At 72.4% G+C, this 56201-nt stretch carries 51 protein-coding genes and 3 tRNA genes (1 of these 54 running past the window's edge); 25 read left to right on the top strand and 29 right to left on the bottom strand.

All coding sequences use genetic code 11. From position 1 onward, the window contains the following. Nucleotides 1-733 precede the first annotated feature (733 nt). From EJK16_RS01580 to EJK16_RS01595, 4 genes are all read right to left on the bottom strand, one after another. The gene (locus EJK16_RS01580; RefSeq protein WP_240645710.1) at nucleotides 734-1483 is read right to left on the bottom strand and encodes a DUF4386 domain-containing protein; all 750 of its coding nucleotides are present in this window, start codon (nucleotides 1481-1483) and stop codon (nucleotides 734-736) included. After that, entirely contained in the window at nucleotides 1480-1773 is a 294-nt protein-coding gene (locus EJK16_RS01585) for a hypothetical protein (RefSeq protein ID WP_127125683.1), read from the bottom strand. The genes EJK16_RS01580 and EJK16_RS01585 overlap by 4 nt, the downstream gene beginning before the upstream one ends. 207 nt (nucleotides 1774-1980) lie before the next feature. Continuing rightward, on the bottom strand, nucleotides 1981-4605 hold the full coding sequence (locus EJK16_RS01590) for a LuxR C-terminal-related transcriptional regulator (protein WP_240645722.1): 2625 nt from the start codon (nucleotides 4603-4605) through the stop codon (nucleotides 1981-1983). 224 nt (nucleotides 4606-4829) lie between these two features. Beyond that, on the bottom strand, nucleotides 4830-5816 hold the full coding sequence (locus EJK16_RS01595; protein WP_164737172.1) for a LysR family transcriptional regulator: 987 nt from the start codon (nucleotides 5814-5816) through the stop codon (nucleotides 4830-4832). 125 nt (nucleotides 5817-5941) lie between these two features. Between EJK16_RS01595 and EJK16_RS01600 the strand changes: the two genes are divergently transcribed. From EJK16_RS01600 to EJK16_RS01620, 5 genes are all read left to right on the top strand, one after another. Continuing rightward, nucleotides 5942-7054, top strand: a complete 1113-nt coding sequence (locus tag EJK16_RS01600; protein WP_127125689.1) for a maleylacetate reductase — start codon at nucleotides 5942-5944, stop codon at nucleotides 7052-7054. A gap of 41 nt (nucleotides 7055-7095) precedes the next feature. Next, nucleotides 7096-8028 (top strand): dioxygenase, encoded by a 933-nt coding sequence (locus tag EJK16_RS01605; protein WP_127125691.1) that lies wholly within the window; start codon nucleotides 7096-7098, stop codon nucleotides 8026-8028. 1 nt (nucleotide 8029) lies between these two features. Further along, entirely contained in the window at nucleotides 8030-9901 is a 1872-nt protein-coding gene (locus tag EJK16_RS01610; protein WP_370275875.1) for an FAD-dependent oxidoreductase, read from the top strand. Nucleotides 9902-9997: 96 nt separating this feature from the next. Then, nucleotides 9998-10270, top strand: a complete 273-nt coding sequence (locus tag EJK16_RS20565; protein WP_370275876.1) for a hypothetical protein — start codon at nucleotides 9998-10000, stop codon at nucleotides 10268-10270. A gap of 5 nt (nucleotides 10271-10275) precedes the next feature. Continuing rightward, on the top strand, nucleotides 10276-10470 hold the full coding sequence (locus EJK16_RS01620) for a hypothetical protein (protein WP_127125693.1): 195 nt from the start codon (nucleotides 10276-10278) through the stop codon (nucleotides 10468-10470). 328 nt (nucleotides 10471-10798) lie between these two features. Here the strand turns inward: EJK16_RS01620 and EJK16_RS01625 are convergent. Together EJK16_RS01625 and EJK16_RS01630 are read right to left on the bottom strand one after the other, a co-directional pair. Beyond that, nucleotides 10799-10871 (bottom strand) — tRNA-Arg (locus EJK16_RS01625). A 173-nt stretch (nucleotides 10872-11044) separates the two neighbouring features. Then, nucleotides 11045-11136 (bottom strand) — tRNA-Ser (locus tag EJK16_RS01630). A gap of 218 nt (nucleotides 11137-11354) precedes the next feature. On the opposite strand from EJK16_RS01630, the gene EJK16_RS01635 reads away from it, so the two are divergent. Beyond that, on the top strand, nucleotides 11355-12470 hold the full coding sequence (locus EJK16_RS01635; protein WP_127125695.1) for a maleylacetate reductase: 1116 nt from the start codon (nucleotides 11355-11357) through the stop codon (nucleotides 12468-12470). Between the two features lie 41 nt (nucleotides 12471-12511). On the opposite strand, the gene EJK16_RS01640 is transcribed toward EJK16_RS01635, so the two are convergent. Together EJK16_RS01640 and EJK16_RS01645 are read right to left on the bottom strand one after the other, a co-directional pair. Then, nucleotides 12512-13714 (bottom strand): N-acetylmuramoyl-L-alanine amidase, encoded by a 1203-nt coding sequence (locus EJK16_RS01640; protein WP_127125697.1) that lies wholly within the window; start codon nucleotides 13712-13714, stop codon nucleotides 12512-12514. A 108-nt stretch (nucleotides 13715-13822) separates the two neighbouring features. After that, nucleotides 13823-13907 (bottom strand) — tRNA-Ser (locus EJK16_RS01645). A 111-nt stretch (nucleotides 13908-14018) separates the two neighbouring features. Here EJK16_RS01645 and EJK16_RS01650 point away from each other — a divergent pair. Continuing rightward, entirely contained in the window at nucleotides 14019-14987 is a 969-nt protein-coding gene (locus EJK16_RS01650; protein ID WP_127125699.1) for an NAD(P)H-quinone oxidoreductase, read from the top strand. 14 nt (nucleotides 14988-15001) lie between these two features. Here EJK16_RS01650 and EJK16_RS01655 read toward each other — a convergent pair whose 3' ends face one another. From EJK16_RS01655 to serS, 6 genes are all read right to left on the bottom strand, one after another. Then, nucleotides 15002-16321, bottom strand: coding sequence for an AGE family epimerase/isomerase (locus tag EJK16_RS01655; RefSeq protein WP_127125701.1), 1320 nt, complete (start codon nucleotides 16319-16321; stop codon nucleotides 15002-15004). A 137-nt stretch (nucleotides 16322-16458) separates the two neighbouring features. Beyond that, nucleotides 16459-17424, bottom strand: coding sequence for a carbohydrate ABC transporter permease (locus EJK16_RS01660; protein ID WP_370275884.1), 966 nt, complete (start codon nucleotides 17422-17424; stop codon nucleotides 16459-16461). Between the two features lie 5 nt (nucleotides 17425-17429). Then, the gene (locus EJK16_RS01665; protein WP_127125703.1) at nucleotides 17430-18416 is read right to left on the bottom strand and encodes a carbohydrate ABC transporter permease; all 987 of its coding nucleotides are present in this window, start codon (nucleotides 18414-18416) and stop codon (nucleotides 17430-17432) included. 82 nt (nucleotides 18417-18498) lie between these two features. Beyond that, on the bottom strand, nucleotides 18499-19863 hold the full coding sequence (locus EJK16_RS01670) for an ABC transporter substrate-binding protein (RefSeq protein ID WP_127125705.1): 1365 nt from the start codon (nucleotides 19861-19863) through the stop codon (nucleotides 18499-18501). Nucleotides 19864-20278: 415 nt separating this feature from the next. Then, nucleotides 20279-21178, bottom strand: a complete 900-nt coding sequence (locus tag EJK16_RS01675; RefSeq protein WP_240645711.1) for an HAD family hydrolase — start codon at nucleotides 21176-21178, stop codon at nucleotides 20279-20281. 8 nt (nucleotides 21179-21186) lie between these two features. Next, on the bottom strand, nucleotides 21187-22458 hold the full coding sequence (gene serS, locus EJK16_RS01680; protein ID WP_127125709.1) for a serine--tRNA ligase: 1272 nt from the start codon (nucleotides 22456-22458) through the stop codon (nucleotides 21187-21189). Nucleotides 22459-22544: 86 nt separating this feature from the next. Here serS and EJK16_RS01685 point away from each other — a divergent pair, with 86 nt between their 5' ends. Beyond that, nucleotides 22545-23807, top strand: coding sequence for a diacylglycerol kinase family protein (locus EJK16_RS01685; protein ID WP_127125711.1), 1263 nt, complete (start codon nucleotides 22545-22547; stop codon nucleotides 23805-23807). 3 nt (nucleotides 23808-23810) lie between these two features. Here the strand turns inward: EJK16_RS01685 and pheA are convergent, their stop codons facing one another. Continuing rightward, nucleotides 23811-24983, bottom strand: a complete 1173-nt coding sequence (gene pheA / locus EJK16_RS01690) for a prephenate dehydratase (RefSeq protein WP_370275879.1) — start codon at nucleotides 24981-24983, stop codon at nucleotides 23811-23813. Between the two features lie 91 nt (nucleotides 24984-25074). On the opposite strand from pheA, the gene EJK16_RS01695 reads away from it, so the two are divergent. After that, complete coding sequence (locus EJK16_RS01695) at nucleotides 25075-27702, top strand: hypothetical protein (protein WP_127125713.1); 2628 nt, start codon at nucleotides 25075-25077, stop codon at nucleotides 27700-27702. Here the strand turns inward: EJK16_RS01695 and EJK16_RS01700 are convergent. The 3 genes from EJK16_RS01700 to EJK16_RS01710 all read right to left on the bottom strand — a co-directional run bounded on the left by EJK16_RS01700 (nucleotide 27669) and on the right by EJK16_RS01710 (nucleotide 29895). Beyond that, nucleotides 27669-28472 carry a glycosyltransferase gene (locus EJK16_RS01700; RefSeq protein WP_127125715.1) on the bottom strand — a complete coding sequence of 268 codons (804 nt, stop codon included), beginning with the start codon at nucleotides 28470-28472 and terminating at the stop codon, nucleotides 27669-27671. The genes EJK16_RS01695 and EJK16_RS01700 overlap by 34 nt on opposite strands. Before the next feature lie 134 nt (nucleotides 28473-28606). Then, a complete protein-coding gene (locus EJK16_RS01705) occupies nucleotides 28607-29497 on the bottom strand; it encodes a DUF5926 family protein (RefSeq protein WP_127125717.1) in 891 nt (296 codons plus the stop codon). Nucleotides 29498-29541: 44 nt separating this feature from the next. Further along, nucleotides 29542-29895 carry a rhodanese-like domain-containing protein gene (locus EJK16_RS01710; RefSeq protein WP_127125719.1) on the bottom strand — a complete coding sequence of 118 codons (354 nt, stop codon included), beginning with the start codon at nucleotides 29893-29895 and terminating at the stop codon, nucleotides 29542-29544. Between the two features lie 74 nt (nucleotides 29896-29969). Here EJK16_RS01710 and pgm point away from each other — a divergent pair, with 74 nt between their 5' ends. Continuing rightward, a complete protein-coding gene (gene pgm / locus EJK16_RS01715) occupies nucleotides 29970-31652 on the top strand; it encodes a phosphoglucomutase (alpha-D-glucose-1,6-bisphosphate-dependent) (RefSeq protein WP_127125721.1) in 1683 nt (560 codons plus the stop codon). Nucleotides 31653-31710: 58 nt separating this feature from the next. Here pgm and EJK16_RS01720 read toward each other — a convergent pair whose 3' ends face one another. Continuing rightward, the gene (locus EJK16_RS01720) at nucleotides 31711-32223 is read right to left on the bottom strand and encodes a nucleoside deaminase (protein ID WP_127125723.1); all 513 of its coding nucleotides are present in this window, start codon (nucleotides 32221-32223) and stop codon (nucleotides 31711-31713) included. Between the two features lie 93 nt (nucleotides 32224-32316). Between EJK16_RS01720 and EJK16_RS01725 the strand changes: the two genes are divergently transcribed. The 7 genes from EJK16_RS01725 (at nucleotide 32317) to EJK16_RS01755 (ending at nucleotide 38977) form a co-directional block, all read left to right on the top strand. Next, on the top strand, nucleotides 32317-33531 hold the full coding sequence (locus EJK16_RS01725) for an MFS transporter (protein ID WP_127125725.1): 1215 nt from the start codon (nucleotides 32317-32319) through the stop codon (nucleotides 33529-33531). 79 nt (nucleotides 33532-33610) lie between these two features. Beyond that, complete coding sequence (locus EJK16_RS01730) at nucleotides 33611-33979, top strand: VOC family protein (RefSeq protein ID WP_127125727.1); 369 nt, start codon at nucleotides 33611-33613, stop codon at nucleotides 33977-33979. A 79-nt stretch (nucleotides 33980-34058) separates the two neighbouring features. Next, nucleotides 34059-35801, top strand: coding sequence for a pyruvate dehydrogenase (locus EJK16_RS01735; protein WP_205739550.1), 1743 nt, complete (start codon nucleotides 34059-34061; stop codon nucleotides 35799-35801). A 137-nt stretch (nucleotides 35802-35938) separates the two neighbouring features. Beyond that, nucleotides 35939-36760, top strand: a complete 822-nt coding sequence (locus EJK16_RS01740) for a transporter substrate-binding domain-containing protein (protein WP_127125731.1) — start codon at nucleotides 35939-35941, stop codon at nucleotides 36758-36760. A 13-nt stretch (nucleotides 36761-36773) separates the two neighbouring features. Continuing rightward, complete coding sequence (locus EJK16_RS01745) at nucleotides 36774-37559, top strand: amino acid ABC transporter permease (protein ID WP_205739551.1); 786 nt, start codon at nucleotides 36774-36776, stop codon at nucleotides 37557-37559. Further along, the gene (locus EJK16_RS01750) at nucleotides 37556-38365 is read left to right on the top strand and encodes an amino acid ABC transporter ATP-binding protein (RefSeq protein ID WP_127125735.1); all 810 of its coding nucleotides are present in this window, start codon (nucleotides 37556-37558) and stop codon (nucleotides 38363-38365) included. The genes EJK16_RS01745 and EJK16_RS01750 overlap by 4 nt, the downstream gene beginning before the upstream one ends. A 96-nt stretch (nucleotides 38366-38461) precedes the next feature. After that, nucleotides 38462-38977: a gluconokinase gene (locus tag EJK16_RS01755; RefSeq protein WP_127125737.1), complete on the top strand. Its 516-nt coding sequence runs from the start codon at nucleotides 38462-38464 to the stop codon at nucleotides 38975-38977. Nucleotides 38978-39084: 107 nt separating this feature from the next. Here the strand turns inward: EJK16_RS01755 and EJK16_RS01760 are convergent, their stop codons facing one another. The 3 genes from EJK16_RS01760 to EJK16_RS01770 are packed head-to-tail and all read right to left on the bottom strand — an operon-like array spanning nucleotide 39085 to nucleotide 41320. Beyond that, nucleotides 39085-40143, bottom strand: coding sequence for a D-2-hydroxyacid dehydrogenase (locus EJK16_RS01760; protein WP_127125739.1), 1059 nt, complete (start codon nucleotides 40141-40143; stop codon nucleotides 39085-39087). 30 nt (nucleotides 40144-40173) lie between these two features. After that, on the bottom strand, nucleotides 40174-40575 hold the full coding sequence (locus tag EJK16_RS01765) for a nuclear transport factor 2 family protein (protein WP_127125741.1): 402 nt from the start codon (nucleotides 40573-40575) through the stop codon (nucleotides 40174-40176). 10 nt (nucleotides 40576-40585) lie between these two features. Further along, nucleotides 40586-41320, bottom strand: coding sequence for a fumarylacetoacetate hydrolase family protein (locus EJK16_RS01770; protein WP_127125743.1), 735 nt, complete (start codon nucleotides 41318-41320; stop codon nucleotides 40586-40588). 325 nt (nucleotides 41321-41645) lie between these two features. Between EJK16_RS01770 and EJK16_RS01775 the strand changes: the two genes are divergently transcribed. Continuing rightward, nucleotides 41646-42533 (top strand): NAD(P)-dependent oxidoreductase, encoded by an 888-nt coding sequence (locus tag EJK16_RS01775; protein WP_127125745.1) that lies wholly within the window; start codon nucleotides 41646-41648, stop codon nucleotides 42531-42533. 95 nt (nucleotides 42534-42628) lie between these two features. Here EJK16_RS01775 and EJK16_RS01780 read toward each other — a convergent pair whose 3' ends face one another. Then, a complete protein-coding gene (locus tag EJK16_RS01780; RefSeq protein ID WP_127125747.1) occupies nucleotides 42629-43531 on the bottom strand; it encodes an NAD(P)-dependent oxidoreductase in 903 nt (300 codons plus the stop codon). 151 nt (nucleotides 43532-43682) lie between these two features. Between EJK16_RS01780 and EJK16_RS01785 the strand changes: the two genes are divergently transcribed. Further along, entirely contained in the window at nucleotides 43683-44459 is a 777-nt protein-coding gene (locus EJK16_RS01785) for an IclR family transcriptional regulator (RefSeq protein WP_240645712.1), read from the top strand. Nucleotides 44460-44513: 54 nt separating this feature from the next. Here EJK16_RS01785 and EJK16_RS01790 read toward each other — a convergent pair whose 3' ends face one another. After that, on the bottom strand, nucleotides 44514-45245 hold the full coding sequence (locus EJK16_RS01790) for a FadR/GntR family transcriptional regulator (protein WP_127125749.1): 732 nt from the start codon (nucleotides 45243-45245) through the stop codon (nucleotides 44514-44516). Between the two features lie 220 nt (nucleotides 45246-45465). Between EJK16_RS01790 and EJK16_RS01795 the strand changes: the two genes are divergently transcribed. The 5 genes from EJK16_RS01795 (at nucleotide 45466) to EJK16_RS01815 (ending at nucleotide 50686) form a co-directional block, all read left to right on the top strand. After that, a complete protein-coding gene (locus EJK16_RS01795) occupies nucleotides 45466-46842 on the top strand; it encodes a GntP family permease (protein ID WP_127125751.1) in 1377 nt (458 codons plus the stop codon). Between the two features lie 5 nt (nucleotides 46843-46847). Continuing rightward, nucleotides 46848-47618 carry an SDR family oxidoreductase gene (locus EJK16_RS01800; RefSeq protein ID WP_127125753.1) on the top strand — a complete coding sequence of 257 codons (771 nt, stop codon included), beginning with the start codon at nucleotides 46848-46850 and terminating at the stop codon, nucleotides 47616-47618. 221 nt (nucleotides 47619-47839) lie between these two features. Then, nucleotides 47840-48883, top strand: a complete 1044-nt coding sequence (locus EJK16_RS01805; RefSeq protein WP_127125755.1) for an L-idonate 5-dehydrogenase — start codon at nucleotides 47840-47842, stop codon at nucleotides 48881-48883. 106 nt (nucleotides 48884-48989) lie between these two features. After that, nucleotides 48990-49712: a bifunctional 4-hydroxy-2-oxoglutarate aldolase/2-dehydro-3-deoxy-phosphogluconate aldolase gene (gene eda / locus EJK16_RS01810; RefSeq protein WP_127125757.1), complete on the top strand. Its 723-nt coding sequence runs from the start codon at nucleotides 48990-48992 to the stop codon at nucleotides 49710-49712. Then, entirely contained in the window at nucleotides 49709-50686 is a 978-nt protein-coding gene (locus EJK16_RS01815; protein ID WP_127125760.1) for a sugar kinase, read from the top strand. Before eda ends, EJK16_RS01815 begins: the two co-directional genes overlap by 4 nt. A 101-nt stretch (nucleotides 50687-50787) precedes the next feature. Here the strand turns inward: EJK16_RS01815 and EJK16_RS01820 are convergent, their stop codons facing one another. From EJK16_RS01820 to EJK16_RS01840, 5 genes are all read right to left on the bottom strand, one after another. Then, nucleotides 50788-51519, bottom strand: a complete 732-nt coding sequence (locus EJK16_RS01820; protein ID WP_127125762.1) for a FadR/GntR family transcriptional regulator — start codon at nucleotides 51517-51519, stop codon at nucleotides 50788-50790. Between the two features lie 66 nt (nucleotides 51520-51585). After that, nucleotides 51586-52479 (bottom strand): aldo/keto reductase, encoded by an 894-nt coding sequence (locus EJK16_RS01825; protein WP_127125764.1) that lies wholly within the window; start codon nucleotides 52477-52479, stop codon nucleotides 51586-51588. Nucleotides 52480-52575: 96 nt separating this feature from the next. Continuing rightward, nucleotides 52576-53886 carry a TRAP transporter large permease gene (locus EJK16_RS01830; RefSeq protein WP_127125766.1) on the bottom strand — a complete coding sequence of 437 codons (1311 nt, stop codon included), beginning with the start codon at nucleotides 53884-53886 and terminating at the stop codon, nucleotides 52576-52578. 2 nt (nucleotides 53887-53888) lie between these two features. Then, nucleotides 53889-54422, bottom strand: coding sequence for a TRAP transporter small permease (locus tag EJK16_RS01835; RefSeq protein WP_127125768.1), 534 nt, complete (start codon nucleotides 54420-54422; stop codon nucleotides 53889-53891). Between the two features lie 132 nt (nucleotides 54423-54554). Beyond that, a complete protein-coding gene (locus tag EJK16_RS01840) occupies nucleotides 54555-55625 on the bottom strand; it encodes a TRAP transporter substrate-binding protein (RefSeq protein WP_127125770.1) in 1071 nt (356 codons plus the stop codon). 307 nt (nucleotides 55626-55932) lie between these two features. On the opposite strand from EJK16_RS01840, the gene EJK16_RS01845 reads away from it, so the two are divergent. Then, nucleotides 55933-56201, top strand: partial view of an SDR family NAD(P)-dependent oxidoreductase gene (locus EJK16_RS01845; protein ID WP_127125772.1) — the 5' portion only. It continues 517 nt past the right edge of the window; the window shows 269 of its 786 coding nt (coding positions 1-269); the start codon lies at nucleotides 55933-55935; the stop codon falls past the right edge of the window.

Genomic DNA, 56201 nt, shown 5'->3' on the forward strand with positions numbered 1-56201 from the left:
ACGCAGGCAGACAAACCATACGAAGACAACCCCCCAGCACCCAAAAGCACCAAAAGGGGCAATCCAGGCATCACACCAACCACCCCGACGAGACAGGGCACCCGGCATGTACCAAAACAAAACAAAAACCCCCAGCCCCCACCCCGCCAGCCCACAAGAAGCAGACCAGACACGGGCGAACAGCCAAGAGCCATATGGCATCAAAAACTTGGCACACTGTTGAGTTCTCAAAGAACAGACACACACCGCACGAAACCCAGGCAACATTCGCCCGAACCCGTCCCGGGGCAACCTCTCAAGCCTAAACCCGGCAATCCCGGCCTGTCAAACCCGCCATTCCCAGCGAATCCGACCAACCCCGGAAACAACCCGGCCCCCCAAAGGCACCACAAAACACCGGCAACCACAGCCACCGGACGACACCCCAGGGATTTAGCCCCGCGGGACCGGCCACCATCTCGGTGTCCGGTCCCGCGGGACCCCAGAACATTAACCTCCCCGAAACCCCACGGTCAAACCCCCCAGCCATGACCCCCATCACACCGATATCGCCGCTCATGCCGGTCGGGAGGTTCGTCAGGCCGTGCTCATTGACCAGCGGCACCCTACGGATTGGCCCGACGTCGGCGAGCGGGGTCGGGAGAGCCGAAGCCCTCCCGACCCCGCTGGTCGGCTGCGGCTCGCGTATCGGCGCGCGAGCCGCAGCGGGCCGTTCCGCCCGCGCCTAGGCCGGTCAGGCGACGTCGCCTCGGGAGACCGCGGAGCGCGGGGTCGCCAGGCCGGCGGTGATGGGCGAGGGCTTGAAGCCCTTGACGATCAGGTAGACGCCCAGGGAGAACTCCCACAGCGCGATCGGCACGGCCGCGAGCGCCGTTAGCGCGGACACCTGGCCCCAGAGGCCGAGCACCGTGCCCACGTTGGAGACGATCAGCAGGGGCGCCCCGACGAAGCCGAGCAGCGGCAGGATGCGCGGCACCAGGCCGGACCGGTACAGCAGGGAGCCGAGGAGCAGGGCGTTGGCGGCGGGGATGGTGCCCTGCCCGAGGCGGAACAGCCAGTCGTACTGGGCGACCAGCGCCTGGGCGGTGACGGCCGCCTCGGCGCCGGCCCCGGCCTGCCGCAGGGTCACGATCGTCATCAGGCTCGCGACGCCGGCGAAGATGGTTGCGGCCTCCAGGACCCGTGTGCCCACGAGGGCGAGCGCAACCCCCTCGTTCTGCCTCTTGACCACGGGGAACAGCACGACGGCGGTGCCGATGCCGGCCAGGGCCACGACCATCTCCAGGGCACCGCCGAGGAGTGCGGCGGTGTCCGGCCCGGGGCCGGTGATGTAGCTCGGCCCCTTGACGGCACCGTAGAGAGCGAGGGTCGGGATCGAGACGAACGTGAGCACGTAGAGCGCGCCGGCGAGGAGCGCGGTCTTCCTCAAGGAGCTCATCGGGGCTCGTTGCCGTGTGGGCGTGCTGAGGGCGGTGGCGGTCATGTCGGTCTCCTTGGAGGTGTGTGGTCGGGGGTGGTGGTGGGCGTGTCGGCCTCGTCCAGCTCGGCCGGGGCGACGGAGATGAGCGGCAGGCCGACGTCCCGCACTCGCTGCAGGACGCCGTGCAGGGCCGCCTGGTCGACGACCTGGCCGTGAATGGTGGTGGTGCCGTCGCTCTGGGTGGTGACGCTCAGCCCGTCGAACCAGGTGGCCCACCGGGAGCCGAGGTGGCCCTTGACGCGGATCTCGTACCCCCGGGGGCCGTCGTGGTCCGCGGCTGATGCCTGGCTCATGGTCTCCTCCTGTTCTCCCGGGTCGCGGCCGACGGTGAGACGTCCGGCTGACGGGAAAACTAGGAGCGGATGTGGTGAGCGGTGATCACCACATGTGGTGATTGAGGTGGTGGTCCCGCCAGTCACGACGGCGTGCTGGCAGGCCGGGCACGTTCATGCTGGCGGGCCGGGCAGGTTCACGACCGCGTACCCGGCGGGGCCGGGCGGCTACCGGTCGGGATGAGCGGCGCGCCCGCGGACGGTGCTGCGCGGCAGCAGGCCGAGCTCCTCGGCCCGGCGGACCGCTGCCCGGCGGCTGTTCACGCCGAGCTTGGCGTAGATGTTCTTGGTGTGGGTCCGCACCGTGTTCAGGGACACGATGAGCTCACGGGCGATGTCCGGACCGCTCAGCTCGGTGCCGAGCAGCCGGAGGACGCCCAGCTCACGCTCGCTCAGCGCCTCGATCAGGCCCTGGTGCGCGGGCGCGTCGCCCTCGGTCGCGCTCACGGCGGCCAGGAGCCGACGGACATGGGTGCGGGCGGTCCCGGCCTTGTCGACCGCCCGCAGCAGGGCGGCCAGTGAGGGGCCCTCGTCCGCGAAGACACGCACGTGCCCCTCCGGCTCGGCCAGGGTCACCGCGCGTCGCAAGGAGGTCACCGCGGCGGGCAGGTCGCCCTGGGCCTGGCGGGCACGCGCCTGCAGCACCAGGGTCTCGATGACGCTGCCGGTCCGGCCGCCGTCCTCCGCCGCTCGCAGGAGGCGCTTCAGGAGCGCGGTCGCCTCCGAGAGGGAGTGGTCGTCCCCGGCCGCCGTGTGCCGGGCCAGGAGCACCTTGGCCAGGGTGAGGTGTTCGAACTCGCGCAGGTACGACAGGTCGTCGTCGGCGGACAGACCGCGCTCACGCGCCCAGCCGAGCGCCGCGCCCAGCTCGCCCCGCGCGAGCCGCAGCCGCGCCTTGAGCGCCGGGATCGGCCGCACATCGGGGAACATGTCGGGGGTGTACACGCGCTCGGCGTCGTCGAGCAGGTCGAGCGCGCCGTCGAGGTCGCCCTCGGCCTCCCGCAGCCGCGCCATCGCCACCCGCCAGCGGTGCCGGTTCTGCGGCAGGCCCGCCTGCTCGCCCAGCTCCTTGCTGGTCAGCAGGTGCTGGAGGGCGGCACCCGGCTCGCCGCGTTCGGCCAGCACGCCGCCCATGCCCACGTGCATGTCCGCCGCGCCCCTGAGCACGGCCGGCCCGTGCGCCATGGCCACCCGCAGCCCCTGCTCGTAGCTGGTCATCGCCTCGTGGAGCCGGCCCTGCGCGATCCGGATGTCGGCCAGGGCGATCGTGCACCCGAGCATGTCGGCGTAGTGCCCCGCCTTCTCCAGGTTCGTCACGGCGTCGGCCCACCACCGGTGCGCCGGCTCGAGGTCGCCCGTCATCCAGGACGCAAGACCCAGCAGCCCGGCCGCCGCCCCGCGCTCGAGCGGGGCGTCGTCGCCGACGACGTCGAGCACGCGCCGGGCGTGGGCCGTGGCGCCGGCCGCGTCCCCGCGCATCCTGGCCTGGGCGGCGCGGTAGAGCGCGGCCTCGCCGCGGACCCTGCGGATCAGCGTGTCGTCGACGTCGGCAGCCGAGGAGCGCGCGGCCGCCGTGGCCGCCACCCACTGCTCGGCGTCGCGCAGCCGCGTCTCCACGCCGTCGACCTCGCCGTACATGAGCAGGGTGCCCGCGTGAGCCAGGCTCAGCAGGGGCCTGGCCCGGAGCAGCTCCTCGGGCAGCGCCTCGAGCCACCGGCGCAGCGTGGCCTCACGCCGGCCCTGGCGCAGCGCCGGGAGGGCGAGCTCGACGAGGTCCGCCGCCCGTTCGAGGTCCCCGCCGGCCATCGCGTGCTGGACCGCCTCGGACCGCTCGCCGTTGTGCTCGTACCAGTCGCTCGCCCGCCGGTGGAGGTCGGCGACGCCGTCGGGCTGCTCGTCCAGCAGGCGCGCGTGCAGCACGTCCGCGAAGAGGTGGTGGTAGCGGTACCACCGGCGGTGGTCGTCCAGCGGGACCAGGAACAGGTTCCCTCGCTCCAGCGCGGCCAGCATCGCCGCGCCGCCGTCCTGACCGGTCACGGCGTCGCAGAGGGAGCCGGTCACCCGGCTCAGGATGGAGGTGCGCAACAGGAAGCCGCGGACGTCGTCGGGCTGACGCTGCAGGACCTCCTCGACCAGGTAGTCGACGACGTAGCGGTCGTCCCCGCCGAAGCCGGCGATGAAGCCGGCGGCGTCGTCGCGGCCCTGCATGGACAGCGCCGCCAGCTGCAGCGCGGCGATCCACCCCTCGGTGCGTCCCTCCAGCGCGGCGACGTCCCGCGCCGTCAGCGTGAGCCCCATCGTCCCGTTGAGGTACTCCGCCGCCTCGTCGGGCGTGAAGCGCAGATCGCTCGCGCGGATCTCGACCAGCTCGCCACGTCCTCGCAGCCGCGCCAGCGGCAGCGCCGGGTCGGCGCGGGTGGCGATCACCAGGCGCAGCTGCGGCGGGAGGTGCTCGACCAGGAACGCCATCTGCTCGTGGATCTCCCGCGAGTCGATGACGTGGTAGTCGTCGAGGACGAGCACGACGTCCGTCGAGAGGGCGTCCAGCTCGTTGATCAGGGTCGCGAGGACCGTCTCCATCGGAGACTGCGTCGACTGCAGCAGCGAGAGCGCACCCGCGCCGGTCCCGGGCTCCGCCATCTGGAGCGCGGCCACGAGGTACGTCCAGAACGACGCCGGGTCGTTGTCGCGCGCGTCGAGGGAGAGCCAGGCCAGGGCACGCCCGCCGGCCGGAGCGGCCGCCAGCCACTCCGTCAGCAGGGTCGTCTTGCCGAATCCGGCCGGGGCCGACACGAGCGTCAACGCCGACTCCCCCGCCCGGCCCAGGCGCCCAGTCAGCCTCGGACGCGCCACCAGGCCGGGCCTTCCCCGGGGGACGTGGAGCTTGGTCCCGAGCAGCGGGCCGGCCATGACCACTCCCCTCAGCGGAAACTGCACGTGAGCGGCAAGCACGTGCCCGCCACACGAACCGTAGTGGTCGGCGGTTCGGTGGTGCGGCAAGCACCGCTGGGAGCCGCCTAGCGCCACGGCGCCGACAGGACGTCGACGTCCGTCCCGGCGTCGAGCCGGCGGCGCGCCAGCCCCTGGCCCAGCTGGTCTGGCTCGGGTGTGGAGAGCGCCGCGGCGAGGAAGGCCGCGAGCACGGGCGAGGGCGTCTCGCCGCGCCACACCACGGCGGCCTCCAGCGGCGTGACCGGCTGGTGCAGGGGCGCGACCCGTACCTCCGGACCGGCGACGGCGTTGACCGAGCTCGGCAGCACCGTCACCCCCTGGCCGGCCACGACCAGCGCGAGCGCGGTGGCCAGGGTCGCCGTCGATTGTTGCCGCCGCGGGGAGACACCCGCCTGTTGCCACGCCTGGCGGAGCAGGTCCTGCAGCCCGGGGAACGTGGCGTTGGTCGCGGGCACGATCCACGGCTCGTCGACGACGTCGCGCAGGTCGATCACGCTCGCGGAGCCGGCGGGGTGGTCCCGGGGCACCACGGCAACGAGCGGCTCGCGGCGGGCGACGGCGGTCTGCAGCCCGGCCGCGGCAGACCGGGCGAGCGTCTGGGTGTCGGCGCAGTAGACCAGCCCCACGCCGGCGCGCGCATCACGCACACGTTCGAGGACGTCGTCCGGCGCGGTGTCGACGACGTCGAGCTCGACGTCGGGTGCGCGCTGGTGAAAGGTCCGCAGGATCGACGGCAGCAGGCTCCACGCGCCGGGGGTCACGGTGGCGATCGCCAGTCGCCCCACGGAGCCGGTGCCCAGGGCGCGGGTCCTCGTGCCGACGTCGTCCAGGTGACGCAGGAGCCGCCTGGCCTCGTCGGCGAGGTACGCCCCCGCCTCGGTCGGCTCGACGCCTCGCGCGTGCCGGCGAAGCAACGAGACGCCGACCTCCTTCTCGAGCAGCCGGATCGACGTCGACAGCGGCGGCTGAGTCATGCTCAGGCGCACGGCCGCCCGGGAGACCGAGCGTTCCTCGACGACCGTGACGAAGTACTGGAGCTGCCGTAGTTCCATATCCCAAGCGTATGGGAACCGAAGGTAAGTGGAACTGGACGTATAGGGGCGTGGCCGCCAGGCTGGGGCCACGACCATGCGCCACGGCGACATGGCTTGACGTGTCAGCAAGGGAGCAGACGCAGATGATCGACGCGGACGTGAACGCCGCCGTCTACGAGACCCGGCCCCAGCGGGTGATCACCGGGGCCGGTGCGGCGCGGCGGGTGCTGCCGGCCGAGATCGAGCGGCTCGGCGGCAGCCGGGTGATGCTCATCGCCACCGAGCACGAGCTGCCGGTGGCCCGGGGGCTCGTGGCCGGGCTGGGCGTCGTCGCCGAGTTCACCGGGGTGCGCCCGCACGTGCCCGTCGAGGTCGCCGAGGCGGCCCGGGCCCTGGCCCGGACCTCCCGAGCCGACGTGCTGCTGTCCGTCGGCGGCGGCTCCACCACCGGGACGGCGAAGGCGGTGGCGCTGACCGCTCGGCTGCCGATCGTGGCCGTGCCCACCACCTACGCCGGGTCGGAGGCCACCGACGTCTGGGGCCTGACGGAGGACAGCCGGAAGACCAATGGCGTCGACCCGGCCGTGCTGCCGGCCACCGTGGTCTACGACCCGGAGCTGACCGTCACGCTGCCCCCGGCGCTGTCGACCAGCTCGGGCCTGAACGCGCTGGCCCACTGCGTCGACTCGCTGTGGGGCCCCACCGCCAGCCCACCGGCCACGGCGTTCGCGGTCGAGGGCATCCGTCAGCTCGCCACCGGCCTGCCCGCCGTGCTGGCCGACGGCGGTGACGTGGCGGCGCGCGAGCGGTGCCAGCAGGGCACCTATCTCGCCGCCGCCGCGTTCGCGGCGGCCGGGTCAGGCATGCACCACAAGATCTGCCACGTCCTGGGCGGCGCCTACAACCTCGAGCACGCCGCCATGCACGCCGTCGTCCTGCCCCACGTGGTCGGCTTCAACGCCCCGGCCGCGCCGGGCGCCGCGAACCGGATCGCCGGGGCCCTGGCCGGCGCCGGATTCGGCGACGGCGACGGCGACGACGCCCTGACCGCCCTGCTCGGGCTGTACGCCGCCCTCGGCGCCCCGACCAGCCTCGGCGACCTCGGGCTCGCGGCGGAGCAGGTTCCCGAGGCCGCGGCCCTCGCGCTGGAGAAGATCCCACCCTCCAACCCGCGCCCGGTCACCGAGGCCGACCTGGCCGACCTGATCGGCCGGGCCCAGGCCGGGCGGCGGCCCGTCCTCGTCCCCCTCGCCTGACCCACCGCGACAGCGCCGTCGCCCCTGGAAAGGAGCACCGCATGACCACCACCACCCACGGCCCGGGCATCGTCCCGGCCCCGCCGGCCGGTTCGGAGCAGGAGGCGCGCGAGGAGCTGGTGACCACCCAGGTGGTCGCCAGCTTCGAGGGCTCACCGAACGAGCGCCTGAAGGAGGTGCTGCAGGCCCTGACCCGCCACGCCCACGCGTTCATCCGCGAGGTCCGGCTCACCGAGGCCGAGTGGGAGGCCGCGATCGACTTCCTGCGCCGGAGCGGCGACATCACCACCGACACCCGGCAGGAGTTCATCCTGCTCTCCGACGTGCTGGGCGTCTCCATGGAAACCATCTGCGTCAACCAGCCCGCCACCGGCGACGTCACCGAGGCCACCGTCTTCGGGCCCTTCTTCGTCGAGGACGCCCCTGAGATCCCCCAGGGCGGGGACATCGCCCAGGGCGCCGCCGGCGAGCCGTGCTGGGTCAGCGGCACCGTGCGCGGCACCGACGGCACCCCCATCCCCGGCGCCCGCATCGAGGTGTGGGAGGCCGACGACGACGGCTTCTACGACGTGCAGTACACCGACGGACGCACCGCCGGGCGCGCCCACCTGTTCTCCGACCAGCACGGGGCCTACCGGTTCTGGGGCGTGACGCCCACCCCGTACCCCATCCCGCACGACGGCCCGGTCGGGCAGATGCTCGCGGCGACCGGCCGCTCCCCCATGCGCGCCGCCCACCTGCATTTCATGGTCACGGCCCCCGGCTACCGGCGCCTCGTGACCCACATCTTCGTCGACGGCGACCCCCTCCTGGCCTCCGACGCCGTCTTCGGTGTCAAGGACTCCCTCGTCAAGACCTTCACCCAGCACCCCGCCGGCACCCCCACCCCCGACGGCCGCACCGTCGAGGGCACCTGGACCGACGTCACCTTCGACGTCGTCCTGCCGCGCGCGACCGGCACCACGGAGGCGTGAGTTGACCAGCACCCGGCCCCTCGAGGACGAGACCACCGCCGTCAGCCCCGGCGCCCAGGAGAAGATCAGCGGCGAGCAGCCGGAGGACCTGCACACCGACGTCCTGATCATCGGGTCCGGCCCTGCCGGCGCCTCCGCGGCGCTGTTCCTGGCTACCTACGGCATCGACCACATCGCCATCACGAAGTACCGGTGGACGGCGAACACCCCACGTGCGCACATCACCAACCAGCGCACCGTCGAGATCATGCGCGACATGGGCATCGAGGACCAGCTCAACGCCCAGGCCACCCCGCACCACCTCATGGGCGACACCGTCTTCTGCTCCTCGCTGGCGGGCGACGAGATCGGCCGGGTCCGCACCTGGGGCACCCACCCCCAGCGCGAGGCCGACTACGTCGAGGCCAGCCCCTCGCTGAACTGCGACCTGCCGCAGACCCTGTTCGAGCCGATCCTCGTCTCCAACGCCGCCTCGCGCGGCAGCCGGTTCCGGTTCGACACCGAGTACCTGTCCCTGACCCAGGACGGCACCGGCGTCACCGTCCGCGTGCGCGACCGCCTCTCGGGCCACGAGTACAACATCCGCGCCCGCTACGTCATCGCCGCGGACGGCGGCCGTTCCCAGGTGGCCAGGGACCTCGAGCTGCCGTTCGAGGGCCAGATGGACGTCGCCGGCTCGATGAACATCGTGTGCCACGTGGACCTGTCCGAGTACGTCGCCCACCGGCCCTCGGTGCTGTACTGGGTGCTCCAGCCCGGCGCCACGATCGGCGGCATCGGCCTGGGCCTGGTGCGCATGGTCCGGCCCTGGAACGAGTGGCTCATCACCTGGGGCTACGACATCAACCAGCCCCCGCCCGACCTCGACGAGCAGATGGCCGTCGACATCGTCCACGGCCTCATCGGCGACGACACCGTCCCGGTGACCATCCGGTCGCTGTCGCTGTGGGGTAACAACAAGATGTACGCCACCCAGTACGCCAAGGGCCGCGTCTTCATCGCCGGCGACGCCGCCCACCGGCACCCGCCGTCGAACGGCCTCGGCTCCAACACCTCCATCCAGGACTCGTACAACCTCGCCTGGAAGATCGCCCACGTCCTGGGGGGTCTGGCCGGCGAGGAGCTGCTGGCCAGCTACGACGCCGAGCGCGCCCCGGTGGGCAAGCAGATCGTGCTGCGCGCCAACAAGTCGATCGACGAGTTCGGCTCGTTCCTCGAGGCGCTGGGCGTGCAGGAGACCCAGGACGCCGAGCAGATGCAGGCGGCCATCGACTCCCGCAAGGACGACACCCCCGCCGGCGCCCACAAGCGCGAGCTCCTCCGTGAGGCCATGCAGCTGAAGAACTACGAGTTCAACGCCCACGGCGTCGAGCTCGGCCAGCGCTACGCCTCCACCGCCGTCGTCCCGGACGGCACCCCGGAGCCGGCGTACACTCGCGACCCGGAGCTGTACTACCACCCGACCACCTGGCCCGGCGCGCGCCTGCCGCACGCGTGGCTCGGCAGGGACGGGCACAAGGTCTCCACCCACGACCTCGCCGGCAAGGGCCGCTTCACCGTCCTGACCGGCATCGGCGGCCGGGCGTGGGTCGAGGCGGCGCGGGCCGTCGGCGCCGAGCTCGGTCTCGACATCGCCGCCTACGTCATCGGTCCCGGGCAGGATCTCACCGACCTCTACGACGACTGGGCGCGCCTGAGCGGCGTCGAGGAGGGCGGCGTCGTGCTCGTGCGGCCCGACATGCACGTCGGGTGGCGGTCGGTCACCGCCGTCGACGACCCGGCGGCCGCGCTCGACGAGGCGCTCCGCACGGTCCTCGCCCGACCGCGCAGCACGGACGCGGCCGAGGACGTCGAGGCGCTCGCCCAGGTGTGACGTGGCGGGCTACTCGCTGAGCCCGGCGGTGCGGTCGAGCCGGAGCTCCTCGACGTCGAGGTGCGCCTGGACCTGCCGGAGCACGGTGTCGTCGATGTGCCGCTCGTCCCGGAGCCGGATCACGGTGGCGCGCTTCCGGGCGAGGAGCGCGAGGCGGAGCTCGGTGTACTCGTCGTCCAGCTGCGCGGCGTCGGCGGGTGCGCTGGTCTCGGTGTCGCGTGCCCGCAGGCCGACGCCGGGCTGCAGCTCAACGTCTACACCGCCGTCCCCGGCTCCCCCTCCGACGACGGCCTCAAGCTGCTCGAGTCCTGGGCGGCAACCGTCGCGGGAACGACCGAAACGACGCGGGCCGCGGCGCCGCTACCGTGACCGCCATGACGACAGCATCGGACACGTTCCACGGGCCCGCCACGGAAGACTTTGATCGCGCCGACGTGGTGACCCTGCCGGACGTCATCCAGTCCGTCCTGATGTGGACCGGCGCACTGCTTGCCGTGGCCGCACTGGTGGTCCTGGGCGGCGCCTGGCTCATCCACAAGCGTCGAGCGCGCGCGGACCAGCGCCCGTGACGCTCCCCCCGATCCTCGCCACTGGCGGCCTCGTGCTCCTCGTCGGGGGGCTCGTCCTCGCCCTGTCTCTGCCGGCGGACCAGGCGTGGTTTGCCTGGATGGGTGATCAGTCGTTCGCCGCGGGCGTCGTGGCGTCCGGGCGCAGTACTGTCCCCGGGGCGACCCCAGCCACCCGAACGAGACGGTGAAGTACTTCCGCTGACCTGCTGTCGGCGGCTCCCATGACCCAGGCCTCGGCACGGGGCCCGAGACTCGAGGTGGGCCAAGCATCCCCACACGAGAAAACGGCGCCATCCCGACTCGCGCAGGGATGACGCCGCTTGTGCTGTGCGCCCGAAGGGACTCGAACCCCCAACCTTCTGATCCGTAGTCAGATGCTCTATCCATTGAGCTACGGGCGCATGGCCGCTTGGGCCAAGAAGGACTCTAGCGCGCCCGCCCGGCGCGATCCAATCCTGCGCCCGTGACGGTGATCACGAGGCCCCGGCCCATCCATGCCGCGGCCGGGCGCGCTGCCAGGAACGACGGACGCCCCGAACGAGGTTCGGGGCGTCCTAGGACCCTGTCGGGACCGTGGCGGAGACGGTGGGATTTGAACCCACGGACGGGTTGCCCCGTCACATCCTTAGCAGGGATGCGCACTAGACCGGACTATGCGACGTCTCCAAGTCGGTGCCCACGTTACCTGGCCGGGGCCGTCCGGCCAAAAGCGGCCCGACCCGCGGCGGCGGGCGACGTCGTCACAGTGGCACCTGCCCAGACCTTCGTGACGGATGCCCCGCACGCGCGGGGCGGGGAGGTTCATGATGAGAGCGGACGCCTCGCCGGCAGGGGGCCGGGCCACCGGCCGGTGGAGCTCACCGTCACGAGACACGGAGGATCCGATGCAGTTCTCCTTCGAGACCTCTCCCGCGCGGGTCGTGTTCGGTCGCGGTGCCGTCACGTCCGAGCTGCAGGCGGAGGTCGAACGCCTCGGCGTCGAGCGGTTGATGGTGGTCGTCGACAGCACGTGGGAGCTCCTGGCCCGGAGGGTGACCGCCCCCTTCGCCGAGGCCACGGCGGCGTGGTTCGCCGACGTCGAACCTCATGTGCCCGTGCAGGTCGCCGATCGTGCGGTCGCCCTGGCGCGGCGGTCACGGGCCGACGGTCTCCTCAGCATCGGCGGTGGCTCCACCACCGGCACCGCCAAGATCGTCGCCCGGGAGACCGGCGTGCCGATCCTGGCCGTCCCCACCACGTACGCCGGTTCGGAGATGACGCCGGTCTGGGGGCTCACCCGGGCGGGACGCCTGGAGACGGGCACCGAGCCGGCGGTCCAGCCCCGCACGGTCATCCTCGACCCGGACGTGACCGACCGGCTCCCGGCCAGGCTCGCCGTCGCGTCGGGCCTGAACGCCATGGCGCACGTCGTGGAGGCGCACTGGGCGCCGCGCGCCAACCCGGTGAGCTCCGCCCTCGCCGACGAGGCCACGAAGGCGCTCGCCACGGGGCTCCGGGCGATCGGTACGGACAGCCTCAGCCGGGCGGGCTCACCCGAGATGGCGCTGCGCGACCCGGTGGGCGCGTGGGCGGGCACCCTCGCGGACGCGGGCGAACAGCTTCTTTACGGCGCCTTCCTGGCCGGCTCGACGTTCGCGGTCACCGGAACCGGGCTGCACCACAAGATCTGCCAGATCCTCGCCGGGCAGTTCAACCTCCCGCACGCCGCGACGCACGCCGTCGTCCTGCCGAACGTGCTGGCCCTGAACGCCCCCGCCATACCGGCGGTCACCGACCGGATCGCCCGCGCCCTGAGCGCGGACGACGCGGTGGCGGGCGTGCGCCGGCTCTACGCCGACGTCGGCGCCCCTCGGACGCTGGCCGACCTGGGGCTGCGGGCCGAACAGCTCGAGGAGGCGATCGACCGCGTGAGCGCCGCGCTGCCCATCGCGAACCCCCGCCCGGTCGGGAGCGCGGAGGTGCGGGCGGTCCTCAGGAACGCGTTCGGCCACGCGGCCTGACCAGCGCCGCGAACGGCGGGCGGTTCTCTGCCATGGGTTGATCAGTCGGGGATGACCGCCTGGTAGTCGTCGATGAGGTCGACGAGCTCGGTCTTGATCCGGGGGTAGAGCTGGTTGCCCGGGCAGGCTGTCTCTCCGACGCTTCGGTGGCCGACCACCCGGTTCATGGCCTTGCCCTTGGGCCCCTTGGCCTTGCCGGAGGTCGAGATGCCGTGAACCGCGAACTTCCACGCGGTCACCTGCGCGACGGTGCGGAAGGCGGCCTCGGGCACCGGGGCCGCGTCGAAGTCACCCAGGACGGATATGCCGAAGGTCGTGCGGTTGACGCTCTTGGCGTGCGCACCGATGACGGCCTTGTCGAGGCCGCCGTAGCGGCCCTCCCAGGCACGGCCGTAGGCGTCGACGAGGACGTTGTAGCCGATGTCCCCCCAGCCCCGGGACTTGGCGTGGAAGGTGTAGATGCCCCGGATGATGGCCGGGACGTCCTCGGGGGCGTAGCCGTTGGCGCCGGCGGTGTGGTGCACCACCACACCGGTGACCTTGCCCTTCTCGGGCGCCCAGGTGCGGATCGACTCGTCCGCACCCCAGTCGGCGCGGGTGCGGATCCTGGGGACGTCGGAGGTGATGGCGGACGTCTCCGGCGCCCCGACCGGGGCGGCGGCGTCGGCGGGGCTCGTGCCCGGGTCGACGATCACCAGCCGCGGGTCGGACGGCACGGTGCCGGGCGCCCCGGTGAGGGTGACCTCGACCTCGTCGGCGTCGAGGACGGCCATGGGCTCGGTGCCGCCGCGCATCCCCGCGGCGGCCTCCTCGGCGCCGGTCGCGGCGGTGATCTCCAGGTCCGTCCAGCCGGACCACGTCTCTCCCTCCCTGCTCCGCAGGGAGGCGGTCATGCCTGCGCCGGCCTCGGTTCCCGCCCAGGTCACACCGACGACGACGAGGTCACCGGCGCGGCCGGAGACCGAGACCCGCTCGGTGGTGGGAGCGGCGATGGCCGCGCGGGGCGCTCGGGCCATCTCGAGGGTCTGGAGGCCGGCGGTGACGGGGACGGCGCCCTCGACGGTCGCCGTCGTACTGGCCGGCGGTGCAGCCGCCGCCACGGCGGGTGCGCCGTCGTCGGACGTGGCCGCCGCACGGGTGTCGCGCGTCGGCGGTGCGGCGGCCTGAGCGGCGGAGGCGGGGACGACGAGCAGGGCCAGGGCCAGCCCGAGGGTGGCGGGGCGCGTGAGGGCACGAGAGGTCACGAGATCTCCTGCGCTTCTTCGGGGGAGACGGACATCGGTCGTCCCCAGCGTCCCACAGGTCACACCCGTATCGCCCGACTTACCGCAACGGCATGAGGTACCCGACGGCGGAGGGCAAGGGATTCGAACCCTTGGTGGGTTGCCCCACAACGGTTTTCAAGACCGTCACATTCGGCCGCTCTGTCAGCCCTCCTTGCCGCGCGCGGCCGGGGCCGAGATGCGCAGCGGCGACCAGTCTACGGTGACCGCAACGCCGGAACGGCTGGTCAGCGCCCGGGCGAGCCACCCCGGGCAAGATGGGCCCATGCGCGCGATCACGATCACCGACGACCACGACCTCGAGCTCTCCGACGTCCCCGACCCCCGGCCCGGCCCCGGCGAGGTCCTCGTCAAGGTGGCCGCGGCGGGCGTCAACCGGGCCGACATCCTCCAGCGCGCCGGCCACTACCCGCCCCCGCCCGGGACGAGCGACCTCATGGGCCTCGAGGTCTCGGGCACCGTCGCCGGGCTCGGCGACGGCGTCACCGGGTGGCAGGTCGGCGACGAGGTCGCGGCGCTGCTCGCGGGCGGCGGCTACGCCGAGCTCGTGACCGCCCCGGCCACCCAGCTGCTGCCCGTGCCCAGCTCCGTGAGCCTCGTCGACGCCGCCGCGCTGCCGGAGGCCGCCTGCACCGCCTGGGCCAACCTCATCCACTCCGGCCGCCTGGGCGCCGTCGAGACGGTGCTCGTCCACGGCGGGTCGGGCGGCGTCGGGTCGGTCGCGATCCAGCTCGCCGCCGCCGTCGGCGCCCGGGTGCTCACCACGGCCGGGGGACCCGAGCGGGCGGCCCGCTGCCGCGAGCTCGGCGCGGACGTCGCGATCGACTACCGCGCCGGCGACGTCGCCCGGGCCGTGCGCGACGCGACGGACGGACGCGGGGTGGACGTCATCCTCGACGTCCTCGGCGCCGGCGCCCTGACCGACAACGTCGCGATGCTCGCCACGGGCGGGCGGCTCGTCGTCATCGGCACGCAGAAGGGCCGCAAGGGCGAGCTGGACCTCGGCCGCCTGATGACGAAGCGGGCCAGCATCCACGCCTCGACGCTGCGCGCCCGCCCGCTCGCGGAGAAGGCGGCCGTCGTGGCGGACGTCCGCGCGCGCGTCTGGCCCATGCTCGACGACGGCCGCCTGCGCCCGGTCGTCGCGGAGCGGCTCCCCCTCGCGGACGCCGCCCGGGCGCACGAGCTCCTCGACTCGGGCACGGTCTTCGGCAAGGTGCTGCTGCTGCCCTGACGCCGGCGCCCGGCCTACCCCTCGAGCAGCCCCGCGGCGAGGGCGACGGCGAGCGCGGGGGCCAGCGGCAGCCGGGGCAGCACGGTGGCCTGGTAGGCGTGGTAGACGTCGGGCCGGCCCGACCAGGTGCCCGAGCTGGGCGCGTTCGCGGGGCTGAGCTCGTGGTGCCACCGGCCGGGGGCCTCGATGAAGTGGGTGCGGGCGTACGCCCACCAGGTGCGGTACCAGTGCTCGACGTCGAGCGCGGCGGCGGCGTCCTGGCCGCCGCCGGCGGCGTCCTGGCCGGCGGCGTGGAGCGCGGCGGCGGCGCCGATGCCCTCGCACACCACCCAGTGCATGCGCTCGCGCACCACCGGGCGGCCGTCGAAGTCGACGGTGTAGACGAACCCGTCCGCGCCGTCGGGCGCCCAGCCCTCGCGCACGGCCGCGGCGAACAGCGCCCGCGGGCCCTCGAGCATCCACGGCTCGGTGGCCCGCCCTCGGGCCTCGAGCGCCGCGCGCAGCTGCAGCGTCAGGCGCGACCACTCCAGCCAGTGCCCGACCGTGGACCCGAACGGCCGGAACTGGTGCGCGGGCTCGTCGCGGTGATGGTCGAGCTGCGGCTCCCACGCGGGCGTGAAGTGCTCCGGGAGGCGCCAGGCGTGCTCGCGCGCGAAGCCGTCGATCAGGCGCCGGGCGATGCGCAGCGCCCGGTCCAGGAACACGTCGTCCCCGGTGACGTCCGCGACGGCGAGGTAGGCCTCGACCGTGTGCATGTTGGCGTTGGCGCCGCGGTAGTCCTCCGGCGTCGTAAAGGCGCGGTCCCAGCCCTCGAGGACCATGCCCTCGTCCTCGCGCCAGAAGCGCTCGCGGTGCACGCGGACGGCCTCCGCGAGGAGGTCCGCGGCGCCGGGCCGGCCGGCCGCCGTCGCCGAGGCCGCCGCGAGCAGGACGAAGGCGTGTGGGTAGGCCTCCTTGCGGGCGCCGGCCTCGCCGGCCGGGCGCGCCGGGGCCGCACCGCCTTGTTGCGGCGCCGCGGCATCCCCGCCCGCCCCCGGCGCGGTTGCCTCGACGGCGCTGAACCAGCCGCCGTGCTCGCCGTCGGCGAAGGTGGTGCTCAGGGCTCGGACGCCGTGGTCGGCCAGCTCGGCGCACCCGTCGCGGCCGCGGAGCGCGCCGAGGGCGAACACGTGGGTCATCCGGCTGGTGATCCACAGCTCGGTGCGGCCCGGGTCCGGCACGGTGCCGGCGTCGTCGAGGTACCCGAAGCCGAGGGGGGTGCGGGAGCCGCGGGCGAAGTCGAGGAGGGCGTCCCCCTCCGCGTCGAGCCAGTCGGTCGTGGGTGGGGTGAGCATGGGGCTCCTGTCCGGGCCGGTGGTGCCACGGCCGGGGCCGACCGCGGCGCTGCGGCGACGTGGGCGTCACCGCGACGACGTCGGCGTCACCGCGGCGACGTCGCACGTCTCGCAGCGTAGGGGACGCCTCCCCCTGGTCAGCCCTTGACGGAGCCGGCGAGCAGCCCGCGGACGAAGTACTTCTGCAGCGCCAGGAACACGATCAGCGGCACGATCATCGAGACGAACGCGCCGGAGGTCAGCAGGTGCCAGTCCTGCCCGCGGGAGCCGGCCATCTCCGAGAGCCGCGCCGTCAGCGGCTGGATCGCGTTGTTGCCGCCGGAGAAGGTCAGGCCGACGAGCAGGTCGTTCCACACCCACAGGAACTGGAAGATCGCGAAGCTCGCGATCGCCGGGACCATCAGCGGCATCATCACCTTGAAGAAGACGGTCACGTGCCCGGCGCCGTCCACCCGGGCGGCCTCGATGAGCTCCTTGGGCACCTCGGCCATGAAGTTGTGCAGCAGGAAGATCGCCAGGGGCAGCCCGAAGGAGGAGTGCGCCACCCAGATCGCGAGGAACGGGAACGCCTCCGCGACGGCGGTGCCGGAGAAGATCCGCAGCAGCGGAATCAGCGCCATCTGGAGCGGCACGATCTGCAGGGCGAAGACGATCACGAAGACGGTGTCGCGGCCCTTCCACTGCAGGACCGAGAACGCGTAGGCGGCCATGATCGCGACCACCAGCGGGATCACCGTGGCGGGGACCACGATCGTCAGCGAGTTCATGAAGAAGTTCATGAGCTGGCCGGTGGAGGCGCGCCCGAACAGGACGGTCTGGTAGTTCTCCAGGGTGAACGACGGGCTGGTGAGGAAGCTCCACCACCCGGTGGTGCGGATCTCCCCCTCCGGGCGCACGGAGCTGATCAGCAGCCCCACCGTGGGCAGGGTCCACACGACGGCGATGATGATGGCGACGGCGGAGCCGGCCTGGCTGGTGAGCATGGCCTTCGTCCGCGTCGCGGCCGGCACGCGCGGCGCGCGCGTGGTGCGCCGCATCGGGTCGGGCAGGCGGGTGGCCCTGGCGGGCTCGGCCGTGGCGACTGCCGGGTTCGCGGGCATCATTCCGCTCATGCGCCACGCACCTCCCTGTTCCGCAGCATCTGGCGGACGTTGTAGACGACGATCGGGATGACCAGCACGAAGATCACGACGGCGAGCGCGGAGCCCACGCCGTTGTTGCCGAACGTGAACGACTGGTCGTACATCTGGTTGGCCAGCACCTGCGTGCCGAACCGCGCGCCGGTGACGGTGCGGGTGATGTCGAAGATCTTCAGGGTCGCGATCATGATCGTGGTGAGCACGACCACGAGGGTCGGGCGGATCGTGGGCACGGTGATCGACCGAAACATCTGCCACGGGCTCACGCCGTCGAGGCGCGCGGCCTCGACGATGTCGGTCGGGATCCCCTTGATGGCGGCGGAGAGCAGCACCATCGCGAACCCTGCCTGGATCCAGATCATGATGACGATGAGGAAGAACGTGTTCCAGGGCCCGTCCTGGAGGAACCGCACCGGCTCGATGCCGACGCCGGTGAGGATCGCGTTGAGCAGGCCGATCTGCGTCTGCTCGGCGCCGCGGTACTCGTAGACGAACTTCCAGATGATGCCGGCGCCCACGAAGGAGATGGCCATCGGCATGAACAGCAGCGACTTGGCGACCTTCTCGAACCGCTTGCCGTCCACGAGGATCGCGTAGAGCAGCCCGACGGCGGTGGAGACCAGCGGGACGAGCGTCACCCACCAGAAGGTGTTGACGAAGGACTGGATCGACTCGGTGTTGGTGAAGACCCACTCGTAGTTGGCCAGCCCCACCCACGCCTCGGACCGCCGGTCCATGAAGGACATGACCAGGGTGCGGATCGCCGGGTAGACCAGGCCGACGCCCAGCAGCAGCACCGCGGGGCCGGCGAAGACCAGCAGCGCCCAGAAGGTGCGGCTGCGCCCGGCGAACCGGTCGGCCAGCCGCGCCACCACCATGAGTGCGGCGACGACCACGGCGAAGACGAGGACGGCCAGCACCATCTGGCCCATCTTCGAGTACAGGAAGAAATCCATCACGGGCTCCTAGACGCGGGATCGGTGAAGGCGCGGGGGTGCGGCCGGGCGGCCGCTCCCCCGCGCCGTGGCGGTCAACCGATCAGCTCGCGGGCCAGGACGCCTCGATCTGGTCCAGCACGGTCTTGGTGTCCGCGCCGTCGATCCACTGCGTCATGCCGGTCCAGAAGGAGCCGGCGCCGACCTCGGAGGGCATGAGGTCGGAGCCGTCGAACCGGGCGACGGCGTTCTCATCCTGGAGCAGCTCGATGGCCAGGCGCAGGACGTCGGAGGACGCGTTGGCCGGGTCCACGGCCTTGTTCGCGGAGGTCACGCCGCCGATCTTCACGCGGGTGTTCGCCCACTCGCCCGACGACATGAACGCCTGCACGGCCTGCGTGGCCGGCTCGTCGTTGAAAGCGCCGACGAACTCGCCGCCGGTCAGCAGCGGCTTCTCCTCCGCCGTCGCGCCGGGCAGGTAGAAGGCGAAGACGTCACCCTCGGGGCCGACCTTCGTGCCCTCGGGCCACTGCGCCTCGTAGAAGGAGGCCTGGCGGTGCAGGGAGCACTCGCCCTCGAGGATCGGCAGTCCGCCGTCGTTGAAGGACGTCGTGGCGATGGAGCGGGAGTCGCCGATGCCGCCGTTGGTGTAGGCGTCGTTCTTGAGGATCGCGCCGGCGCGGTCCGTCGCGGCGACTATCTGCGGGTCGTTGAAGGGGACCTCGTGGCTCACCCACTGGTCGTAGAGGTCCCCGCCGCCCTCGCGCAGGACCATGTCCTCGATCCAGTCGGTGGCCGGCCAGCCGGTGGCCCCGCCGGACTCGATGCCCGCGCACCACGGCTTGGCGCCGGTGGCGGCGATCTTCTCGGTCAGGGACATCAGCTCGTCCCACGTGGTGGGCACCTCGTAGCCCGCCTCGGCGAACGCCGTCGGGGAGTACCAGACGAAGGACTTCACGGACGCCATCAGCGGCGCGGCGTAGAACTTGCCGTCGACCGTGCCGTACGCCTTCCAGTCCTCGGACCAGCCCTCGTCCACGTTGGCCTCGACGGCCTCGGGCGCCGGGACGACGTAGCCGTCATTGACCATGCGGGCGAGCAGGCCGGGCTGGGGGAAGATCGCGAGGTCGGAGGCGTTGCCGCCCTCCGCCTGCACCACGACCTGCTGCTCGAACTCGCCGGAGCCGTTGTGCTCGACGGTGATGCCGGTGCACTCGCTGAACGCCGCGAAGGAGTCCTGGAGCTGGTCGGCCTCCGTCTCGCGGATGGAGGAGAACAGGGAGACGGTCTCGCCGTCGAACGTCCCGTAGTCCTCGAAGGCCGTGCAGTCGGCGCTGCTGTCCTTGGTCCCCGCCGCGTCGGCGCCGCCGCCGAGGTCGTCCGCCCCGCCGCAGGCGCTCAGCGTCAGGGCCAGCGCGGCCGCGCCAGCGAGGGTCGCGGCGCCACGCCGCTTGATCGTCTTCTTCATTGCCAGTTCTCTCCTCACAACGTCGTGAGCAGCGCGTCAGCGCTCCCACCGGAACCCAACCACAGGTCACAGGTGATTTCAGACACAAACGTCCCGGTTCGCTGTAACGATTCAGCAACAGCCGCCCCGTTTTCCCCCCTTGCTGGTGACCGGTCAAGTCCTCGCGCCCCCCCTCGGGCGTGAGCGGTCAAGTCCTCGCAGGCAGGCCGATCACGGCGGAGCACGGCCCGATCACGTCGAGTGCTGCTCGACACCGTGAGTGCGGTACTCGCGACGTCCGTTGCCAGGATGGTCGTGAGACAGATCGGCGAAGAGGCGCGCTAGAGGTGGGGCGCACCAAACGTGTCGGGCACCACTCGCCGCACAGGCCGGGCGACAAGGCGCGCGCGGGCGGGCGTTGCGAGAACTTGACCGCTCACCGATTGAAAAGCAGGAGGGCGCGCAGGACCACCGCGGCGCCGTCGTGCTCCACGGTGTCGGTGACGGCGTCCGCCACGGCCTGGACGTTGGCGCCCGCGTTGCCCATGGCGACGCCGTGCGCGGCCCACGTCAGCATCTCCAGGTCGTTGGACCCGTCGCCCATCGCCACCGTCGCGCCGGGGGCGATGTCCATGCGCCCGCGCAGCATCTCCAGCGCGCTGGCCTTGTTGACCCCGTCCGGCGAGATGTCCAGCCACGCCGTCCACCCGACGGCGTAGCCCACCCCGTGCAGGCCCACGCGCTGGACCAGCGCGTCGAAGTCCGCCGCGCTGAGCTCCGGGGCGCGCAGCGTCACGCGGGTGGCGGGGGCCGCGACGAGCTCCTCGAAGTCGACGACCTGGACCTCGCCGGTGAGCTCGCCCATGGGGAACGGCGCGGTCACCTTGTAGCCCCGGCCGAGGTCCTCGACGGCGAACAGGCCCTGCGGCAGCTCGTCGCGCAGCAGCCGCAGCGTCGGCGCGGGGTCGAAGGTGACGACGTCGGTGATCTCGTGGCCGCCGTCGAGCTCGGGGTCCAGGCGGATGCACACGGCCCCGTTGGAGCACACGGCCCACCCGCGCTCGAGCCCGAGCCGCTCGGCCACCGGGGTGACGGCCTGGACGGAGCGTCCCGTGGACAGGACCACCTGGGCGCCGGCGTCGCGCAGGTCCGCGACGGCGCCGGCGACGGCGGTGCTCAGCTCGCCGTCGTGGGTGAGCAGGGTCCCGTCGATGTCGAGCGCGACGAGGAGGTCCTCGCCGGCGCCGGGCAGGGTCGCGGGCAGCGCCGCGCGCCAGCGCCGGGCCCGCTCGGTCAGCGGCAGCACGCCGTTGGTCACGCGACCCGCTCCGTCCACATCCCCGATCATGCGGGCTCGATGACCTCCAGACCACCGAGATACGGCCGCAGCCCCTCGGGCACCCGGACGGAACCGTCCGGGAGCTGGTGGTTCTCCAGGATCGCGACGATCCACCGGGTGGTCGCGAGCGTGCCGTTGAGGGTGGCCACGGGGCGGGTCTCGCCGGCGGCCGTGCGCTGGCGGGTGCCCAGGCGGCGGGCCTGGAAGGTGGTGCAGTTGGAGGTGGAGGTGACCTCCATGAACCGCTGCTGGGTCGGCAGCCACGCCTCGCAGTCGAACTTGCGGGCGGCGGAGGTGCCGAGGTCGCCGGCGGCAGTGTCGATGACCCGGTAGGGCAGCTCGACCTTGGCGAGCATCTCCTCCTCCCACGCGAGCAGCCGCTGGTGCTCGGCGTCGGCCTCCTCGACCGGCACGTAGGAGAACATCTCCACCTTGTTGAACTGGTGGACGCGGATGATGCCGCGGGTGTCCTTGCCGTAGGAGCCGGCCTCGCGGCGGTAGCAGGTGGACCAGCCGGCGTAGCGCACGGGCCCATCGGAGAGGTCCAGGATCTCGCCGGCGTGGTAGCCGGCCAGGGCCACCTCGGAGGTGCCGGTGAGGTAGAGGTCGTCGGCGGGCAGGTAGTAGATCTCGTCGGCGTGGGAGCCGAGGAACCCGGTGCCGCGCATGGTCTCAGGAGAGACGAGCGTGGGCGTGATCATCGGCGTGAACCCGGCGGCCGTGGCCTGGTCCAGCGCCGCCGTCAGGAGCGCGAGCTCGAGGCGGGCGCCGATGCCGGTGAGGTAGTAGAAGCGGGCGCCGGAGACCTTCGTGCCCCGCTTGGTGTCGATGGCCCTCAGGCCCTCGCCGAGCTCGAGGTGGTCCTTGGGCGTGAAGCCCTCCGCGGCGAAGTCGCGGACCGCGCCCTCGTGGCGGAGGACGACGAAGTCGTCCTCCCCCCCGGCGGGGACGCCGTCGGCTACGACGTTGGGCACCCGGTACGCCAGGGCCTCCGCCGCGGCCGCGGCCTCGTTGGAGGTCGCCTCGGCGGCCTTGACCTGGTCGGCGAGCGCCTTGGCGCGCGCCAGCGCGGCGGGACGCTCCTCCGGAGACGCCTTGCCCACGGACCTCGAGACCTGCTTCTGCTCGGCGCGCAGCTCCTCGAACGCGGCCAGGGCGGAGCGCCGCCTGGTGTCCGCGTCCAGCAGGGTGTCCACGAGGGCCACGTCCTCGCCACGGGCGCGCTGGCTGGCGCGCACCTTCTCCGGGTCCTCACGCAGTGCTCGCAGGTCGATCATGGTCACTGAGCCTAATGGGCGGCCGACACCGCCCTCCACGGGCGCCCGCGCACGCCGCGAGCCGCGAGCCTGGGTAGGTTGCCTCCATGACATGGGAGGCGTGGGTGGCGTTGGCCGCCCTTGTGCTGGCGCTCGTCGCCGTCGGGATCGGGCTGATGACGTGGAACGCGGTCCGGAACCGCACCCCGACGTTCTCGCTGGAGGAGCACGCGACCCCGGGGAACGGCGACGCGAAGCACCCGGTGGGCCCGCCCGCGGTGGTGTTCAACCCCTCCAAGAGCGCCGACGGCGAGGCGCTCCGTCAGCTCGTCTCCCAGACGGCCGCCGACGTCGGGCTGGACGAGCCGCTCTGGTTCGAGACGACGGTCGACGACCCGGGCCTCGGCCAGACCCGCGCGGCCCTCGAGCAGGGCGCCTCGGTGGTCATCGCCGCCGGGGGCGACGGCACCGTGCGCGCCGTGGCCGAGGGCCTCGCCGGGACCGCCGTGCCCATGGGCCTGCTCCCGCTCGGGACCGGCAACCTCCTGGCCCGCAACCTGGACCTCCCGATGGCCGACCAGCGCGAGATGGTCGCCACCGCGTTCACCGGCCGGAACCGCACGATGGACCTGGGCTGGCTGCGCACCGAGCCGCTCTCCGCCGCGGAGGCCGAGAAGGTCCGCGGCCGGGAGGACGCCTCGACGGCGCGTTCCTCCGAGCGCACCGACTCCGGCGAGGCGGCCGAGGGCCGGTTCAACGACCCCGCCGTCCCGGCCGACGACGAGCGGCGCGGGGGCGTGCTCACCGAGGGCCTCCTGGCCGACGAGGACCCGGACAAGGAGCACGTGTTCCTCGTCATCGCGGGCCTGGGCTTCGACGCGGCGATGGTCGCCGGCGCCGACGACGAGCTCAAGGCGAAGCTCGGCTGGATGGCGTACTTCGTCGCCGGCGTGCAGCACCTGGCCGGCCGGAAGATCCACGCCACGGTGGAGATGGGCATCTCCGGGCGCTCCGAGCCGATCACCGCGCGCACGATCCTGTTCGCCAACGTCGGGCGCCTGCCCGGCGGCGTCGTCCTCTTCCCCGACGCCCAGCTCGACGACGGCTGGCTCGACATCGCGGCCATCGACACCCGCGGCGGGCTCATCGGCTGGGCCGACCTGCTTCGCAAGGTCACGATGCAGGGGTTCGGGATCCGCAAGGACCTCATGCCCTACAGCACCGGGTCCATCGAGTTCCGGCGCAGCCACGACGTCACGGTGCGCACGGAGGAGCCCGAGCGGGTGCAGGTCGACGGCGACCTCGTCGGCTTCGCGACGACCATCTATGCCCGCGTGGAGAAGGGCGGGCTCATCGTCCGCACGGTGTAGGGCTCAGACGGTCACGCCGGCGAGCAGGTCTGCCACCCAGGCGCGGGCTGCGCGGAAGTCGGCGTCGTGGGTCCCGGGATGCACGTGCGGCTTCTGGCCGTCGGCACGCGGGTAGGAGCCGAGGAAGCGCACCATCGGACACACGCGGTGGAGCCCGATCAAGGTCGCCTGGACCCGCTCCTCGGCCACGTGCCCCTCGACGTCGATGGAGAAGGAGTAGCGGCCCAGGGAGTCCCCGATCGGCCGCGACTCGATGCGCGAGAGGTTCACCCCGCGCGTGGCGAACTGCTCGAGCATGCTCAGCAGCGCGCCCGCCTCGTTGTCGGGCAGGTGCACCAGAAGCGTCGTCTTGTCCGCCCCCGTCTTCTCGGGCACGTAGCCCGGGCGGGAGACGAGGACGAACCGCGTGACGGCGTGCGCGTTGTCGGCCACGCCTTCGGCGAGCACCGTCAGCCCGTACTTCTGGGCCGAGAGGGGCGCGGACAGGGCGGCATCGAAGCCGGGGTCCGGCGCGCCTGCCGCCAGGAGCGCGGCGGCCGCGGCGGTGGACGTGGCCGGCACGTGCACCGCGCCGTCCAGGTTCTTCGCGACCCAGCCGCGGCACTGCGCCCACGCGTGGGGGTGGGTGGACACGCGCCGGACGCGGTCGAGCGTCATGTCCGCGCGGGCCGCGAGGACGAAGGCGATGGGCACGAGCATCTCGCCCACGATCACCAGAGGGCTGCCCGTGGAGAGGGTGTCCAGGGTCACGTTGACCCCGCCCTCCACGGAGTTCTCGATGGGCACGACGGCGAAGTCGGCGCCACCGCCGCGGACCAGCTCCAGCGCGGTGACCACGTCGAGGCAGGGCAGCAGGTCGGACTCGTCGGCGTCGGTCACCTGCAGGAGCGCCGCCTCGGTGAACGTGCCCTCGGGACCGAGGTAGGCGTAGCGCGCGCGCCCGGACTCGCCGGACGCCGCCGGGGACGCGGCGGACACCTGTGTCCCCGCGACCACGTTGTTGCGAGCGGCCGCCTCGGCCGGAGCCGCCACCTCGGTCTCGGCGACCACCTCGGTCCCGGCCGCCGCCTCGGTTTGGGCGGCCGTCTCGGTCGGAGCGACCGTCTCGGGTCCGCCGTCCGGGCGCCCGACGTCGCCCGCGTCGTCGTGCATGAGGTCCTCCTGAGCGTGAGTCATCGCGGCGAGCCTAGTGTCACCGCGGGGCGCGATCGCGCACCGTCCGGGACCTGGCCTCCGTCGTCCCAGACCCGGCACGTAGGCTTCCCCGGTGACCAGCAGACGAAGAAAGCGGCAGCGCCGGATCGTCGCGGTGCTCGCACTGCTCGTCGCGCTCGGCCTGGTGCTCCCGTTCGCGTTGCCCCTCCTTCCCGCCGGCGCCGCGACGCCCTCGACCGTCAATGCCGCCGAGCCCGCCGGGGTGAACAGCGGCTCGGACGGCGCAGCACCCGCCGGAGCGAACACCGCCGCGCCCGACGCCGGCACGGCCGCGAGCGCCGACGCCCCCCTCGTCATCCTCGGGATGTCGGGTGTGCGCTGGGAGGACCTGTCGAGCCTGTCCACGCCCCACCTGTGGGAGCTCGCCCAGCAGGGGGCCTCCGCGAACATGGTCGTGCGCTCGGTGCGCTCGAGCACCTGCCCCGCCGACGGCTGGCTCGCCCTCTCGGCGGGCCGCCGCGCCGCGGACGTGCCCATGGCCGACTACGGCACCTGCCGTGACCTGCACGAGGTCGGCGAGTCCGGCGTCGTCCCCGGCTGGCCGGACTACCTGGACGCCGCCGCCGACGCCTCGTACGACGCCACCCCCGGTCTGCTCGGGGACCTCGTCGACGAACACGGCGTGGCCTCCCTCGCCGTCGGCCCGGGCGCGGCGATCGCGCTGGCCACCTCCGGCGGCGTCGTCGCCGGGGACCAGGTCCGCGCGCCGACCAGCGGCGAGCGGCTTGGCCGGGAGGTGGCCAAGGCACTCCCGGGCCACGCCCTGGCGGTGGTCGACGTCGGATCGGTCCGCGACCGCAACCGCCCGCTGGTGGGCGTCCCCCCGCCGGGCGCCACGCCCGCGCCGGAGGTCATCCCCGCGCCGGGACCCGCCGAGACGCCCGTCACGCCGCCGACGGAGGCGTGGCTGCTGACCTCGCCCGAGCGCAACGAGCAGGTCGCCGCGATCGACGCGCGCGTGGGCCACGTCCTCGACGCGGTCCGCTCCACGGCGCCGGGCGCGACCGTCGTCGTCGCCTCCTTGGCGAACTCCGGGACCGAGCCGTACATGCAGCTGCTCACCGCGGACGGCCCGGCCCTGGCCGGGCTCCCCGCCACGGGCGCCCTCTTCGACACCCGCTCCACGCGCCAGCCGGGCATGGTCCAGTCCACCGACCTGACCCCCACGGTGCTCGCCGCGCTGGGCGTCGAGGGTCCCGCCGGCCTGGCGGGCGCGCCGCTGACCGTGCTGCCCGACGGGCGCTCCGGCCCCGCGCGCGTTGCCCACCTCGAGGACGTCAACAACCACGCCGTGGCCATCCGCCCGCTCGTCGGCCCGTTCTACTCGGCCCTGGTCCTGATCGACCTGCTGCTCTTCGGGGTGGTCACCCTCGGCCTGAACCGGCGGGTCCTCGACGCGACAGCCGCCAAGCTCGAGGCGCGGGCCGGCCGCGGCGCGCGCGGCTCGGCGGCCGCGGCCGCCCTCGCCCGGGCGCTTCGCTCGCGCCGACCGGCCGCGGTGCTGCGCGTCCTGCGCGCCGCCGCCGTCGTCATCGGCGCGATCCCCGTGGCGAGCTACCTGGCCAACCTGCTGCCCTGGTGGCGCGCGGACAGTCCCGGCTCCGTGCTCTACACGGCGACCGCCGTCTTCGCCGGGGCGATCGCCGCCGTCGCGCTGCTCGGGCCGTGGCGGCGCCACCTGCTCGCCCCCGTCCTCATCGTGGCGGGGCTGACGGCGGCGCTCCTGACGGTGGACGTCATCACCGGCGCGCGTCTCCAGCTCTCCTCCCTCATGGGGGTCCAGCCGCAGGTCGGGGGCCGCTTCTACGGCTTCAACAACTCCTCGTTCTCCCTCTTCGCCGCCTCCACGATCCTGGTGGCGATGTGCCTCGCGGAGCCGCTGGTGCGGCGCGGGCGGCGGGTGTGGGCCGCCGTCGGGATCGGGGCGATCGGCCTCGTGGCCGTGGCGCTCGACGGTTCCCCCTCCATCGGCGCGGACTTCGGGGGCCCGCCGGCGCTGATCCCGGGATTCCTGGTGCTCGCCCTCCTCGCGCTCGGCGTGCGGCTGACGTGGCGGCGCATCGCCCTGGTGCTCGGCGCCTCCGCCGTGCTCGCGCTGAGCTTCTCGGTGATCGACTGGCTGCGCCCGCCCGCGGAGCGCTCGCACCTGGGCCGGTTCGTCGAGACGGTGCTCGACGGCGGCCTCCTCTCGGTGATCGGGCGGAAGCTGCAGCAGAACCTGACGAACCTGTTCGGCTCGACGCTGACGCTGCTGGCCATCGGAGGTGTCGTCGTCGTGGTCGTGCTGCTCACGCGACCGCTGCGCAGCGTCGCCCGGGCCAGCAGCGAGTCGAGCTACGGCTGGCTCGTGGGTGCGGACACGCTCGGGCGGATCGACCGCGACGCGGTTATGCTGCGCCCGACCCTCGTGGCGCTCGGCACGACTTTCGCGATCGCGTTCGCGGTCAACGACTCGGGCATCGTGCTGCCCGCGATCGGCATCGCCCTTGCGGTACCGCTGCTGGTGGGGGTGGTGGCGGGCTGGCTGCTCGAGCACGGCACGGCGACGGGCCCGGCGTCGGGCGGCGCGCCCCGCACGGAGGCGCAGGGGACGGTCGGGGCCGGAGTGTCCGGACCTCAGGCCCCCGGGGCCGACGCCTCCGGACCTCAGGCCTCCGGGGCGGACGCCCAGGCGCGGTAGGGGCGCCCCGGCTTCTGACCCGCGCTGTTGTCCGGCCGCTGCGAGGCGGGGACCTTCACGCCGCGCAGGCGCCGCGCGTTGGCCGCGAGCGCGACGTCCCGGTACTGGGCGCCCCGGTGCAGCTGGCCGGCGAGATCGTTGCGCGAGGGCCGGTGCCGCAGGTCGCAGGGCACCTCCTGGACGGTGAACCCGGCGACGAGCAGGTCGATCGTCATGCCCGTCTCCACGCCCCAGCCGCGCGAGAGGGGGCTGGCCGCCTCGAACGCCTCGCGGGTGAGGCACCGCTGGCCGGAGAGCGGCTGGGCGGGGCTCCACCCCGTCGCCCTGGCGATGGAGCGGCGCGCGAGCCCCGTGACGATGCCCCGCCCGCCCGCGCCGGGCTGCGGGGGCAGGACGGCGATCGTGCAGTCCGCGCGGCCCTCAAGCACGGGCGGGACGAGGGGGGACGTGGCGACCGCCGTCTCGCCGAGGTCGGCGTCGATGAAGAGCAGGAGACGCGGCGGGGCGCCCACCACGTCCCGCATCGCGACCACCGAGGCGCCGGTCTCCATCGCGGAGGCCTTGCCCCGGTTGACGGAGTGGCGCACCACGACGGCGCCGGCGCCGCGGGCGGCGTGCTGGGTGTCGTCCTCGGATCCGTCGTCGACGACGAGCACGAGGTCCACGTGCGGGATGGCGCGGGCCGCGCGGACGGTGGCGGCGACACGCTCGGCCTCGTCCTTCGCGGGGATGATGACGGCGACCCTCTGGGACTTCGGTGGTTGCCTCATCTGTCCAAGCCTATCCACGAACCCGACCTCCAGCGCACCGGCGCCCGGCGGCCCCTTGACCTGCCCCTGACCCGCCGGCGCGGTGAGGCCGGTCAGCGCAGGCTGACCTGGCGACGATGCCGGCGGGCCGCCGGTCAGCGCAGGCTGACCTGGCGCGAGACGATGCCGGCGCGGGCGCGGCGCTCGTCGGCGTTCAGCGGCTCGCCGTTTGCCAGGGCCGCGTCGAGCTTCTTCTCGAAGGCCTTGACGGGCCCGACGAGCTCCTCGGCCTCGGTGCCCGGCGCCAGCTCCCACACGGGGATGAGGATCCCGCAGGACCGGAAGGCGCCCACGAACTTCGCGCCCTCGTCGACGGCGGAGTCGCGGGCGGCGTGCAGCCGGGCGATCGCGTCGAGGACCAGCTCCTGGTCCTCCGGGCGCGCCCAGCGCAGGAACTCGCGGTTGTTCAGGCGCACCCAGTAGGCGGAGTCGACGCCCTCGACCTTCTGGGTCGGCGCGATCTCCTCGCTGGCGTGCTCGAGCGCGTGCTGGACGTCCTCGTCGCGCTCGGTGTCGGCGTCGAGCCAGTAGTCGAAGGTGTCCTTGACCTGGACCTCGAAGGGCACGGCGGTGTCGAGGACGTCCTGCAGGCGCGGCCCGGGCTCGGGCAGCCCGGCGACGGTGAGGGGCGTGCCGGGCTCGAGCTCGAGCGCGTCGAGCAGGACGGCGGCGACGTCGCGGGAGGCGTCCCCGGAGTGCGTGCCGGACTGGAGCGCGACGAGGACCGTGCCGTCGGCGCGGTGCAGCGCGGGGAGCATGTCCGGCAGCAGCGTGACGAGCTGGACCTCGCGGGCGCCGTGCTCGGCGGTGGTGCGGACGGTCGCCGTGGCGGCCGGGATGACCTCGCGCATCGCGACGATGTCGGTCTCGCCGGGCAGGCCCTCGAAGGGGCGCTCGACGTAGGCCACCTGGGGGCGCTTGACCTTCGGGGTGCGCTCGGGGCTGTCGGCGATGGACTGGCGCTTGGCGCGGCTCTTCTTACCCATGGCGCCCAAGAGTACGGGGCGTGGGCGCCGCGCTTGTCGCGCCCTCAGATGATGGTGGGCTCGCCGCCGCCGTCGGCGGCCAGCGGGAGGCCGGCGGCCCGCCAGGCCCTCATCCCGCCGTCGAGGTTGTACGAGTCGTAGCCGGCCTGGTTGAGCCACATCACCGAGCGCGCGGAGCGCCCGCCGGAGCGGCACACGACGATGAGGTCACCCTCGGGGAGCTCGTCGATGCGCTCGGGCAGCTCCCCCATGGGGATGTGCACGGCGCCGGGGGCGTGGCCCGCCTCCCACTCGCTGTCCTCGCGCACGTCGAGCAGCACGTAGCCGTCGGGCACGGGCCGCGCGGGGTCGAGGTCGGGGACGGCGATCTGGGAGCCGGGAACGTCGGGAAGAGCCATGCGCCCAGCCTACGTGCCCGGGCCGGGGCGCTAACTGCCCTGCCGTGCGCGGCTTCCGGTGGCAGGATCGGCACATGCACGAGCGCGCCGGTACCCGAGCCCTGCCCGAGGACCTCATCGACGTCGACGAGGTCGTCTCCGCCTACTACGATCGCACGCCTGATCTCGACGATCCCGCCCAGCAGGTGGCGTTCGGGACGTCGGGGCACCGCGGCTCCAGCCTCGACGGCGCCTTCAACGAGGCGCACATCGTCGCCACCACCGCCGCGATCGTGGAGTACCGCCGGTCCCAGGGCATCGACGGAGCCCTGTACATCGGCCGCGACACGCACGCGCTGAGCGAGCCGGCGTGGCGCAGCGCGCTGGAGGTGCTGGCCGCCGCCGGGGTCGAGGTGCGCATCGACGCGCGCGACTCCTGGACCCCCACCCCGGCGGTCTCGCACGCGATCCTGCGCGACAACGGCGCGGGCACCACCGGCGGCGTGCGCACGACCGGCCCGGGCCTGGCCGACGGCATCGTGGTCACCCCCTCGCACAACCCCCCGCGTGACGGCGGCTTCAAGTACAACCCCCCGCACGGCGGCCCCGCGGACTCCGACGCGACGTCGGTGATCGCCGCGCGCGCCAACGAGATCCTCCGCTCGGGGTGGCGGCAGGTGGAGCGCGTCCCGTTCGAACGGGCCGTGGCCGCGGAGACGACGCGGAAAAACGACTACATCACCGCCTACGTCGACGACCTCGCCAACGTCATCGACCTCGGGGCGATCCGCGACGCCGGCGTGCGCATCGGCGCCGACCCCCTCGGCGGGGCCTCGGTCGACTACTGGGGGGCGATCGGCGAGCGCTACGGCCTCGACCTCACGGTGGTCAACCCGTCGGTGGACCCGCGCTGGTCGTTCATGACCCTGGACTGGGACGGCAAGATCCGCATGGACTGCTCCTCGCCCTACGCGATGGCGTCCCTGCGCGAGAAGATGCAGGCCGGTCCGGACGGCTCGACCCCGTACGACATCGCCACCGGGAACGACGCCGACTCGGACCGGCACGGCGTCGTCACCCCCGACGCCGGGCTGATGAACCCCAACCACTACCTCGCCGTGGCCATCGAGTACCTGTTCTCGCACCGCACGGACTGGCCGGCCGACGCGGCCGTGGGCAAGACCCTGGTCTCCTCCGCGCTGATCGACCGCGTCGCAGCCGGCCTGGGACGCAGGCTGATCGAGGTGCCGGTCGGCTTCAAGTACTTCGTCTCCGGCCTGATCGACGGCTCGGTCGGGTTCGGCGGCGAGGAGTCCGCGGGCGCGTCCTTCCTGCGCACCGACGGCAACGTGTGGACCACGGACAAGGACGGCATCATCCTGGCGCTGCTGGCCTCGGAGATCCTCGCGGTCACCGGCAAGTCGCCCAGCCAGCTGCACGCCGGGCTGGTGGAGAAGTACGGCGCGAGCTCCTACGCGCGCATCGACGCCGCCGCCACCAAGCCGCAGAAGGCCAAGCTCGCGAAGCTGCGGCCGGAGGACGTCACCGCCACCGAGCTGGCGGGCGAGCCGATCACCGGCCGCCTGGTCGACGCCCCGGGCAACGGCGCCGCCATCGGCGGGCTGAAGGTGACGACCGAGGACGCGTGGTTCGCCGCGCGCCCCTCCGGCACCGAGGACGTCTACAAGATCTACGCCGAGTCCTTCCGCGGCGACGAGCACCTCGCCACGGTGCAGGCCGAGGCGAAGAAGGTCGTCGACGCGGCGCTGGGCGAGTAGCGGGGACGCGGCGCCGGGCGAGTAGCGCGCCGGCGGGGCGGGCCGTGCGACCGACCGGTCAGTCCTGCTCGCCGATGTCCTCGTTCCACAGGCCGGGCTCCTCGGCGATGAACTCGCGCATCATCGCCGCGCAGCCGGCGTCGTCCACGACCACGACCTCGACGCCCCGCGCGCGCAGCAGGTCCTCGCCGCCGTAGAAGGTCCGGTTCTCGCCGATGACGACGCGCGGGATGTTGTACAGCAGGATCGCGCCGGTGCACATGTCGCACGGTGAGAGCGTCGTGACCATCGTGGCTCGCGCGTAGACGCGCGCCGGCAGGCGCCCGGCGTTCTCCAGGCAGTCGGTCTCGCCGTGGCGGATGGCGCTGCCGTCCTGCACGCGCCGGTTACGGCCGACGGCGAGCACCTCGCCGTCCACGACGAGGGCGGCGCCGATCGGGATGCCGCCCTCCGCCCGGCCCGCCCGCGCCTCGGCCACGGCCAGGGCGAGCGCTCCGGCGTCGCCCACGTGCCCGCCGCCGCCCACGGGTCCGCCGTCGTGCGTCCGTGCGCCTCCGTCGTCCGTCTCCATGGCGGCGATCATCGCACCCCGCGTGTCCAACCTCACCGCCCGGGCCGGTCCGCGGCCCTGCCCCTTCCCGGCCGGTTGCGGCAGAATCGCCTGGTGCCCGGGCCCTACAGTCAGATTCTCCGCCTTCCCGGCGCCCTGGCCTTCTCCGCCGCCGGCCTGCTGGCGCGCTTCCCGACCGGGATGATCAGCATCGGCATCGTCCTGATGCTCTCGGAGATGTACGGCTCGTACGCCATGGCCGGCACCGTGTCGGCGACCTTCGTCGTCGCCCAGGCGATCTGCGCGCCGCAGCTCGCGCGGCTGGTGGACCGCCACGGCCAGGCCAAGGTGATGGCGCCGTCCGTCACGGTGAGCGCGCTCGGCCTGCTGGGCCTCGTGGTCGCGGCCGTGGCCGGGGCGCCGACGTGGACGCTCTTCGCCGCCGCGGCCCTGGCGGGCGCGACCATCGGCTCGCTCGGCGCCCTGGTGCGCGCGCGGTGGAGCCGGGTCGCGCGCACCCCGAAAGAGCTGCACCGGGCGTTCTCCCTGGAGTCGGCGCTCGACGAGTCGACCTTCGTCCTGGGCCCCGTGGTGGCCACCGCGCTGGCGACGTCGGTGGCCCCGTGGTCGGGGGTCGCCGTGGCGCTGGTCCTCGTCCTCGTCGGCGGCTACGCGTTCCTCGCGCAGCGGAGCACGGAGCCCCCCACGGTCGTGCGCGTGAGCCACACCGGGCGCGGCGGCTCGGTGATGCGCTCGGGGGTGATGATCGGGCTCGTCGCGGTCTTCATGTTCGTCGGCGGGATCTTCGGGGCCACGGACGTCTCGATCGTCGCGTTCACCGCGGAGCACGGCCGCCCGGGCATGGCCGGGGTGCTGCTCGCCATCTTCTCCGCGGGCTCCGTGATCGCCGGGCTGCTCTACGGCGCGAAGGTGTGGACCGGCCCGGCATGGCTGCGGTTCCTCGTCGGCGTGGTGGCGCTGACCGTCGGGACCTCGCTCTTCCAGCTGGCGAGCACCCTCGGCGTGATGGCCGCAGTGATGTTCGTGACCGGGTTCGCGATCTCTCCGACGATCATCAACGGCAACTCCATGGTCCAGCGCATCGTCGCCAAGGACCACCTCACCGAGGGCCTCACCTGGCTGAGCACCGGCATGAACTTCGGGGTCTCGATCGGCGCGTCCGTCGGCGGGGTGATGATCGACGCCCGCGGCTCCCACTCCGGCTTCCTCATGGTCCTGGCCTGCGGCGTCCTCGCGGTCGTCACCGCCCTGCTGGTGGCGCCCGTGCTGCGCCGCGGCGGCCAGGACGTCGCCGCCCACGTGTCCTGACACCGCCGCGGCACGAGCACCCGGCGCAGCTTCCCGGCTCCCCTGTTCGACGCCGTGGGCGCGCGCCACAATGGGCCGCATGGCCGACGCGCACCACCATCACGCCATCGACTACGTCGAGCTCGCGGTCACCGACGTCGAGGAGGCCAAGCGCTTCTACGCGGAGGCCTTCGGGTGGCAGTTCACCGACTACGGCCCGGAGTACGCCGGCATCCACGGACCCGGCGGGGAGTCCGGTCCCGAGGCCGGCGGCCTGCGCCTGGACGCCGAGGTGACCACGGGCGGCCCGCTGGTCCTGGTGTACTCCGACGATCTCGACGGGACCCTGTCGGCGGTGACGGCGGCCGGGGGGCTCGTCGTCGACGGCCCCTATGACTTCCCGGGCGGCCGCCGGTTCCACTTCCGCGACCCCAGCGGCAACCAGCTGGGCGTCTGGTCCCCTGCCTAGCGCGGCGCTCGGGCTGCGCGTCCCCCACGACAGAGGAAGGATCGGCACCGACAGCCGCCTCCTCCCGAAGGAGCACACCGTGGCAACTTCCGTCGCCGAGCACCTCGTCAACCAGCTCGCGGCCGCCGGGGTCGAACGGATTTACGGGATCGTGGGCGACTCGCTCAACCCCGTGGTCGACGCCGTCCGACGCACCGCCGGCCTCGACTGGGTCCACGTCCGCCACGAGGAGGCCGCCGCCTTCGCCGCGGCCGCGGAGGCCGCGGTCACCGGCAAGCTGGCGGTGTGCGCCGGCTCCTGCGGGCCGGGCAACCTCCACCTGATCAACGGCCTCTACGACGCGAACCGCTCACGCGTGCCGGTGCTGGCGATCGCCTCGCACATCCCCACCGACCAGATCGGCACGCAGTTCTTCCAGGAGACGCACCCGGACCGGCTCTTCACCGAGTGCTCGGTCTTCTCGGAGATGATCTCGTCCCCCGCCCAGGTCCCCCGCGTCACCCGCAGCGCCATCCAGCGCGCGGTGGCCTCGCCGGGCGTCGCGGTGCTGACCCTGCCCGGGGACGTCGCCGACCTTCCCGTGAGCGACGGCGACGACCAGGCGCTCGTCCCGGTGCCGCGGCCCGCCCGGCTGGTGCCCGACGCCGCCGACGTCGCCGCCCTGGCCGAGGCCATCAACGACGCCAAGAAGGTGACGTTCTTCGTCGGCGCCGGCGCGCGCAGCGCCCACGACGACCTCCTCGAGCTCGCGGACCTCGCCGCCGCGCCCGTCGGGCACTCGCTGCGCGGCAAGGAGGTCATCCAGTACGACAACCCCTTCGACGTCGGCATGTCGGGCCTGCTCGGCTACGGCGCGTGCCAGGACGCCATGGAGGGCGCGGACCTGCTCGTCCTGGTCGGCACGGACTTCCCCTACGACCGGTTCCTGCCCGCGGGCGTGCGCACCGCGCAGGTCGACGTCGACGCCGGCCACCTCGGCCGTCGCACCCGGCTGGACCTGCCGGTGCACGGCGACGTCAGGGAGACGGTGCGGCTGCTCCTCCCGCAGGTCCGGCGCAAGACCGACCGCAAGTTCCTCGACCGGATGGTCAAGAAGCAGCAGGACATGATGACCAAGGTGGTGGGCGCGTACACGAAGAACGTGGAGAAGATGCGGCCCATCCACCCGGAGTTCGCGACGGTGCTGCTGGACGAGGCCGCCTCCGAGGACGCGGTCTTCACCGTGGACACCGGCATGTGCAACGTGTGGGCCGCCCGCTACATCACGCCCAACGGGCGGCGGCGGGTGGTCGGGTCGTTCCTGCACGGCTCGATGGCCAACGCCCTGCCGCACGCCATCGGGGCGGCGTTCGCCGACCGCGACCGCCAGGTCGTGGCGATGGCCGGGGACGGCGGCCTCTCGATGCTGCTGGGTGAGCTCATCACGCTGCGCACCTACAACCTGCCGGTGAAGGTGGTGGTCTACAACAACGCGACGCTCGGCATGGTCAAGCTCGAGATGATCGTCGAGGGCCTGCCCTCCTACGGCACCGACTCGCCGCCGGTGGACTACCGGCAGGTCGCGCTGGCGCTGGGCATCCCGGCCGTCCGGGTCGAGGACCCGAAGGACCTGCGCAAGGCGCTGAGGGACGGGCTCCGGCGCAGGGGGCCGGCCCTCATCGAGATCGTCACCGACCCCAACGCCCTCTCGATCCCGCCGTCGATCACCGGCGGCCAGATCCGCGGCTTCGCCACCGCCGTCACGAAGCAGGTGTTCGGGGGCGGCATGGGCGAGGTCATGGCCATGGCCCGCTCGAACCTCCGCAACATCCCGCGGCCGTGAGCGCGCCGCGGTGGAAATGCTGGCACAGTGACGGGGGTCGTGCGACACTCCGGCAACGTGGGTGAAGTCTGCCGACACCAGTGCCCTGTCACACCAGTCGTACCCGTCACCCCTCGCCAGCTCCGGGAGAGTCACAGATGAGCGCACATTCCCTCCGCACCGGCCTCGCGGCCCTCGCCGCCGCACTGCTCCTGGCCTCCTGCGGCTCGAGCGGCGACGGCGGCTCCTCCACCGCCTCGCCCGCCGCCGGCAACGACCTCAAGCTCGTCCAGGCGGGCACGCTCACCGCCTGCTCCGACGTGCCTTACCCGCCCTTCGAGGTGGAGGACGCCTCGGCGCCCAGCGGCTACAGCGGCTTCGACATGGACCTGCTCCAGAAGATCGCCGACGGCCTCGGCCTCAAGCTCGTCGTCAACGACGTCAGCTTCGACGCCCTGCAGTCCGGGACCGTCCTCGCGTCCGGGCAGTGCGACATCGCCGCGTCGGCCATGACCATCACCCCGGCGCGCCAGAAGAACCTCGACTTCACGGACCCGTACTACGACTCCCTGCAGTCGCTCCTGGTCCCGGTCGACTCCGGCATCAAGTCCATCAACGACCTCGCCGGGAAGAAGGTCGGCGTCCAGCAGGGCACCACCGGGAAGCACTACGCCGAGGAGCACGCCAAGGGCGCGAGCATCAACGAGTTCCCGTCCGACGGCGAGCTGTGGCCGGCCCTGCAGGCGGGCCAGATCGACGCGATCCTGCAGGACCTGCCCGTGAACATCGTCCACGAGAAGGCCGACGCCAAGTACAAGGTCGTCGAGGAGTACAAGACCGACGAGCAGTACGGCTTCGCGATGAGCAAGGGCGAGAGGCCCGAGCTGCTCAAGGCCGTCAACGCCCAGCTCAAGACGCTGCGGGACGACGGCACCTACCAGAAGATCTATGACTCCTACTTCGCCATCAAGGCCTCCTGACGCGAGGGGCACCATGCGCAAGTCCACCAAGCGGCGCCTGACCCGGGGCGTCCTCTACGCGATCTTCATCGCGGCCGTGGTGATCGTGCTGGTCTTCACCGACTGGGCGCGCATCCAGGACCAGTACCTGCGCATCGACATCGCGCGGGAGCAGTTCCCCCAGATCATCACGATCGCGCTGAGGAACACGATCCTCTTCACGATCATCGCGTTCGCCGGCGGCCTGATCCTCGGCATCGTCATGGCCCTGCTCAAGCTCTCGTCGATCGGCCCGTACCGCTGGTTCGCCACCGCCTACGTCGAGCTCTTCCGCGGCCTGCCCGCCCTGCTGACGATCTTCGCGATGGCGTACGTGCTGCCGATCGGCCTGGGCATCCGGGTCCCCTTCGGGCAGGTGGGCGCCGGCCTGGTCGGCCTGATCCTGGTCGCCTCGGCGTACATGGCCGAGACGATCCGCTCCGGGATCCAGGCCGTGCCGAAGGGGCAGACGGAGGCCGCGAGGTCGCTCGGGATGTCCGCGGGCCGCACGATGTTCTGGATCACGCTGCCGCAGGCGTTCCGGATCATCATCCCGCCCATGACCAACGAGTTCGTGCTGCTCATCAAGGACACGTCGCTGCTGTTCATCGCGGGCTCGACGGTCTTCACGAAGGAGCTGACGACCTTCGCCCGGGACGGCCTGAGCATCAACAACAACGGCACCACCCTGGTGATGGCCGCGATGCTGTACCTGCTCATCACCATCCCGCTGACCCGGTTGGTCGCGGTGTTCGAACGACGATTGGCGAGGGCCCGATGAGCCACACCCCACCAGCGGCCGGAGCGGAGCCGGCCGCCGTGGCCGGTCCGGCCGCGGCCGGACGTGCCGCACCCGGCGTGGCGGCGATCGACATCCGCGGCCTACACAAGTCCTTCGGCGACAACAAGGTGCTCCGCGGCATCGACCTGACCATCAACGCCGGCGAGGTCGTCTGCGTCATCGGCCCCTCGGGTTCGGGCAAGTCGACCCTGCTGCGCACCGTCAACCTCCTCGAGGAGCCCACCGGCGGCTCCATCCGCATCGAGGGGGTGGACATCATGGACCCCGAGATCGACCTGGACCGTATCCGCACGCGGATCGGGATGGTCTTCCAGAGCTTCAACCTCTTCCCGCACCTCAGCGTCCTCGGGAACCTGACCATCGCGCAGCGCCGGGTGCTGGGGCGCTCCAAGGAGGAGTCCACCAGTGTCGCGCACGCGATGCTCGAGCGCGTCGGGCTGGTCGACAAGGCGGACGCCTACCCGGCCCACCTCTCGGGCGGGCAGCAGCAGCGCGTGGCGATCGCCCGGGCGCTGTCCATGAACCCCGACATGATGCTCTTCGACGAGCCCACGTCCGCGCTGGACCCCGAGCTCGTGGGCGAGGTCCTCGCGGTCATGCGCGACCTGGCCACGTCGGGCATGACGATGATGGTCGTCACCCACGAGATGCCCTTCGCCCAGGAGGTCGGCGACCGGCTGATCTTCATGGACGGCGGCGTCATCGTCGAGCAGGGCGACCCGCGCCAGGTGCTGACCGACCCGCAGCAGCCACGGACCCGGTCGTTCCTGTCCAAGGTCCTCTGACGGGGCCTGCCCCGGCCGGGCGTTCCGGTGTACTTGCCGCGCTGTCCCGGCCGGTGAGACCGTGGGGGCCGCATATTCGCCGATGGGTCGGGAACCATGACTAAGAACGCGACGAACCATCTGGTGCTCATGGGGGTCGCCGGTTCGGGCAAGACGACGGTCGCCCAGCTCCTGGTGCACCGGCTGGGCTGGAGCTACGCCGAGGCCGACGAGTTCCACCCGAAGGCCAACATCGACAAGATGGCCGGCGGGACCCCGCTGACGGACGAGGACCGCTGGCCGTGGCTGCGCGCCATCCGCGCCTGGCTCGACGCAGCGGAGGCCGCCGGGCGCAACGCGGTCATCACGTGCTCCGCCCTCAAGCGGTCCTACCGCGACGTCCTCGCCGGACCGAACCACGATGCGACCTTCGTGCACCTGGCCGGCTCCGCCGAGCTCATCGCCGAGCGGCTGAGCCGCCGTCAGGGACACTTCATGCCCGCGTCGCTCCTGCCCTCGCAGTTCGAGACGCTCGAGGATCTCGGCGCCGACGAGAACGGCATCGTCGTCGACATCTCGGGAACCCCCGAGGAGATCGCGGACGAGATCATGGAGCGCCTGCACCTGCGGTGACTTAGAGGCACGACGGCGGACCCCGGGCCGTCCCCCGGTCCGGTCGCCGTCGACTTCCTTCGCCCGGGGTGTGCGGGGCGGCGGCGCCGCCCCGCACGAGGGTCCCGTCAGAAGAACTCGACGGTGTCCACGCGGTTGACCAGCGGCGCACCGTCGAGGAGTCGGGTGGCGTTCGTCGCGAACAGCTCGGCGATGAGCCGGTCCTCGGCGTCGTTGAGCGCGGCCGTGTGCGGGGCGATCAGGACGTTCTCCATGGTCCACAGCGGGCTCTCCGGCCCGAGGGGCTCGGCGTAGAAGACGTCCATGGCGGCGAAGCCGACACGCCCGTCCTGCAGCGCCTCGACGAGGGCCTCCTCGTCGATCACCGTGCCGCGGCCGACGCTGGCGAGGATCACGCCGGGCTTCACCAGGGCGAGGACCTCGCGGCTGATCATCTTGTGGGTGCTCTCCGTCCCGGGCAGCGTGTTGACGATGGCGTCGGCCTGGCCGACCACGTCGACGAGCTGGCCGGGGAGGAAGACGTGCTCGACCCCCGGGACCTCGATCGTGTCCCGGTTGACGCCGATGACCCGCGCGCCGAGGGCGGCGAACCGGGCCGCGGTCCCGCGGCCGATGTTGCCCATGCCGACGACGAGGACGGTCATCTCGGAGATCTGCTTCATCGCCCAGCGCCCGGTCCACTCCTTGCGCGACTTCTGCGCCTGCAGCCGCGGGAGCGACTTCGCGCCGGCGAGCACACCGAACAGGGCGAACTCGGCGAGCGGTCCGCTGTGCGGTCCGGCGGACGTCGAGAAGGCCACGCGCTCGAGATCGGCCTGGTCGAGGTTGGCCGCCTTGACCTGCCCGCCGCCGCCGGCGGCCATGGTGTGCACCCACCGCAGGTTCGCGTTGGCCCGCACCGCGCGGTGCAGGGCCTCGGAGTTCGTGTCGGGGATCCCGTAGAGCGCGTCGGCGGAGTCGACGAGCGCGTCGAAGCGGGCCTGGTCCGCCGGGGACCGGGTGAACCGCGGGTCGCCCTCGTGGTCCCCGGGCCAGCGCATCGGGGGGAGCAGATCCTGCTCGACGACGAGGTCGATGCGCGGCTCGAGCTCGGTGATGAGGTCGCAGAGCGCGTCCGTCAGGGGCGTGGCGACGACGACCTTCAGCCGGTCGGAGGTGGGGCTCATGGTGATGTTCCTTGTCGTTGGGCTTCGTGGTCAGGCGGTGGTGCGCGACGGCTCGTTGAGCCAGGCGATGAGGCGCCACGGGCTTGCCTCGTCCTGGCGGACGAACACCCGCAGGTTGTGGAAGCGGGCCGGGGACCCGGGTGCGCCGTCGGGCGCAGGAGCTGCGCCGTCGCCGAGCGGGCGCTTGACGACCACGCACGTCACGAGCGCCCGGTTCACCGGCAGGACGGTGATGTCCTGGACCTCGGTGGTGCGCTCGGCGTCGGCGCGCAGCCCGGCGAGGAACGCCTCCTTGCGGTCGACCGCACCGCTCGGCCGCCCCATGACGAACTCAGGGCTGAGGAGCTCCTCGAAGTAGCGGCGGTCGCCGCGAGACTCCGCCTCCCCCATCTCCAGGGCGAGGCGGTGCAGGGTCAGGATATCGTCGGTCACGGCCGGCCGCTCAGACGATCGGGTTGCTCAGCGTGCCGATGCCGCTGAGCGTGATGTCGGAACGGTCGCCGGCGCGCACGGTCGCCGCCGTACCCGGTGAGCCGGTCAGGATCACGTCCCCGGGCCCGAGCGTGAGGTGCGACGTCAGGTAGACGAGCTGCTCGACGACGTCCCACGCCAGTCCCGCGCTCGAGGAGGAGGCGACCCGCACGCCGTCGACGTCGACGTCGATCGCGACGTCGCGCGGGTCGAGGTCGGTCTCGATCCAGGGCCCGATCGGGGTGAAGCCGTCGCCGTTCTTCGCCTGGGTCATCTTCTCGTCGAGCGGCGTCTGGTCCACGGCTGTGACGTCGTTGCCGACGGTCCAGCCCAGGACGGCGTCGGGCACGTCCTCGGGGGTGAGGTTGCGGCACTCGCGGCGCACGACGAGGGTGAGCTCGCCCTCGACCTTGACCTCGCCGCGGCGGGGGTCGATGCGGACGGGGTCGCCCGGGCCGACCACGGTGCGGGCGGACTTCATGAACGCCTGCGGGGGCAGCTGGCGGTCGGCGGGGCCGGAGTTGTGCGCCATGCCCAGCACGACGCGCGGCTCCACCGGCGCGAGGAGCCGGGCGCCCGCCTGGGGATGACGCTCGTCGGTCCGCACGAGCGGGCGGGCGAAGACATCCTCGACGACGACCCAGTCTGCGCCGTCGGCGACGACGTGGCGCGGGCCCGCGGGAGTCGCGATCCGGGCGAGGCGCATCAGCTCATCCCCCTCGGTCCACAGGTGGACGAGAACCTTCCCGGAGACCTCCGAGCCTCCGCGTGTTCCTTGTCCTCCGACCCCTCGGGGACGGCAGTCGCTCCGTTGCTCATGTTTCAACTCCGAAAGAGGGAGCACCAGTGCGTTGGGCTGGTGCGGTCCGGCCACGCGCAGCTCTGCGCACGAACGAACCATAACGATTTTTGAACCGTGTTCAACATGACGAACGTCCTGCGGCTACATTGCCCACCTGCGGCACATTCAGTGGAGGAGCGGTGAACATCGTTCACGCGCGATCGCAGTTCGACGACGCACGGAGGCAGGCATGACCCGGATCGGATTCATCGGGCTCGGCGTGATGGGACGGCCCATGGCCGGGCACATCCTCGACGGGATCGGCGAGGGCGGCTCCCTCGTCATCAACAACTATGACCGCGAGCGGGTGACGCACCTCCTCGAGCGGGGCGCGACCTGGGCGGAGAACGCCCGCGAGGTGGCGCAGGCCGCCGACGTCGTGATCGTCATGGTCCCCGACATCCCGGACGTCCGGGCGATCTGCGAGGGACCGGACGGGCTGGTCGCCGGCGTGAGCGCGCCGACGGTGCTGGTGGTCAGCTCGACCGTCTCGCCCGAGGGGGTGCGCGAGCTCGACGTCGACCTGGCCCGGCGGAGCGACGGCCTGCTGCGCGTCGTCGACGCCCCCGTCTCGGGCGGGGAGGCCGGCGCGGTCGCCGGCACGCTGTCGATCATGGTCGGCGGCGACGACGAGCCGGTCGCCCGGGTCCTTCCCGTCCTCGCGCACACCGGCACCCCGCTGCATCTCGGGCCCCTCGGCGCGGGCCAGGTGGCCAAGGCCTGCAACCAGCTCATCTGCGCGGCGGAGATCACCGCGATCGCCGAGGCGTCGGTCGTGGCCGAGCGCGCCGGCCTGGATGTCGGCCGGCTCTTCGAGCTGCTCCAGGGCGGCTACGCGGGCAGCCGCGTGCTCGCGGACAAGGGGCCGCGCTACGCCACGAAGGACTACTCGGTCTCGGGTGCGGCGAAGTTCTGGGTCAAGGACCTGGCCGCCTACCTCGCCGAGGCGGAGCGCACCGGGACCCCGAGCGTGCAGGGGGAGGCGCTGCACCGCGCCTTCACCGAGCTGACCGCGCAAGGCCTGGGCGACCAGGACACCGCGGTCGTCCAGGCGTACATCGCGAACCTCCCGGCCTGAGGGCTCCGCCGGCCGCCGGTCAGGCGGGCGCCGTCCGGCCGGCGCACCGGCCGCCGGTCAGGCGGGCGCCAGCCCCCGTGCGCGCCGCCCGGCGGTCAGGCGGGCGCCGCCGGCGAGCGCCGCTCCACGTACTCCTGCGTGACAGAGGTGTCGTAGTCCCCCAGGCCCTGCTCGGTGAGCTCGGTGAAGATCTGCCGCAGGAGGGGCAGCTGCTGGGCCCCGACGCTGGTGCGCCGGGCCTCGTCGAGGGCGAAGCTGAGGTCCTTGATCATGAACTTCGCGGGCCCCGACGGCGTGTGATCGTGCTGGGCGAAGCGGTGGGCCTTGACCTCCATGATCCGCGACCCGGCGTACCCGCCCTGCAGCAGCGCGAACAGGGCTGCGACGTCGAGCCCCGCACGTTCGGCGATGACCGAGGCCTCCGCGAGGGCGACCACCTCGGCGGCGACGATGAGCTGGTTGCAGGCCTTGGCCACCTGGCCCGCGCCGAGCGGGCCGAGATGCACGGCGGTGCCGGTGGCGGCCAGCCACGGCAGCACGCGGGCGACGTCGGCGTCCGCGCCGCCGACCATGACCGACAGGGTGCCCGCGACGGCCCCCTCCTCACCGCCGGACACCGGCGCGTCGACCACCGTGAGGCGACCGTCGCTCCGCTCGCCCAGCTCGCTGGCGAGCTCGCGCACCCCCTCGGGCGAGACGGTCGAGGAGATGACGAGGACGGTCGGGCCGGCCAGCCCGGCGAGCAGGCCGTCCTCCCCCTCGAGCACCTCGCGCACCTGGGGCAGGTCGGGGACCATGACGATCACGATCCCGCAGCGGCCCGCCAGCTCCCGCGGGTTCTCCGCCCAGCGGGCACCGGCGTCGAGCAGCCCGGCCGCGGCGGCGCTGCGGCGGCTGGTGACGACGAGCTCGCAGCCCTCTTCCTCGCACCGGCGCAGCAGGTGGCCGGCCATGGGTCTGCCCATCACGCCGAGCCCGATCAACCCGATGTCCTCCATGGTCCCGGCCCCTTCCATCCCCGTTGACACGCGTGGGCCCGGCGGGCCGTACGATCAAGATAGCGAACAGCGTTCCGTACAGTGAATCGGTCCAGGCCTCCGCCCGACGGGGCGGCACGGCCGGCGGCCCGGACCGAGGAGAAGGAGCACCGTGACCGACCCTGCTCAGAACAGCCCCGCGCCCGCCGTCACGCGCGCCGCGGCGCTGCTGGACGTTCTGGCGGAGTCCGGGGTCGCGATGGGCCTGACCGAGATCGCCAGGGCGCTCGGCCTGGCGAAGTCCTCGACCCTGAACCTGTGCCTGGCGCTGGAGCAGGCCGGCCTGGTCGTGCGCCGCGAGGACGGCTACGTCCTGGGCCGCAAGCTCGTGGCCCTGGGCGGGGCGTACCTGCGCGGCTTCGACCTCGTCCGCGAGTTCTACCGGGCGTGCGCCGCCTCCCCGGTGCTCTCGCGCGAGCTGCTGCAGATCGCCGTGCTCGACGGCACCCACGTGCTGTACCTGGCCCGGAACGAGGGCCGTGCGCCGTTGCGGCTCTCGGCCACGATCGGCGACCGCTTCCCCGCCGCCATCACCGCCGTCGGCAACGCGCTGCTCGCCCAGCTCGACGACGCCGTCGTGCGCGACCGCTTCCGAGACCCGGCCACCCTGCCCAGGTGGACCGACAGCTCGGTGGCCTCGCTCGACGGGCTGCTGGCCAAGCTCGGGGCGACGCGAGAGCGGGGTTACGCCGTCGACGACGGCGAGACGCACCCGTCGGTGTACGGGCTCGCCGTCGTCGTCCCGGCGCGGTCCGCGAGCGAGGACCCCTACGCCCTGGGTGCGTCGCTGATGACGGCGCAGGCCACTCCCCAGTACCGCGAGCAGGTGCTCGCCCACCTGCTCCAGGCGCGCGAGTCGCTGACCAACCCCATGCTCATCACGCCGTGACCGGCACCGGGGCGCCGGAGCCCCGGCCCGCGCTGAGCCCGGCACGCGCCGGGACTAGGGCTGCGCACCGTCGACCGGCGGCGTGAAGTCCACGTCGCGCAGCTCGTGCCAGACCTCCATCACCACGGCCCGGGCGTAGCTCTCCGCGCGGTCCTCGTCACCGTCGGCCACCGCGCGCGCCGTCTCCTCGTGGTTGTGGAGCGAGGCGGCCACCGGCCACGCCGGCGTGAGCCCGAGCGTGGTGCGGCCGGACAGCACCTCGGTGATGGCCCCCTCCAGCGCCATGAGCATGTCGTTGCCGCTCGCCTCCAGCAGGAGCGTGTGGAAGGCGATGTCGGCCTGGAGGTACTCCTGCCCCGCCCCGCCGCCGGTCTCGCCGAGCCGGCGGATGACGGCGGCCAGCTCGAGCAGCCGCGCACCGGTCCCGGGCGCGGCCTTGTGCGCCGCGAGCCGCGCCGCCGTCGGCTCGACGGCGAGGCGCAGCTCGGTGAGGGCGTGCAGCTGGGCGTCACGGCCGGGCCCGCTCAGGCGCCACCGGATGACGCGGGGATCGAGCACGCTCCATCCGCGGGGCGCCAGCACCGTGACCCCCACGCGCCGACGTGACTCGACCAGGCCTAGCGACTCGAGCACGCGAACGGTCTCGCGCACGACCGTCCGGGAGACCCGGAAGTCGACCGCGAGCCCGGCGAGCGTGAGCACGCTGCCCGGCGGATGGACGCCGCAGACGATCTCGCGCCCGAGCCTGTTGAGGACGTCGGTGTGCAGCACCGGTGCCGTCGTCATGTCACTCCACCTCGACCGTCAACCGCTCCCGCCGGGCGCGCGGCGCTGGCGCGCGGCGCTGTGCGCCAGGACATTACACACCCGCAGCGGACGTGAAGATTCGCGGATTTTTGCCAATGGTGTGACCTTTATGTCAGGCTATCCCCTGGGGCGGTCCTGTGGCGCCCGACACTTGCACCTTTCGGCCGACCTTGGCCGGTAACGTCAACGGAGATTATCGATGGAAAACTGGACCCAAACCCTTGGGGCAGGGCCCTTGCTCGGGATCGCGGCGGGCGCCATCGCGCTGCTGCTGGTCCTGGTCATCAGGTTCAAGATGCACGCGTTCCTCACCCTCGTCCTCGTCTCGCTGCTCACGGCGTTCGCCACGGGCATCCCGTCGAACGCGATCGTGGACACGATGGTCGGCAGCTTCGGCGGGACGCTGGGCTCGGTCGCCCTGCTGGTGGGTCTGGGCGCCATGCTCGGCAAGCTGGTCGAGCACAGCGGCGGCGCGAAGGTGCTCGCCGACAAGCTGGTCGAGGTCTTCGGCCACCGCCGGGCGCCGTTCGCGCTCGGCCTCGCGTCCCTGATCATGGGCTTCCCGATCTTCTTCGACGCCGGCCTGGTCGTCATGCTCCCGATCATCTTCGCGGTCGCGCGCCGCCTCGGGAACAACGTGCTGCGCTTCGGCATCCCGGCCGCCGCGGCCTTCTCCGTCATGCACGTCTTCGTGCCCCCGCACCCCGGCCCCGTCACCGCGACGGAGCTCTACGGCGCCAACCTCGGCCTCGTCCTGCTCATCGGCCTGGTCATGGCCTTCCCGCTCTGGTACGTCTCCGGGTACATCTGGGGTCTGCGCGTGGGCGAGAAGCACGTCCTGCCCATCCCCGCGCTCTTCGGCACCATCGACGAGGACCAGCCCAAGAACCCGCCGAAGGTCGGCACGGTCATCGCGATGCTGCTGCTGCCCCTGCTGCTGATCTTCATGAACACCGGGCTTGACTTCCTGCGCTCCGCCGGGGTCCTCGACGACGGCGCGACCTGGTTCCAGGTGCTCTCCGCGCTCGGCGAGTCCTCCATCGCCCTGCTGATCTCCGTCCTCGTCGCCACCGTCGTCCTGGGAACCCGCCGGGGCGAGCACGGCAGCGCCCTGGAGAAGATCATCGACTCCTCCCTCGGCCCGGTGTGCTCGGTCATCCTCATCACCGGCGCGGGTGGCATGTTCGGTGGTGTCCTGCGCGCCTCGGGCATCGGCGACGCCCTGTCGTCCTCGCTGGACGCCCTCGGCCTGCCGGTCATCCTCGCGGCCTACATCATCGCCGTCGTCATGCGCGTGGCGCAGGGCTCGGCCACCGTCGCCCTGGTCACCGCGGCCGGGCTCATGGCCCCGGCCGTCGCCGCGGGCAACTTCTCGGTCGTGGAGATCGCGGCCATCACGCTGGCCACGGCGGCCGGCTCGGTCTTCGCCGGCCACGTCAACGACTCCGGCTTCTGGCTCGTCGGCCGTCTCATGGGCATGGACGTCAAGACCACGCTGAAGACCTGGACGGTCCAGCAGACCATCGAGTCCGTCCTCGGTTTCGCCCTCACCCTCGTCATCTTCTGGATTGGTTGAGCATCATGAGCAGCTCTCTCTTCGACATCGCTGGTCGGCTGGCGTTCGTGACGGGTTCGTCGCGCGGGCTGGGTAACGCGCTGGCCACCGGGCTGGCGGAGGCCGGCGCCCGCGTCGTCCTGCACGGGCGGGACGCGGCGGCCCTGGCCGCGGCGGCCGAGGCGATCGGCCGCGCGAGCGGCACCGTGCCCGCGACCGTGTCCTTCGACGTCACCGACAAGGACGCCGTCACGGCAGGGGTCGCGGCCCTGGTCGCCGAGCACGGCGTCCCCGACATCCTGGTCAACAACGCCGGGATCCAGCGGCGCGCCCCGTTCAACGAGTTCGACCCGGCGGACTGGGACGACATCGTCGCCGCGAACCTCTCGAGCGCGTTCTACGTCTCCCAGCAGGTCTCGCGCGGCATGGCCGAGCGCGGCTCGGGCAAGATCATCAACATCGGCTCGGTGCAGTCGATGCTGGCGCGCCAGACCATCGCGCCGTACTCGGCCACCAAGGGCGGGGTCGTCATGCTCACCAAGGGCATGGCCGCCGACCTGGCCCGGTTCAACATCCAGGTCAACACGATCTCGCCCGGGTACTTCGCCACCGAGATGAACAAGGCCCTCGTCGAGGACGAGGCGTTCAACGCCTGGGTCGTGGGCCGCACCCCGGCCCAGCGGTGGGGCAAGTTCGAGGAGCTCGTGGGCACCCTGGTCTACCTGGCCTCGGACGCGTCCAGCTTCGTCTCGGGCCAGAACGTCTTCGTCGACGGCGGCATGACCTCCGTCGTCTAACCCCCCCCCGGCCGTGAGCGGTCAAGTCCTAGCAGCGTGAGGACTTGACCGCTCACGCACCCACACACCGTCCAGCACGCGCCACACGCGCGTACTTGACCGCTCACGCACCAAACCCCGCTCACGCACCACACACCCGCTCACGCACCACACACCCGCACCATCACCGCCCGGCGCCGGCACCTCGCCGTCAGCCGGGCACAACGACCCGAGGAAGTGTCATGAAGGCGATCGTCATCAACGGCAAGCTCGACCTGCACGAGGCCGAGGTCCCCACGCCCGAGCCGGCCGCGGGCCAGGTGCGCCTGCGGATGGCGTTCGGCGGCATCTGCGGCTCCGACCTGCACTACTACAACGAGGGCGCCAACGGCGAGTACGTCGTGCGCGAGCCGCTCGTCCCGGGCCACGAGATGTCCGGCACCGTCGACCTCGACCCCTCCGGCGAGCTCGCGCCCGGGACGCCCGTGACGATCCACCCGGCCACCTTCGGCACGCCGGAGCCCGGGCTCGAGGACCACCGCCACCTCTGGCCAGGCGGCTCCTACCTGGGCAGCGCCTCCACCTGGCCGCACACCCAGGGCGGGATGAGCGAGTACCTCGTCGTCGGCCGCGACATGCTGCGGGTGCTGCCGGAGACCCTCCCCCTGCGCCGCGCGGCCCTGGCCGAGCCGCTCGCCGTCGCCCTGCACGGCATCGCCATCGCCGGCGGCGTCGAGGGCAAGCGCGTCCTCGTCTCGGGCTCCGGCCCCATCGGCCTCCTCGCGGCCGCCGCCGCGCTCGCCAAGGGCGCCACCGAGGTCGTCGCCACCGACGTCCTGCCCGGACCGCTCGAGCGCGCCCGCGCCCTCGGCGTGCACGGCACCGTCCAGGTCGGGGTCGAGGAGATCCCGCCGATGGCCTTCGACGTCGTCCTCGAGTGCTCGGGCGTCACCGCCGCGATCAGCCCGGCGCTGGTGGGGGCGCGCCGCGCCGGCATCGTCGTGCAGGTCGGTATGGTCCCCAACGAGGCACGCCCGATCAACCTCGCACCGCTGGTCTCCAAGGAGCTGCAGCTGCGGGGCACCTTCCGGTTCAACGACGAGATCGACGAGGCGATCACGATGCTGGACGCCACGCCCGCCATCGAGGCCGTCATCACCCACGAGCTCGCGGCGGACCGGGCGGTCGACGCCTTCGCCGTCGCGAAGGACTCCGCCGTCTCGGGCAAGGTCATCATCTCCCTGTGGCAGGAGACCACCACGGACGACGGCGGAACCCCCGCCTGAGCCACACCGCAACCCACGCCACCACGGAGGAGAACACCGTCATGAAGACCGTCCTCACTCGTCTCGCGCCCCTCCGCCGCCGGGCGGACGCGAAGGCGGGCTCCCGATGACCGCGCACGCGCAGGCGGGCGGCGGATCCGCGGCGCCGGGCCCCGACGGCCACGAGGCGCTCCTCGCCGCTCTCGAGGCCTACCGCCTCGTGCCCGTGGTGGTGCTCGAGGACGCCGGCGACGCCGTCCCCCTCGCCCGGGCGCTGACGGCCGGCGGGCTGCCCGTCGCCGAGGTCACGTTCCGTACCGCCGCGGCGGCCGACGCGATCCGCGCGATCGTCGACGCCGGGCTGACCGCGCCGGCCGACGGTTCCGCACCGATGCTGCTGGGGGCCGGGACCGTCACCGGCCCCGACCAGGTCGACCAGGCGGTCGCTGCGGGCGCGAGCTACGTCGTGTCGCCCGGCCTCAGCCAGGCGGTGGTCGAACGCTGCGCCGAGCATGGCGTCCTCGCCCTGCCCGGCACCGCGACCGCGACGGAGGTGCAGGCCGCCCTCGCCATGGGGCTGCGGACCGTCAAGTTCTTCCCCGCCGAGACCTCCGGCGGCGCCCCGGCCATCAGGGCGCTGACCGGCCCCTTCCCGCAGATGCGGTTCGTCCCGACGGGCGGCATCAACGAGGCCAACGTGCTGGACTACCTCTCCATCCCTGCGGTGCGCGCCGCGGGCGGGAGCTGGATGGTGCCCGCGAATGCCATCGCCGCCAAGGACTTCGGCGCCGTCGCGCGGCTCACCGCCGCCGCCACGGCCCTCGTGAGCCGCGCGGGCAGCCCGGCATGAGCGCCGCCCCGGCCACCATCCCGACCTCCGAGCCCGCCCCCGCCGTCGCCGACGCCGTCGCCGACGCCCCGGAGGTGCTGTGCATCGGGGAGACGATGGCGATGGTCACGTCGGCGGACGCACGCTCGCTGGTGTCGGCCGAGACGTTCACGATCACCCAGGGCGGCGCGGAGTCCAACCTCGCCCAGCACCTCGCCGAGCTCGGCGTGCGCACCGCGTGGGTCTCCGCCCTGGGCGCCGACCCCCTCGGTGACCGGGTCCTGGCCACGGTCGCCGCGAGCGGCGTGGACACGCGCTGGGTGCGCCGCGACCCGGACGCCCTGACCGGCCTGTACGTCAAGGACCCCGGCGCCGCGGTCTACTACTACCGCAAGGGCTCGGCGGCCAGCCGCCTCGGCCCCGCCGACGTCGCGTCCTGGCCGATCCGTACCGCCCGCTGGGTGCACGTCAGCGGGATCACCCCGGCGCTCTCGGAGTCGTGCCGCGCGCTCCTGCCCGCCATCCTCGACGTCGCCAGGGCCAACGGCGTGGGGATCTCCTTCGACGTCAACTACCGGCCCGCGCTGTGGCCCGAGGACGAGGCCGCCGCCACGATCCTGCCCCTGGCCAACCGCGCGGACCTCGTGCTGGTCGGCCGCGACGAGGCGGAGCGCCTGTGGGGCACGCCGACGTCCGAGGAGGTCGCCGCGCTCTTCCCGCGCCCCGAGTACGTCGTGGTCAAGGACGGCGCCGAGGAGGCCGTGGAGTTCCACCGCGCCGCGGGGACCCAGACCGTGACACGCCGGCCCGCGCGGCGGGTCGAGGTGGTCGAGGCCGTGGGGGCCGGTGACGCCTTCGGCGGCGGGTACCTCGCCGCGCTGCTGCGCGGCGACGGCCCCGACGAGCGCTTGGCGCTCGGCCACTCCGTCGCAGCGTGGGTGCTCGGCTCCCCCGGGGACTTCCGGGCCGGGCACGGCACGCAGGTGCGCGCGTAGCGGGACCCCGGGTGCGCGCGTAGCGGGACCCCGGGCGCGCGTGGCGGGACCCCGGGCGCGCGTCGCGGTCCCGGCGCGGGGGCCTGCGGAGGAGCAGGCCCCTACCGGGAGACGTGCGGTGCGTGGGACTCCGCGCGCCCCTGAAGGGGAAGCTCGGAGCGCACGAGCCTGACGATGCGGCGCGAGCACACCTCGGCCAGGTCCTCGTCACCGGCGAGGACCGCGGCGGCGACCTGCCGGTGGTTGTCGATGGCGAGCGGCGCCGGGATGCCCGGCGTGAGTCCCAACGCGTTGCGGCCGACCAGGGTCGCCTCGATCGCCGGCTCGAACGCGATGAGCATCTCGTTGTGGCTGGCGCGGAGGAGCAGCAGGTGGTACTCGACGTCGATCTCGAGGAACTCGGCGGTGTCTCCCAGGCCCTGCCGCCCGAGGCGCACGAGCTGGGCGGAGAGCTCGACCAGCCGCGCGCGCTGGGCGGGCGTCCCCTCCGTCGCGGCGAGCCTTGCGGCGGTCGGCTCGACGGCGGAGCGGAGGTCGGTGAGGGAGAGCAGCTGCTCGTCCCGCCCCGGCCCGGCGAGCCGCCAGTGGATCACCAGCGGGTTGAGCACCGCCCACCGCGCCTTCGGTCCGACGATGATGCCGACGCGACGCTTCGCGGTGATCATCCCTAGCGCCTCGAGCTGGCGCATCGCCTCGCGGGCGACCGTGCGCGAGACCTCGAACCTCGTCTCGAGCTGCGTCAGGTTGAGGACCGCGCCCTCGCCGAGCTCCCCCGCGGCAATCTGGTGCCCGAGAACGTCGACCACCCTGGTGAACACCGATGCCTGAGCCACGCTGCTCCTCGCTCCCCGCCGCCGACACTGCTCACCGGGCCCCGCCGGCCCAGCACCCGCCCAGCCCTACCTCGCAGGCGGGATGTTCCATTTCGGGGTGGCGGCCTCGAAGTCGGCGGGAAAGCCGTTGAACCGGTCGGGATGGAACCCGGTCCGCCCCTCTTCCCCGCGATCGAGCGCCTCGATGGCCGCCATGTCGGCGTCGTCGAGCTCGAAGTCGAAGAGCGCGAGGTTCTCGGCCTGGCGCTCGGGCAGCACCGACTTGGGGATCAGGACGTTGCCGAGCTGCACGTGCCAGCGCAGCACCACCTGCGCGGGGGAACGGTCGAGACGCTCGGCGATGTCGACGATGGTGAAGTCGTCGAGGACGGCCCCCTGCGCCAACGGGCTCCAGGCCTCCGTGAGGATGCCGTGCGCCGCGTGGAACTCCCGGAGCTGCCGCTGCTGGAAGTAGGGGTGCAGCTCGACCTGGTTCACGGCCGGGACGGTCGGCGAGCTCTCGAGGAGCTCCTCGAGGTGGTGGACGAGGAAGTTGGACACCCCGATCGACGTGACCCGCCCCTCCGAGCGCAGCAGCTCCATCGCGCGCCACGTGTTCTGGAACTCCCGGCGCGCGGGGCACGGCCAGTGGATGAGGTACAGGTCGAGCTGCTCCAGCCCCAGCCGGGTCATGGAGGCGTCGAACGCGCGCAGGGTGGCGTCGTAGCCCTGGTCCGTGTTGGCGAGCTTGGTCGCCACGAACAGCTCGCCGCGCGGGACCCCCGCCTCGGCGATCGCCCGACCAACGCCGTCCTCGTTGAGGTAGCGGGCGGCCGTGTCGATGCTGCGGTATCCGGAAGCGATCGCGTCCACCACGACGTCGCGGGTGATGGCGGGATCCACCTGGAAGGTCCCGATCCCCACCTGAGGGATGCTCGCTCCGGTGCTCAGCTGCAGGGTGGGTGCTGACAGGACGGTCATGGTGCGTCGGCCACTTTCTGGACGTTCGGGTGTGGGTGGACACGGGTGGCGCCGGGGCCGTGGTCACGGTCCCGGAGCCACCCGTGCAGGGTCGCGCTAGGGGTAGATGAGCCCGGCCTGCTCCGGCAGCCACATCGTCAGCGCGGGGACGAACTGGATGATGAGGAGCATCGCGATGAGCGACAGGAAGAACGGGAGCAGTCTGCCGATGACCTTCTCGACGGGCACGCCCGCCACCTTGGCGCCCACGAACAGCACCGGGGCCGATGGTGGCGAGATCACCGCGATGCCCATGTTGAACACCATCATCACGCCGAGGTGCACCGGGTGGATGCCGTACTCGACGGCGATGGGCAGGAAGATGGGCGTGAAGATCAGCACGGCCGGCGTCGCGTCGAGCGGGATGCCGACGACGAGCAGGATCAGCGCCATGATCAGCAGGAAGACGATCTTCGAGTCGGTGATCCCCGTCATCCAGTTGCCGATGAGCCGCGGCATCCCGGAGAACGTCATCGCGTAGGACATGATCGAGGAAAGCGCGATGAGGAAGATGACCACCGAGCTGGTGCGCGTCGACTTCAGGAGCATCGAGGGGAAGTCGCGCACCGTGACGGTCCGGTAGATGAGGGAGAGCACGGCCGCGTAGACGACGGCGATCACGGCGCCCTCGGTGGGGGTGAAGAAGCCGAGGACGATGCCGCCGATGACGACGACGATCAGGCCGAGTGAGGGCACGGCCTGCAGGAAGGCCTTGGCCGCCAGCGCGAAGGTGGGACGCCCGGTGCCCCGGAGCTCGGGACGCTTGCGGGCGTAGAGCCAGATGATCACCATGCAGGCGGCACCCCAGAGGATGCCGGGGATGTACCCCCCGAGGAACAGCGCGCCAACCGAGGCCTGCGAGACGAGCGCGTACACGATGAGGGTGTTCGACGGCGGGATCAGCATCCCCGACGGTGCCGAGGCGACGTTGGCCGCGGCAGCGAAGCCCATGTTGTAGCCGTCCTTGCGCTGCGCCGGGGCCATCGACGAACCGACGGCGGCCGCGCCGGCCAGGGCCGAGCCCGAGATCGAGCCGAAGAGCATGTTGGCCACGACGTTGGTCTGGGCGAGCGCACCGGGCATCCGGCCGACCAGCACCTTGGCCAGGTTGATGAGCCTGTCGGCGATCCCGCCCTGGTTCATGATCGTCCCCGCGAGCACGAAGAAGGGGATCGCGAGGAGCGCGAAGCTGTCGATCCCGTTGAAGATCTTCTGGGCCGCAGTGAAGATGCCCTTGTCGGGCCCGAGGAGGAACAGCAGCGAGATGGCGGAGGGGAGGCCGATGGCCACGGAGACGGAGACTCCGAGGGCCATCAGGCCGAACATCCCCCCGATGAGGATGATGCCGACGATCGTTGCGTCGTTCATGGTCAGATCCCCTCTTCCAGGATGTTCGAGGGATCGATGTCCGTCGGGTCAGCCGGCGCCGCGATCTCCTTGGGGATGACCTCGATGATGTGCAGGATCGAGTAGAGGACGATGAGGGCCCCGGTGATCGGCAGGACGAGGTAGACCTGCCCCTGCGAGAACGGGAGGAGCTGGACGGTGTCGTCCCAGGTGCTCTCGATGAACTTCGAGCCGCCGTAGATCATGACCCACACGGCGAAGCCGCCGACCACGAGGTGCGCGAAGATCTCGACGGCCTTGACCACGACCGGCTTGAAGCGCTTGACGAGGAAGTCCATCGCGACGTCCTCCTTCTCGCCGATGACGTAGGCGGCGCCCACGAGGCCCTGCCAGATGAACACGATGCGGGCCGTCACCTCGGTCCAGACGTTGCCGCCGACCGTCCATCGGGCCACGACCTGCCACAGGACCAGCGCGATCATGACGGCGAAGAGGGTCACGCAGAACCAGCGGAGGAACGCGTCCAACCCGGTTCTGAACCTGTGAATGGCTTTCATGTTCTTAGTTCCTTCATTAGTCGCATCGATCGTGGAACCGCGGCAGAACAGGCCACGTCAGGTCCGGGACGTGCCGGGCTCACGCCCAGCACGTCCCGGATGCTTCCTGCGTTCGGACCGAGAGCCGCCAGATCAGCTGGCGTTGGCGGCCTGGATGGCGTCGTAGAGCTTCTGACGCACCGGGTTGTTGACCGAGGACTCGACCAGCGGGGCGACGAGCTCCTTGAACGCACCGACGTTGACGTCGTCGTTGAAGGTCGCGCCGAGTTTCTCGGCCGCCGCGCGGGACTCCGCCGCGAACTCGATGAACCCGGCGTTGGCGGACTCGACGGTCGAGGGGATGAGCTCGAGGAAGGCCTCCCGGTCGGCGTCGGGCATCGCCGCGAGGGTCTCGGCGTTGATGAGGAGGTAGTCCGGGATCATCAGGTGCCGGGTGTAGGAGTAGTGCTTGGCGACCTCGTCGTGCTTGAGGGCGTCGAAGACCGTCTCGTTGTTCTCGGCACCGTCGAGGGCGCCGGTCTGCAGCGCGCTGTAGACCTCGCCCTGGCCCATCGGGGACGCGACCGCGCCCATGGCCTCGATCATCGCGACCTGCGAGTCGGACTGCTGCACGCGGATCTTGAGACCGTCGAGGTCCGAGGGCTCCACGATCGCCTTCTTGGAGTTGTACACGTTCCGGACGCCGGCGTGGAGGGCGGCGAGCACGGAGATGTTCTTCGAGTCCTCGAGCGAGGAGAAGAGCTCACCCGTCACGGCCTCGTCGGCGAAGACCTCGGCCTGCTTCTCGGGGCTGTCGAACACGTAGGGCAGGTTGAAGACGATGAAGTCCTCGTTGAAGGACTCGAGCACCGGCCCACCGATGTACATCATCTCGACGCTGCCGTCCGAGAGGTTCTGGACGACGTCGGACTGGGTGCCCAGCTCCTCGTTCGGGTAGACCTCGATGGCGTAGCGGCCGTCGGTCGCCTCGTAGAGGTCCTCGCCGAGCTGCTTCGCGGCGATGTACTGGGGGTGCTGATCGGTCTGGTTGAACGCGAGCTTGAAGATCGTCTCGGCATCCGAGACGTCGACCGCCTCGGTGGCCGAGCCGCTCGTCTCGCCGGCCGCGGAGGGGCTCTCCGCGGCTCCCCCGCCGCACGCTGCCAGCGACAGTGCCGCGACCGCGGCCACGACGGCGGCCGTGCACATCTTTGTACGCTTCATCTGGTCTTTCTCCTCTGTGCCCGGGTGGGCTCTCGTGGTCTCGGCTCGCGAGCGCCATGCATGCAGGAAAACGTCTGCGACAGGCACCGCTGGCCGTCGCGGGGAACTCGTCAGCCCGGTCCGCGCTGCTGCAAACGGGCTGGGACGGCCGATTTCGCTCCGCGGGCGGAGGGCGTCGTTGTCCTGAGGTCTGCGGCTAGCGGAGGAAAATCTCCGGTTGATGAGTGAGAAGGTAATATCAATCACGGCGCTGGTCAACACCGACACGAGGGCGGCGCGTACCGCCCGCGATGCAAGGAGGCATCCCATGCTGACCCCCTACCCCGCAGCACCGTTCCCCGACCGGCCCACGGCGATCGTGACGGGCTCGGCGTCAGAGCGCGGCATCGGCCGCGCGACCGCGCACCGGCTCGCCCGCGAGGGCTGGGCCGTGGCCGTCGTCGACCTCGACCAGGCCGCGACCGACAAGGTCGCCGCCGAGATCGCCGCCGAGCACGGCGTCCCCGCCCTCGGGATCGGCCTGGACGTGCGCGACCAGCAGCAGGTCACCGCCGCCGTCGAGCGCATCGTGGCCGA

The sequence above is a fragment of the Georgenia sp. SYP-B2076 genome (genome assembly GCF_003991205.1).
Taxonomy (GTDB): Bacteria; Actinomycetota; Actinomycetes; order Actinomycetales; family Actinomycetaceae; genus Georgenia.

Excerpts from the sequence above, each read along its gene's own strand:
- EJK16_RS01720 (WP_127125723.1), bottom strand. The coding sequence starts at position 32,223 with ATGGAGACGGACGACGGAGGCGCACGGACGCACGACGGCGGACCCGTG.
- EJK16_RS01825 (WP_127125764.1), bottom strand. The coding sequence starts at position 52,479 with ATGACCGTCCTGTCAGCACCCACCCTGCAGCTGAGCACCGGAGCGAGC.
- EJK16_RS01650 (WP_127125699.1), top strand. The coding sequence starts at position 14,019 with ATGCGCGCGATCACGATCACCGACGACCACGACCTCGAGCTCTCCGAC.
- EJK16_RS01805 (WP_127125755.1), top strand. The coding sequence starts at position 47,840 with ATGAAGGCGATCGTCATCAACGGCAAGCTCGACCTGCACGAGGCCGAG.
- EJK16_RS01595 (WP_164737172.1), bottom strand. The coding sequence starts at position 5,816 with ATGGAACTACGGCAGCTCCAGTACTTCGTCACGGTCGTCGAGGAACGC.
- EJK16_RS01635 (WP_127125695.1), top strand. The coding sequence starts at position 11,355 with ATGCAGTTCTCCTTCGAGACCTCTCCCGCGCGGGTCGTGTTCGGTCGC.
- EJK16_RS01770 (WP_127125743.1), bottom strand. The coding sequence starts at position 41,320 with ATGCGCCTCGCCCGGATCGCGACTCCCGCGGGCCCGCGCCACGTCGTC.
- EJK16_RS01795 (WP_127125751.1), top strand. The coding sequence starts at position 45,466 with ATGGAAAACTGGACCCAAACCCTTGGGGCAGGGCCCTTGCTCGGGATC.
- EJK16_RS01740 (WP_127125731.1), top strand. The coding sequence starts at position 35,939 with ATGAGCGCACATTCCCTCCGCACCGGCCTCGCGGCCCTCGCCGCCGCA.
- EJK16_RS01760 (WP_127125739.1), bottom strand. The coding sequence starts at position 40,143 with ATGAGCCCCACCTCCGACCGGCTGAAGGTCGTCGTCGCCACGCCCCTG.
- EJK16_RS01780 (WP_127125747.1), bottom strand. The coding sequence starts at position 43,531 with ATGGAGGACATCGGGTTGATCGGGCTCGGCGTGATGGGCAGACCCATG.
- EJK16_RS01745 (WP_205739551.1), top strand. The coding sequence starts at position 36,774 with ATGCGCAAGTCCACCAAGCGGCGCCTGACCCGGGGCGTCCTCTACGCG.
- EJK16_RS01665 (WP_127125703.1), bottom strand. The coding sequence starts at position 18,416 with ATGGATTTCTTCCTGTACTCGAAGATGGGCCAGATGGTGCTGGCCGTC.
- EJK16_RS01750 (WP_127125735.1), top strand. The coding sequence starts at position 37,556 with ATGAGCCACACCCCACCAGCGGCCGGAGCGGAGCCGGCCGCCGTGGCC.
- EJK16_RS01685 (WP_127125711.1), top strand. The coding sequence starts at position 22,545 with ATGACATGGGAGGCGTGGGTGGCGTTGGCCGCCCTTGTGCTGGCGCTC.
- EJK16_RS01655 (WP_127125701.1), bottom strand. The coding sequence starts at position 16,321 with ATGCTCACCCCACCCACGACCGACTGGCTCGACGCGGAGGGGGACGCC.
- EJK16_RS01755 (WP_127125737.1), top strand. The coding sequence starts at position 38,462 with ATGACTAAGAACGCGACGAACCATCTGGTGCTCATGGGGGTCGCCGGT.
- EJK16_RS01660 (WP_370275884.1), bottom strand. The coding sequence starts at position 17,424 with ATGATGCCCGCGAACCCGGCAGTCGCCACGGCCGAGCCCGCCAGGGCC.
- EJK16_RS01670 (WP_127125705.1), bottom strand. The coding sequence starts at position 19,863 with ATGAAGAAGACGATCAAGCGGCGTGGCGCCGCGACCCTCGCTGGCGCG.
- EJK16_RS01830 (WP_127125766.1), bottom strand. The coding sequence starts at position 53,886 with ATGAACGACGCAACGATCGTCGGCATCATCCTCATCGGGGGGATGTTC.
- EJK16_RS01790 (WP_127125749.1), bottom strand. The coding sequence starts at position 45,245 with ATGACGACGGCACCGGTGCTGCACACCGACGTCCTCAACAGGCTCGGG.
- EJK16_RS01710 (WP_127125719.1), bottom strand. The coding sequence starts at position 29,895 with ATGGCTCTTCCCGACGTTCCCGGCTCCCAGATCGCCGTCCCCGACCTC.
- EJK16_RS01700 (WP_127125715.1), bottom strand. The coding sequence starts at position 28,472 with ATGAGGCAACCACCGAAGTCCCAGAGGGTCGCCGTCATCATCCCCGCG.
- pheA (WP_370275879.1), bottom strand. The coding sequence starts at position 24,983 with ATGACTCACGCTCAGGAGGACCTCATGCACGACGACGCGGGCGACGTC.
- EJK16_RS01730 (WP_127125727.1), top strand. The coding sequence starts at position 33,611 with ATGGCCGACGCGCACCACCATCACGCCATCGACTACGTCGAGCTCGCG.
- EJK16_RS01705 (WP_127125717.1), bottom strand. The coding sequence starts at position 29,497 with ATGGGTAAGAAGAGCCGCGCCAAGCGCCAGTCCATCGCCGACAGCCCC.
- eda (WP_127125757.1), top strand. The coding sequence starts at position 48,990 with ATGACCGCGCACGCGCAGGCGGGCGGCGGATCCGCGGCGCCGGGCCCC.
- EJK16_RS01600 (WP_127125689.1), top strand. The coding sequence starts at position 5,942 with ATGATCGACGCGGACGTGAACGCCGCCGTCTACGAGACCCGGCCCCAG.
- EJK16_RS01815 (WP_127125760.1), top strand. The coding sequence starts at position 49,709 with ATGAGCGCCGCCCCGGCCACCATCCCGACCTCCGAGCCCGCCCCCGCC.
- pgm (WP_127125721.1), top strand. The coding sequence starts at position 29,970 with ATGCACGAGCGCGCCGGTACCCGAGCCCTGCCCGAGGACCTCATCGAC.
- EJK16_RS01800 (WP_127125753.1), top strand. The coding sequence starts at position 46,848 with ATGAGCAGCTCTCTCTTCGACATCGCTGGTCGGCTGGCGTTCGTGACG.
- EJK16_RS01835 (WP_127125768.1), bottom strand. The coding sequence starts at position 54,422 with ATGAAAGCCATTCACAGGTTCAGAACCGGGTTGGACGCGTTCCTCCGC.
- EJK16_RS01840 (WP_127125770.1), bottom strand. The coding sequence starts at position 55,625 with ATGAAGCGTACAAAGATGTGCACGGCCGCCGTCGTGGCCGCGGTCGCG.
- EJK16_RS01605 (WP_127125691.1), top strand. The coding sequence starts at position 7,096 with ATGACCACCACCACCCACGGCCCGGGCATCGTCCCGGCCCCGCCGGCC.
- EJK16_RS01775 (WP_127125745.1), top strand. The coding sequence starts at position 41,646 with ATGACCCGGATCGGATTCATCGGGCTCGGCGTGATGGGACGGCCCATG.
- serS (WP_127125709.1), bottom strand. The coding sequence starts at position 22,458 with ATGATCGACCTGCGAGCACTGCGTGAGGACCCGGAGAAGGTGCGCGCC.
- EJK16_RS01585 (WP_127125683.1), bottom strand. The coding sequence starts at position 1,773 with ATGAGCCAGGCATCAGCCGCGGACCACGACGGCCCCCGGGGGTACGAG.
- EJK16_RS01620 (WP_127125693.1), top strand. The coding sequence starts at position 10,276 with ATGACGACAGCATCGGACACGTTCCACGGGCCCGCCACGGAAGACTTT.
- EJK16_RS01580 (WP_240645710.1), bottom strand. The coding sequence starts at position 1,483 with ATGACCGCCACCGCCCTCAGCACGCCCACACGGCAACGAGCCCCGATG.